The 47,414-nt window shown below is 66.9% G+C and carries 38 protein-coding genes (1 of these 38 only partly in view); 20 read left to right on the top strand and 18 right to left on the bottom strand.

Annotated elements, in window-relative coordinates; all coding sequences use genetic code 11:
- Positions 1-157 precede the first annotated feature (157 nt).
- Positions 158-1,345 carry a mechanosensitive ion channel family protein gene (locus tag AC5P53_RS19840; RefSeq protein WP_169411760.1) on the top strand — a complete coding sequence of 396 codons (1,188 nt, stop codon included), beginning with the start codon at positions 158-160 and terminating at the stop codon, positions 1,343-1,345.
- 72 nt (positions 1,346-1,417) lie between these two features.
- Here AC5P53_RS19840 and AC5P53_RS19835 read toward each other — a convergent pair whose 3' ends face one another.
- Genes AC5P53_RS19835 through typA form a run of 3 tightly spaced genes read right to left on the bottom strand, consistent with a single transcriptional unit; the run spans position 1,418 to position 5,408 of the window.
- Positions 1,418-3,040 (bottom strand): amidase, encoded by a 1,623-nt coding sequence (locus AC5P53_RS19835; RefSeq protein WP_241887131.1) that lies wholly within the window; start codon positions 3,038-3,040, stop codon positions 1,418-1,420.
- A 41-nt stretch (positions 3,041-3,081) separates the two neighbouring features.
- Positions 3,082-3,549: a DUF2127 domain-containing protein gene (locus AC5P53_RS19830; RefSeq protein WP_032955872.1), complete on the bottom strand. Its 468-nt coding sequence runs from the start codon at positions 3,547-3,549 to the stop codon at positions 3,082-3,084.
- Positions 3,550-3,560: 11 nt separating this feature from the next.
- A complete protein-coding gene (typA, locus tag AC5P53_RS19825; protein WP_046429077.1) occupies positions 3,561-5,408 on the bottom strand; it encodes a translational GTPase TypA in 1,848 nt (615 codons plus the stop codon).
- Positions 5,409-5,681: 273 nt separating this feature from the next.
- Here typA and AC5P53_RS19820 point away from each other — a divergent pair, with 273 nt between their 5' ends.
- The 6 genes from AC5P53_RS19820 to AC5P53_RS19795 all read left to right on the top strand — a co-directional run bounded on the left by AC5P53_RS19820 (position 5,682) and on the right by AC5P53_RS19795 (position 12,441).
- Positions 5,682-6,173: a peptidylprolyl isomerase gene (locus AC5P53_RS19820; protein WP_005408225.1), complete on the top strand. Its 492-nt coding sequence runs from the start codon at positions 5,682-5,684 to the stop codon at positions 6,171-6,173.
- A 118-nt stretch (positions 6,174-6,291) separates the two neighbouring features.
- Complete coding sequence (locus AC5P53_RS19815) at positions 6,292-7,278, top strand: malate dehydrogenase (RefSeq protein WP_004153634.1); 987 nt, start codon at positions 6,292-6,294, stop codon at positions 7,276-7,278.
- Between the two features lie 158 nt (positions 7,279-7,436).
- The gene (locus AC5P53_RS19810; protein WP_134808543.1) at positions 7,437-8,051 is read left to right on the top strand and encodes an RluA family pseudouridine synthase; all 615 of its coding nucleotides are present in this window, start codon (positions 7,437-7,439) and stop codon (positions 8,049-8,051) included.
- A gap of 687 nt (positions 8,052-8,738) precedes the next feature.
- Positions 8,739-10,619, top strand: a complete 1,881-nt coding sequence (gene prpE, locus AC5P53_RS19805) for a propionate--CoA ligase (RefSeq protein WP_241887132.1) — start codon at positions 8,739-8,741, stop codon at positions 10,617-10,619.
- Between the two features lie 216 nt (positions 10,620-10,835).
- A complete protein-coding gene (locus tag AC5P53_RS19800; protein WP_014646066.1) occupies positions 10,836-11,339 on the top strand; it encodes a hypothetical protein in 504 nt (167 codons plus the stop codon).
- Positions 11,340-11,385: 46 nt separating this feature from the next.
- Positions 11,386-12,441: a suppressor of fused domain protein gene (locus AC5P53_RS19795; protein ID WP_495227499.1), complete on the top strand. Its 1,056-nt coding sequence runs from the start codon at positions 11,386-11,388 to the stop codon at positions 12,439-12,441.
- Positions 12,442-12,560: 119 nt separating this feature from the next.
- Here AC5P53_RS19795 and AC5P53_RS19790 read toward each other — a convergent pair whose 3' ends face one another.
- The 5 genes from AC5P53_RS19790 to AC5P53_RS19770 all read right to left on the bottom strand — a co-directional run bounded on the left by AC5P53_RS19790 (position 12,561) and on the right by AC5P53_RS19770 (position 18,159).
- Positions 12,561-13,172 carry a glutathione S-transferase N-terminal domain-containing protein gene (locus AC5P53_RS19790; protein ID WP_032955882.1) on the bottom strand — a complete coding sequence of 204 codons (612 nt, stop codon included), beginning with the start codon at positions 13,170-13,172 and terminating at the stop codon, positions 12,561-12,563.
- An 84-nt stretch (positions 13,173-13,256) separates the two neighbouring features.
- Positions 13,257-13,715, bottom strand: a complete 459-nt coding sequence (locus tag AC5P53_RS19785) for a cell wall hydrolase (RefSeq protein ID WP_004154513.1) — start codon at positions 13,713-13,715, stop codon at positions 13,257-13,259.
- Positions 13,716-14,012: 297 nt separating this feature from the next.
- Complete coding sequence (locus tag AC5P53_RS19780) at positions 14,013-16,043, bottom strand: FAD-dependent oxidoreductase (RefSeq protein ID WP_241887133.1); 2,031 nt, start codon at positions 16,041-16,043, stop codon at positions 14,013-14,015.
- 271 nt (positions 16,044-16,314) lie between these two features.
- On the bottom strand, positions 16,315-16,944 hold the full coding sequence (gene yczE, locus AC5P53_RS19775; RefSeq protein WP_241887134.1) for a membrane protein YczE: 630 nt from the start codon (positions 16,942-16,944) through the stop codon (positions 16,315-16,317).
- 195 nt (positions 16,945-17,139) lie between these two features.
- Positions 17,140-18,159, bottom strand: coding sequence for a zinc-binding alcohol dehydrogenase family protein (locus AC5P53_RS19770; RefSeq protein ID WP_049408097.1), 1,020 nt, complete (start codon positions 18,157-18,159; stop codon positions 17,140-17,142).
- Between the two features lie 357 nt (positions 18,160-18,516).
- Here AC5P53_RS19770 and AC5P53_RS19765 point away from each other — a divergent pair, with 357 nt between their 5' ends.
- The 4 genes from AC5P53_RS19765 to AC5P53_RS19750 all read left to right on the top strand — a co-directional run bounded on the left by AC5P53_RS19765 (position 18,517) and on the right by AC5P53_RS19750 (position 21,581).
- Entirely contained in the window at positions 18,517-19,608 is a 1,092-nt protein-coding gene (locus tag AC5P53_RS19765) for an OmpA family protein (RefSeq protein ID WP_014646072.1), read from the top strand.
- A 218-nt stretch (positions 19,609-19,826) separates the two neighbouring features.
- Positions 19,827-20,333, top strand: coding sequence for a hypothetical protein (locus AC5P53_RS19760; RefSeq protein ID WP_014646073.1), 507 nt, complete (start codon positions 19,827-19,829; stop codon positions 20,331-20,333).
- Positions 20,334-20,353: 20 nt separating this feature from the next.
- Positions 20,354-21,160 (top strand): pseudouridine synthase, encoded by an 807-nt coding sequence (locus tag AC5P53_RS19755; RefSeq protein ID WP_277878321.1) that lies wholly within the window; start codon positions 20,354-20,356, stop codon positions 21,158-21,160.
- 85 nt (positions 21,161-21,245) lie between these two features.
- Positions 21,246-21,581 (top strand): hypothetical protein, encoded by a 336-nt coding sequence (locus AC5P53_RS19750; protein WP_005415439.1) that lies wholly within the window; start codon positions 21,246-21,248, stop codon positions 21,579-21,581.
- A 161-nt stretch (positions 21,582-21,742) separates the two neighbouring features.
- Here AC5P53_RS19750 and kbl read toward each other — a convergent pair whose 3' ends face one another.
- Positions 21,743-22,951: a glycine C-acetyltransferase gene (gene kbl / locus AC5P53_RS19745; protein ID WP_041863091.1), complete on the bottom strand. Its 1,209-nt coding sequence runs from the start codon at positions 22,949-22,951 to the stop codon at positions 21,743-21,745.
- A 201-nt stretch (positions 22,952-23,152) separates the two neighbouring features.
- Between kbl and AC5P53_RS19740 the strand changes: the two genes are divergently transcribed.
- Positions 23,153-23,848: a TorF family putative porin gene (locus AC5P53_RS19740; RefSeq protein ID WP_014646076.1), complete on the top strand. Its 696-nt coding sequence runs from the start codon at positions 23,153-23,155 to the stop codon at positions 23,846-23,848.
- 185 nt (positions 23,849-24,033) lie between these two features.
- Here AC5P53_RS19740 and tdh read toward each other — a convergent pair whose 3' ends face one another.
- Complete coding sequence (gene tdh / locus AC5P53_RS19735) at positions 24,034-25,056, bottom strand: L-threonine 3-dehydrogenase (protein WP_032955954.1); 1,023 nt, start codon at positions 25,054-25,056, stop codon at positions 24,034-24,036.
- 478 nt (positions 25,057-25,534) lie between these two features.
- On the opposite strand from tdh, the gene AC5P53_RS19730 reads away from it, so the two are divergent.
- The 7 genes from AC5P53_RS19730 (at position 25,535) to AC5P53_RS19700 (ending at position 34,123) form a co-directional block, all read left to right on the top strand.
- Complete coding sequence (locus AC5P53_RS19730) at positions 25,535-27,700, top strand: S46 family peptidase (protein ID WP_046429104.1); 2,166 nt, start codon at positions 25,535-25,537, stop codon at positions 27,698-27,700.
- A 199-nt stretch (positions 27,701-27,899) separates the two neighbouring features.
- Positions 27,900-28,544, top strand: coding sequence for a histidine phosphatase family protein (locus AC5P53_RS19725; protein ID WP_014646078.1), 645 nt, complete (start codon positions 27,900-27,902; stop codon positions 28,542-28,544).
- 41 nt (positions 28,545-28,585) lie between these two features.
- The gene (folC, locus tag AC5P53_RS19720; protein ID WP_046429107.1) at positions 28,586-29,857 is read left to right on the top strand and encodes a bifunctional tetrahydrofolate synthase/dihydrofolate synthase; all 1,272 of its coding nucleotides are present in this window, start codon (positions 28,586-28,588) and stop codon (positions 29,855-29,857) included.
- A gap of 80 nt (positions 29,858-29,937) precedes the next feature.
- Entirely contained in the window at positions 29,938-30,966 is a 1,029-nt protein-coding gene (locus AC5P53_RS19715; RefSeq protein WP_075076711.1) for an SPOR domain-containing protein, read from the top strand.
- Positions 30,967-31,012: 46 nt separating this feature from the next.
- The gene (locus tag AC5P53_RS19710; RefSeq protein ID WP_014036126.1) at positions 31,013-31,792 is read left to right on the top strand and encodes a CvpA family protein; all 780 of its coding nucleotides are present in this window, start codon (positions 31,013-31,015) and stop codon (positions 31,790-31,792) included.
- A 30-nt stretch (positions 31,793-31,822) separates the two neighbouring features.
- Positions 31,823-33,289 carry an amidophosphoribosyltransferase gene (purF, locus tag AC5P53_RS19705; protein ID WP_005408246.1) on the top strand — a complete coding sequence of 489 codons (1,467 nt, stop codon included), beginning with the start codon at positions 31,823-31,825 and terminating at the stop codon, positions 33,287-33,289.
- Positions 33,290-33,298: 9 nt separating this feature from the next.
- Positions 33,299-34,123, top strand: coding sequence for a ferritin-like domain-containing protein (locus AC5P53_RS19700; RefSeq protein ID WP_241887135.1), 825 nt, complete (start codon positions 33,299-33,301; stop codon positions 34,121-34,123).
- A gap of 67 nt (positions 34,124-34,190) precedes the next feature.
- Here AC5P53_RS19700 and AC5P53_RS19695 read toward each other — a convergent pair whose 3' ends face one another.
- Positions 34,191-35,648, bottom strand: a complete 1,458-nt coding sequence (locus AC5P53_RS19695; RefSeq protein ID WP_241887136.1) for a T6SS phospholipase effector Tle1-like catalytic domain-containing protein — start codon at positions 35,646-35,648, stop codon at positions 34,191-34,193.
- Between the two features lie 225 nt (positions 35,649-35,873).
- Here AC5P53_RS19695 and AC5P53_RS19690 point away from each other — a divergent pair, with 225 nt between their 5' ends.
- Complete coding sequence (locus AC5P53_RS19690) at positions 35,874-37,127, top strand: M12 family metallo-peptidase (protein ID WP_014646083.1); 1,254 nt, start codon at positions 35,874-35,876, stop codon at positions 37,125-37,127.
- A gap of 89 nt (positions 37,128-37,216) precedes the next feature.
- On the opposite strand, the gene lpxH is transcribed toward AC5P53_RS19690, so the two are convergent.
- From lpxH to phoR, 7 genes are all read right to left on the bottom strand, one after another.
- Positions 37,217-37,963, bottom strand: a complete 747-nt coding sequence (gene lpxH / locus AC5P53_RS19685; protein ID WP_032955937.1) for a UDP-2,3-diacylglucosamine diphosphatase — start codon at positions 37,961-37,963, stop codon at positions 37,217-37,219.
- Between the two features lie 93 nt (positions 37,964-38,056).
- A complete protein-coding gene (locus AC5P53_RS19680) occupies positions 38,057-38,596 on the bottom strand; it encodes a phosphatase PAP2 family protein (protein ID WP_032955935.1) in 540 nt (179 codons plus the stop codon).
- Positions 38,577-39,722, bottom strand: a complete 1,146-nt coding sequence (locus AC5P53_RS19675; protein WP_014646086.1) for a glycosyltransferase family 4 protein — start codon at positions 39,720-39,722, stop codon at positions 38,577-38,579. Before AC5P53_RS19675 ends, AC5P53_RS19680 begins: the two co-directional genes overlap by 20 nt.
- A gap of 169 nt (positions 39,723-39,891) precedes the next feature.
- Positions 39,892-42,816: a TonB-dependent receptor domain-containing protein gene (locus tag AC5P53_RS19670; RefSeq protein ID WP_032955931.1), complete on the bottom strand. Its 2,925-nt coding sequence runs from the start codon at positions 42,814-42,816 to the stop codon at positions 39,892-39,894.
- A gap of 317 nt (positions 42,817-43,133) precedes the next feature.
- The gene (gene ppx / locus AC5P53_RS19665; RefSeq protein WP_032955928.1) at positions 43,134-44,660 is read right to left on the bottom strand and encodes an exopolyphosphatase; all 1,527 of its coding nucleotides are present in this window, start codon (positions 44,658-44,660) and stop codon (positions 43,134-43,136) included.
- 175 nt (positions 44,661-44,835) lie between these two features.
- Entirely contained in the window at positions 44,836-46,923 is a 2,088-nt protein-coding gene (ppk1, locus tag AC5P53_RS19660; protein ID WP_046429123.1) for a polyphosphate kinase 1, read from the bottom strand.
- A gap of 4 nt (positions 46,924-46,927) precedes the next feature.
- On the bottom strand, positions 46,928-47,414 hold the final stretch of the coding sequence (gene phoR, locus AC5P53_RS19655) for a phosphate regulon sensor histidine kinase PhoR (RefSeq protein WP_005415460.1). 845 nt of this gene lie beyond the right edge of the window; only the last 487 of its 1,332 coding nucleotides appear in the window; its start codon lies off the right edge, out of view; its stop codon occupies positions 46,928-46,930.

The following is a 47,414-nucleotide window of genomic DNA, read 5'->3' as shown; positions in this document are numbered from 1 at the left end:
TCCCGCAACCGGACCGACCCCGCCATCCCTCGGAATGCACGCTGTTGCTGTTCTGTTGAGGTTGCCGGCCAGCGGCCGGCACTACCGCAGGTGCAGGGCTGCAAGCCCTGCCGACCAACACGCTGCTTACGAACGACTGACGTGGCGCTCATGCGCCATGCGCGAGTCTGTCCACTTGGCTGTTCGAGTGGAGGTGGCAACGGTGCACTGGCAAAGCGCACAGGCATACGCATGGCCGTTGGGATTGGCCGTAGTGGTGGGCGGCATCGGCGCGTGGCTGATCCTGTGGATCTACCATCGGCTGAAGGGGCGCGATCGTCGGCGCGCGCGTATCGGGCGTGTGCTCGGGCTGCCGATGGCCACCGCATGGCCGCTGCTGCTGTTGATCCCTGCATTGCAGGCCACGCCGCTGCAGGATCCCGTTCTGGGCAACCTGCAACGGGTGCTGCATATCGCGCTGACCGCGTGCTTCATCTGGCTGCTGGTGCGGGCGGTGGCGGCGGGCGAACGTGCCATCCTGCGCAGCCATCCCATCGATGTCTCCGACAACCTGGAAGCGCGCCGCATCCAGACCCAGACGCGGGTGCTCAGCCGTGTGCTGATGGGCGGCATCATCGTGCTGGGCGCATCGCTGGTGCTGCTGACCTTCCCGATGGTGCAGAAGATCGGCACCGCGCTTCTGGCCTCGGCGGGCCTGATCGGCCTGGTGGCCGGTATCGCCGCAAAGCCCGTGTTCGGCAATCTGATCGCCGGCCTGCAGATCGCAGTGACGCAGCCGATCCGGCTGGATGATGTGGTGATCGTCGAAGGCGAGTGGGGGCGCATCGAGGAGATCGGCAGCAGCTATGTGGTGGTGCGCATCTGGGATGAGCGGCGAATGGTGGTGCCGCTGACCTGGTTCATCGAGAACCCCTTCCAGAACTGGACGCGGCGCAGCGCCGATCTGCTCGGCACCGCGTTCCTGTGGCTGGACTATCGTGCCCCGGTGGCAGCGATCCGTGCCGAGCTGGAACGCATCTGCCGCGGTGAAGCGCTGTGGGATGGCCGGGTCTGCGTGACCCAGGTGACCGAGACCAGCGAGCGCGCGATCCAGGTGCGCCTGCTGGTCAGTGCGCGCAGCTCCGGTGATGCCTTCGATCTGCGCTGCCTGGTGCGCGAACGCATGCTCGATTTCCTCGCGCGCGAGCATCCGCAGTCGCTGCCGCAGGTGCGTGCGCGGCTGCAGCATGCAGACGAACTGGACATGCCGCGCGGTCCACGTGCGCGCACTGCGGATGTGCGTTCGCCGGGGGCTGAAGACGGTGAGGCGGCGATCGTGCCGGTAGAGCCCGACCAGCCGCTGTAGAGCCGAGCCATGCTCGGCTGCTTTCGATTTTCCGTTGAAGCCGAGCGTGGGCTCGGCTCTACAGAAACACGATCACGGCTCGCCGGCGTCGATCAGGGTGTCGGTGTCGAAGTGCGGCGGGCGTCGCGCGCGGGTGCGCTGTTCGTAGGCGTAGGCCATTTCGATCAGCTTCGGTTCGCTCCAGGCGGTGCCCATGAACAGCAGGCCGACCGGCAGGCCATTGATCTGGCCCATCGGCACGCTGAGGCTGGGATAGCCGGCGACGGCGGCGGCGCTGTAGCTCTCGCCGGGGAAGTCGTCGCCTTCGCTGCGGATCGGCCACGCCACACCGGTGGTCGGCGCCACCAGGGCATCGAGCTGGTGGGCGGCGAGGGCGGCGTCGATGCCTTCCGCGCCGGCCAGCCGGCGCGCATCGCTGCGTGCACGGATATAGGCGGGGTCGGCCAGGCCGGCGGTAGCGTCGGCCGCCACCAGCAGTTCCTGGCCGAACAGGCCCAGCTCCTGCTTGCTGTGCGCCTGGTTGAAGGCGATCAGGTCGGCCAGGCTGCGTAGTGGCGCGCGATGGGTGCTGAAGTAGCGCTCCAGCCCGGCCTTGAATTCGTACAGCAGCACCGTGCGTTCCGCCTCGGCCCAGGCGCCCTGGTTGGGCAGCTCCACCGGCACCACGAAGGCACCCGCCCGGCGCAGCTCGGTGGCCGCCTGTTCGATCAGCGGTGGCATGCCGCGGTATTTCAGCAGCGGTGTCTGCAGCAGGCCGATGCGCTTGCCACGCAGGCCCTGCGGGTCCAGGCGCGCGGTGTAGTCGTACACCGCGCGGCCAGGCATGGTCGCCGTGGCCGGGTCGGCATCGTCGCGGCCGGCGATGGCGGTCAGCACGGCTGCAGCGTCGGCGACGCTGCGGGTCATCGGTCCTGCGGTGTCCTGGCTGAAGGAAATCGGGATGATGCCCTCGCGGCTGACCAGGCCGACGGTCGGCTTGAGGCCGACGACGCCATTGACCGCCGCAGGGCAGACGATGCTGCCGTCGGTTTCGGTGCCGATCGCCACGCTGGCCAGGTTGGCGGCGACCGCCACCGCGCTGCCGCTGCTGGAGCCGCAGGGCGAGTGGCTGAGGCGATAGGGATTGCGGGTCTGGCCGCCGCGCGCGCTCCAGCCGGACACCGAATCGTTGCCGCGGAAATTGGCCCACTCGCTGAGATTGGTCTTGCCCAGCACCACCGCGCCGGCGTCGCGCAGCCGGCGCACCAGGTAGGCGTCGTCCGGGCGGAACCCCTGCAGGGCCAGCGAGCCGGCGCTGGTGGCCATCGGGGCGGCGTTGATGTTGTCCTTCAGCAGTACCGGAATGCCGTGCAGCGGGCCGCGCAGGCGTCCATCACGGCGCTCGCGGTCGCGCGCAGCGGCTTCCTTCAGTGCATCCGGGTTGAGCTCGATCACCGCGCGCAGGCGCGGCCCGGTGCGGTCCAGGGTGGCGATGCGCTGCAGGTAGGCCTGGGTCAGGGTGGTGCTGTCCAGCTCACCGGCGCTCATCCGCGCCTGCAGGTCGGTGACATCGGTTTCGGCGTACGGGAACGGCACGTTGCGGCTCGCGGGTTCGGCCGCATGCGCGCTGGACGCGGCCGGGCTGCAGCCAGCCGAAAGCAGCGCAGGCAGCGCGGCAAGCAGGCAGGTCAGCAGAGGCGGCAAGGACGGGCGCATGGGGCGGCTTGGTCGGCTCCAATCCCCAGTGTAGCCGGTGCTCAGCGGTGGCGCTTGCGCAGGTCGCGGGCGAGGACGTAGACCACGATCAGGTTGATCGCCAGGATCGTCCACGATGGCCAGCCGGGATGGCGGATGATCGCGAAGATGTCGAAAGGCAGGTACAGGGAGGCGGTCAGGCAGCCCAGCCAGGAGGCCCAGGCCTTGGCCCGCCACAGGCCCCAGGCTTCGACCAGGTGCAGCAGGCCGTAGCCGATCATCCCCGCCGCGGCCAGGTGCACCGCGTCGGGGCTGATCATGTGCAGCAGCGAGGGCAGGGTGCCATGGTCCGGATCCAGGCTGAAACGCCGGATCAGGACCATGATGCCGTGCCGCAGCGGCTGCGGTCCGAGCACTTCCAGCCCGGTGGCGGCCAACAGCGCCAGCATCGCCTTGCTCGCTTCGAGCAGGGCGATGACGTGGAGGCCCGGATGCCGATGCGGATCCGGGTTGTAGCCGCTCTGGTCCACGGGGTGCTGGCTCAGCCGCCGCGCGAAGCCTTCTTGCGGTCGCTTTCGGTCAGGAACTTCTTGCGCAGACGGATCTCCTTGGGGGTGATCTCGACCAGCTCGTCGTCTTCGATGAAGTCCAGGGCCTGTTCCAGCGAGTACTTGATCGCCGGGGTCAGCTGGATCGCGTCGTCCTTGCCCGAAGCGCGCATGTTGGTCAGCGGCTTGGTCTTGATCGCGTTGACGGTCAGATCGTTGTCCTTGGAGTGGATGCCGACCAGCTGGCCTTCATACACGTTGTCGCCTTCGGCAGCGAAGAGCTTGCCGCGCTCCTGCAGCGGACCCAGCGAGTAGGCGGGAGTGACGCCCGGCGCATTGGCGATCATCACGCCGTTGATGCGCTTGGCGATCGCGCCCTGTTCCTTCGGACCGTAATGGTCGAACACGTGGAACAGCAGGCCCGAACCCTGGGTCAGGGTCTTGAACTCGTTCTGGAAACCGATCAGGCCACGGGCCGGGATCTGGTATTCCAGGCGCACACGGCCCTTGCCGTCCGGTTCCATGTTCTTCAGCTGGCCCTTGCGGGTACCCAGCTTTTCCATCACGCCGCCCTGGTGGATTTCTTCGATGTCCACCACCAGCTGCTCGATCGGCTCCATCATCTGGCCGTCGATTTCCTTGATGATCACTTCCGGGCGCGACACCGCCAGCTCGTAGCCTTCACGGCGCATGTTCTCGATCAGCACCGACAGGTGCAGTTCGCCGCGGCCGGAGACCAGGAACTTGTCGGCGTCTTCCAGCTGTTCGACCTTCAGTGCCACGTTGTGGACCTGCTCGCGGTCCAGGCGGTCCTTGATCTGGCGGCTGGTCAGGAACTTGCCACCGGACAGGTCCTTGTTGCCGGCGAACGGCGAGTTGTTGACCTGGAAGGTCATCGAGATGGTCGGCTCGTCGACGGTCAGCGCCGGCAGGGCTTCGGGGGTATCCGGGTGGCACAGGGTGTCGGAGATGGTCAGCTCCGGAATGCCGGAGATGGCCACGATGTCACCGGCCTCGGCCGTCTCCTGCTCGATGCGCTCCAGGCCCAGGAAGCCCAGCACCTGGGCGACCTTGCCGTTGCGCTTCTTGCCTTCACGGTCGATGACGGCGACCTGCATGTTCTTCTTCAGGGTGCCGCGCTGGATGCGGCCGATGCCGATCACGCCCACGAAGTTGTTGTAGTCCAGCTGGCTGATGCGCATCTGGAACGGGCCTTCCGGGTCCACTTCCGGACGCGGGGCGTGCTGCATGATCGCTTCGTACAGCGGGGTCATGTCGCCGTCGCGCACGGTGTCTTCCAGGCCGGCGTAGCCGTTCAGGGCCGAGGCGTAGACGATCGGGAAGTCCAGCTGCTCATTGGTGGCGCCGAGCTTGTCGAACAGGTCGAAGACCTGGTCGATCACCCATTCCGGGCGCGCGCCCGGACGGTCGATCTTGTTGACCACGACGATCGGCTTGAAGCCCATCGCGAAGGCCTTCTGGGTGACGAAGCGGGTCTGCGGCATCGGGCCGTCCATCGCATCGACCAGGATCAGCACGGTGTCGACCATCGACAGCACGCGCTCGACCTCACCACCGAAGTCGGCGTGGCCGGGGGTGTCGACGATGTTGATCCGGTTCTTGATGCCGGTCTTCTTGTCTTCCCAGGTGATGGCGGTGTTCTTGGCCAGGATGGTGATGCCGCGTTCCTTTTCCTGGTCGTTGCTGTCCATCACGCGCTCGGCGAGGACGGTACGCTCGGACAGGGTGCCGGACTGCTTCAGCAGCTGGTCGACCAGGGTGGTCTTGCCATGGTCGACGTGGGCGACGATGGCGATGTTGCGAAGATTTTCGATGGACATACGAAAGGGGGCCAGTCGGCGCCGGATTTGGAAAAAGAAGTCCAACATTATACGTCGAACTTGACGATTCGCGAAAAGGTGGATTTCACGCCTGTCACGGGGCCCATTCAGCTGGGCATCCGCCGCCCCGGCCGGGGCCGCCAGGACCCGGCTGCGCGGCTCCCCGTCCGGGGGCTGAAGCGGGGCGCTTCACCAATGGTCGAAGCCGCCGCCGACACGAGGCGGGTGTAAACTAGGTGGCTAGACGCATTCCCCTTTGCATCAAGGATCTTCATGTCCCTCATCGCCACTTTCGACACCACCCAGGGCCCGATCAAGGTCGAGCTGTTCGCCGACAAGGCACCGCTGACCGTGGCCAACTTCGTGAACCTGGTCAAGCACGGCTTCTATGACGGCCTGATCTTCCACCGCGTTATCGCCGACTTCATGATCCAGGGCGGCTGCCCGCAGGGTCGTGGCACCGGCGGCCCGGGCTACAAGTTCGAAGACGAGAAGAATGGCGTGAAGCACGAGGTCGGCTCGCTGTCGATGGCCAACGCCGGCCCGAACACCAACGGCAGCCAGTTCTTCATCACCCACATCAAGACCGATTGGCTGGACGGCCGCCACACCGTCTTCGGCAAGGTCCTGGAAGGCCAGGCGATCGTCGATTCGGTCAAGCAGGGCGACGTGATCCATTCGATTACCCTGGAAGGCGACGTCGACGCCGTGCTGGCCGCCCAGGCCGACCGCGTCGCGGAGTGGAACAAGCACCTCGCCGCCTGATCCCCCTTCGAAACGGCCACCCACGGGTGGCCGTTTCCCTGTTCCCCGCCGCCCGCCAGGCCTGCGTGGCTCTGCCCGCGGCGTCCCATCAAACGCTTGCAAGCAAGAGGAAACCCCCATGAAAGCACCCGTTCGTGTTGCCGTGACCGGCGCCGCCGGCCAGATCGGTTATGCCCTGCTGTTCCGCATCGCCTCCGGCGAAATGCTGGGCAAGGACCAGCCGGTCATCCTGCAGCTGCTGGAACTGCCGGTCGACAAGGCCCAGGCCGCCCTGAAGGGCGTGATGATGGAGCTGGAAGACTGCGCCTTCCCGCTGCTGGCCGGCATGGTCGGCACCGATGATGCCGAAGTCGCGTTCAAGGACGCCGACATCGCCCTGCTGGTTGGCGCACGTCCGCGTGGCCCGGGCATGGAGCGCAAGGACCTGCTGCTGGAAAACGCCAAGATCTTCACCGCCCAGGGCGCGGCGCTGAACAAGGTCGCCAGCCGTGACGTGAAGGTGCTGGTGGTCGGCAACCCGGCCAACACCAATGCCTACATCGCCATGAAGTCGGCCCCGGACCTGAAGCCGGAAAACTTCACCGCCATGCTGCGCCTGGACCACAACCGCGCGCTGAGCCAGCTGTCGACCAAGCTCGGCAAGCCGGTCGGTGGCATGGAGAAGCTGGTCGTGTGGGGCAACCACAGCCCGACCATGTACCCGGACTACCGTTTCGCCACCGCCGATGGTGCGTCGATCGCCGATGCGATCAACGACCAGGAATGGAACGCCAACACCTTCATCCCGACCGTGGGCAAGCGCGGCGCGGCGATCATCGAAGCCCGTGGCTCGTCCTCGGCCGCTTCGGCCGCCAACGCTGCCATCGACCACGTGCGTGACTGGGTGCTGGGCAGCAACGGCAAGTGGGTCACCATGGGCGTGCCGTCCGACGGTTCCTACGGCATTCCGGAAGGCGTGATCTTCGGCTTCGCAGTGACCACCGAGAACGGCAAGTACACCCTGGTGAAGGATCTGCCGATCGACGACTTCAGCCAGAAGTACATCGACAAGACCCTGGCCGAGCTGGAAGAAGAGCGCGCCGGCGTTGCCCACCTGCTGGGCTGATGCAGGCGGTACCGGCTTGAGCCGGTACCTCTTTCATCAAGGTAGGTGTCGACCGCTGGTCGGTACATTCCCATCGAGGTAGGTACCGACCGTTGGTCGGTACGCAGAACGGGGAAGCTTCGGCTTCCCCGTTTCTGTTTGGACGGATACGGAGCCGCATGATCCACCTGCATTACATCGACGACGCGCTGCTGGTGGCCGAGAAGCCGGCCGGCCTGCTGTCCGTGCCCGGCCGCGGCGCCGAGAACCAGGATTGCGTGGTCGCGCGCCTGCAGGCGCTGTACCCGGATGCGTTGACCGTGCACCGCCTGGACCAGGTGACCTCCGGCCTGCTGCTGCATGCGCGCGGCAAGGACATGCAGGTGGCGTTGTCGATGCAGTTCGAGCAGCGCCAGGTCGGCAAGCGTTATGAAGCGATCGTGGAGGGGCTGCTTGAAGACGATGCCGGCGACGTGGACCTGCCACTGATCGTGGACTGGCCAAACCGGCCGAAGCAGATGATCGATCACGAACGCGGCAAGCCGGCGCTGACGCGCTGGCGCGTAATGGCGCGTGATGCCGAAGCGCAGCGCACGCGCGTGGCGCTGGAGCCGGTTACTGGCCGCAGCCATCAACTGCGCCTGCACATGGCCAGTCTCGGCCATCCCATCGTTGGCGATGTGCTGTATGACGCCGCGCCTGCGCAGCGCGTGCATCTGCATGCGCGCAGCCTGCGGTTCACCCACCCGGTGACGGGCGAGGCGCTCGCGTTCGAGTCCGCCACTCCGTTCTAGGGGTTCGGCAGGGCTTGCAGCCCTGCATCTGCTACGAACCGGAGCAACGTCAAAGGCCAAGGCGGCTCTGGTCTTCTGCTTGCTGGGCGGGGCGGTGTGGGTTGGCAGGACACGCCGTAAACCCCCCTCCGGGGGCCGCCCCAGCCGCTGGCGGCTGTGCGTTCGGGCGCTTGCAAAGCAGTGCTTCGCAAGCAAAGCGCCCTCACCCATGGCGCCAACGGTCCTGCCAACCCACACCGCCCCACCCCCGACAGATTCCTGCGGCGGTTGGTAACGGCTGTCGCTGTTGGTCTTGGTAGGTGTCGACCTTGGTCGACACGATTTTTCTGTCAGATATCGAATTGAATATTGAATCTGGGGATCCGACCCCGTGCTCCGACAGATCGCGGAAGTCTGTCGAAGGCGGGGTGGGTCCGGTTGTGGGGGCGTGAGCCGCATGGATGCGGCGACCGAGCCTCCATGGACGGATTCACGGTGTCCCCCGCAACCGGACCCACCTCGCCATCCCACGGGAAACCCGCTGTTGCTTCGGCTGTTGCTTCTGAGGTTGCCGGCCAGCGGCCGGCACTACCGCGGGTGCAGGGCGCAGCCCTGCATGAAAACCCCACCCCCTACCAAGGTAGGGCGGCCCGCGCGGCAGCGCCGGACTATCCTCGAACCCATGACTTTGTCTGGGAGGGCTGCGTCATGAACTACGAGGAAACCTACCGTCGCTCGATCGACGCGCCGGAGGCCTTCTGGGGCGAGGAAGCCAAGCGCATCCATTGGCACAAACCGCCGCAGCAGGTACTCGACTACAGCAACCCGCCGTTCCGGCGCTGGTTTGTCGGCGGTGAAACCAATCTCTGCTACAACGCCGTCGACCGCCATCTGGCCGAGCGCGCCGACCAGCTCGCGCTGGTTGCCATTTCCACCGAGACCAGCAGCACCCGCGAGATCACCTATCGCCAGCTGTATCGGGAAGTGAACGACTTCGCTGCCGTGCTCAAGCACCTCGGCGTCGGTCACGGTGACCGTGTGGTGATCTACATGCCGAACATGGCCGAGGCGGTATTCGCCATGCTCGCCTGCGCGCGCATCGGTGCGGTGCATTCGGTGGTGTTCGGTGGCTTCGCCGCGCACAACCTGGCGCTGCGCATCGACGATGCCAAGCCGAAGCTGCTGATCGCCGCCGATGCCGGCATGCGCGGTGGCAAGCTGATTCCGTACAAGCCGATGGTCGATGCAGCCTGCGCCGAAGCCACGTCGCCACCGCCGCACGTGCTGATCGTGTCGCGCGGACTGGATGCCGCCGAACCACGCGTGCCGGGCCGCGATGTGGAGTACGCCGCGCTGCGTGCGCAGATCGGTGAGGTCGACGTGCCGGTGCAGTGGCTGGAATCGAGCGAGCCGAGCTACCTGTTGTATACCTCGGGCACCACCGGCAAGCCGAAGGGCGTGCAGCGCGATGTCGGCGGCTACGCGGTGGCGATGGCACAGTCGATGGAAACCGTGTTCGACTGCAGGCCGGGGCAGGTGATGTTCTCCACTTCCGATGTCGGCTGGGCGGTAGGCCATTCCTACAATGTGTACGGCCCGCTGATCGGCGGCTGCACCTCGCTGCTGTACGAAGGGCTGCCGACCAACCCGGACCCGGGCATCTGGTGGGCGCTGTGCGAGCAGTACAACGTGCGCACGATGTTCTCGTCCCCCACTGCCATCCGCGTGCTGAAGAAGCACGATGCGGACTTCATCCATCGCCACGACCTGCGCGCGCTGAAATACCTGTTCCTGGCCGGCGAGCCGCTGGACGAACCGACCGCGCACTGGATCAGCGAAGCGCTCGGCAAGCCGATCATCGACAATTACTGGCAGACCGAGACCGGCTGGCCGGCGCTGACCCTGCTGCCGGGCCTGGAGATGAAGCCGGTGCGCTTCGGTTCGCCGGGCTTCCCCAACCTCGGCTACCGGATGAAGGTGATCGACGAGAACACCGGCGAGGAAGTCGCACCGGGGCAGAAGGGGGTGCTGGTGGTGTCGCCACCGTTGCCGCCGGGCTGCATGAGCACGGTGTGGAACGACGACAACCGTTTCCTGCAGAGCTACTTCAGCCACTTCAAGGAACTGCTGTACAGCTCGCTGGACTGGGCAATCCGCGACGACGATGGCTACACCTTCATCCTCGGCCGTACCGATGATGTGATCAACGTGGCCGGGCACCGGCTGGGCACGCGCGAGATCGAAGAGGCCATTTCGAGCCACCCGCGCGTGGCCGAGGCTGCCGTGATCGGGGTCAAGGACGAATTGAAGGGGCAGGTGCCGCTGGTGTTCGTCACCCTCAAGCAGGGCCTGGATGGCGAGGATCCGGCGCAAGTGGTGGCCGAGATGATGGCCACGGTGACCACCTCGCTCGGCGCAGTGGCGCGCCCGGCGCACGTGCACGTGGTCAACGCGCTGCCCAAGACCCGTTCGGGCAAGCTGCTGCGGCGCTCGTTGCAGGCGCTGGCCGAGCAGCGCGACCCGGGTGACCTGTCGACGCTGGACGACCCCGGCGCGCTGGAGGAGATCCGCCGGGCGCTGGGCCGTTGATCCGGTCGTGCCGGCCACTGGCCGGCACCCCCATCCACCCCGAGGTTGCCGGCCAGCGGCCGGCACTACCCGCAGTACTTGCGCTAAGCTCGGCCTGTCATCGACCTGCAATACGCGGCTCGCGCCGGGGAACGCGCGTGCCGTCCGGAGATGGCAACACAGGGGGGCGTGCCCGCGAGGGCGCGCCGGCATTGCGCATCGAGCGAGGGGGAGGCAATGGCATTGCTGCACGCCAAGACGGCTGCTGGCCGTCAGGAAATCGAAGACCGTAGCCGGCGCCTGCCGGCGGCACTGCGTTCGATCCTGCTGATGGTCGATGGCCATCGCAACGACACCGAACTGCGTGGCCTGTTCGAAGGCCTGCGGGCACCACCGGACGCGCTGGAGCAATTGTCAGCACAGGGCCTGATCGAAGTGATCGGCGGAAGCGCAGAGGTGGCGCCGGCGCGCGGCATCAGCACCGGGCGCGAACAGGACCCGGCGCTGTACCAGCAGTTGTACGACGCGATGAGCGAGGCGGTGCGCCGCCACCTGGGCCTGAAGGGCTACTTCATGCAGTTGAAGATCGAACGCTGCACCGACGCGCTGGCGCTGGAGCGCTTGTGCCCGGAGTTGCTGGCGGCGGTGGGCAAGGCACGCAGCCCGGCATTGGCGCAGCGCTGGTGGCAGGAAACCCAGGCGGCGGTGCTGAACGCTGGCAGTGAGGTCGTGCAGGCCTGAGCCACCGCGTAAAGTGATCGGTTCACTTCCCTACAAGGAGTCCCGCGTGCAGGACGACCACGACGACACCGACACCCCAGGCTGGGACGCGATCAATGCGGCGCTGGCGCCGCTGTATGCCGGCCAGGAGCCGCGCCACTTCGGCACCGCGCTTCCGTACACGCTCGGTGGCCAGGATCCACTGGATGGCATCAGCGTGTACTGGGCGGATGCGCCGGTACCGCACTGGCATTACATCACCTACGGCTTCTCCGAGCTGTACGCCAAGGAGAGCAGTGATGCAGATGCCAGCGGTTATGGCTTCGAGCTGACCTTCCGTCTGGCTGCCGAGGCCGGTGAGAACGCCGGCAGCACCCCGCCGGTGTGGCCGATGAACCTGCTGCAGAACCTGGCGCGTTACGTGTTCGGCAGTGGCAACGTGTTCGAGGATGGCCATCACCTCAACGCCAACGGTCCGATCGCGCTGGAGACCGGCACGCGGCTGTGCCATCTGGCCTTCATTGCGGACCCGCAGTTGCCGGCGCGGGACACGGCCAACGGCCATCTGCAGTTCCTGCAGTTGGTCGGATTGACCGATGAGGAGATGGAGGCGGTCAAGCGCTGGTCGACGCGTGGCGCGCTGCAGGCGCTGCTGCCGGCGATGCCGCTGTGGATCAGCGATCTGCATCGCGACAACCTGCTGGAGGACCCTGCGCTGGCACAGCGGGTGCAGGCCGGCAGCGAACGCGAGGGTTCCAGCACCGGCATGCTGTTCATCGAGACCCTGGACTGGCGGCAGGAGGCGGGCGTCACCACGCTGGTGCTCGGCGCCGGTCAGGTCGCCAGCGTGTGCGAACTGTTGCCGCTGCGCCTGCGCCACGGCAAATCGCTGGAACTGGCCAGCCGCGAGCGGCAGTGGGAGTTCATCGCGCATGGGGGCGGTGAAGCGGCGGACGTATCCGCCGACAGCGCGCGCTGGTCACTGGACGAGGCGGGCCTGCAGGCCCTGGCAGGGGTGCGCGCCGAGCGCGGGGTTTACCCGGTGGCGGGGGCGCTGCGCATCGAAGTGGTGCCGACCTACCTGCGCGATGCCAAGGGGGAAGTGATCCGCCAGATCGGCTGATCGCGCGAATGATATCGAGGGGTCGGAGCCGCCTGCTGCGCAGGCGGATCCGACCCCGTCTGGTGGCCGGTGGGGTCAGATCCGTCCGCCACGCGAACGGCTCTGACCCCTGACCAAGGTCAGGCCAGGCCTTCGGCCTTCAGCGCGGCCTGCACGCCGGCATCGGCATCCATGCGTGCCTTGTAGGCGGCCAGATTGTCCAGGCCCGACAGGTCGACCTTGGTGCCGGCGGCCCAGCGCAGGGTGATGTAGAAGTACGGGTCGGCGAAGCTGCGGAAGCCGGCCAGCCAGGGCTTGTCGGCCAGCTGCCTGTCGGCGGTCTCGAACAGGCCACGCAGGCGCTTGTGCGCGGCGGCGCGGATCGCGTCGTACTGGCCTTCGTCGGCAATGAACTTGCCCGGCGCGAACAGCGGCGAGAAGGCCGGGTGCACGTCGGAATTGACGAACGCCAGCCAGCGGGTGGCTTCGGCGCGCTGGCGCGGGCTGCCGTCACCGCCGAGGCCGGCCTGCGGGAAGCGATCGGCGATGTAGCCCATGATCGCGGCGTTCTGCAGCAGCACGAAGTCGCCGTCGACCAGCGCGGGAACGGCACCGGCCGGATTGATCTTGAGGAATTCCGGACCCTTCAGGGTGTCCTTGTTCAGCAGTTCAACCTCGAACGGCTGGCCGGTCCACTGCAGGGCGATGTGGTCGGCGGTGGAACAGGCACCGGGCTTGCTGTACAGCTTCATGGGAACTCCAGGTGATGCGGGCGGGAAACGCCCACTATCCCAGAGCCTGCCGGCAGGCGGCAACGCTGCCGCCGGCACGGATCGTTACGACTGCCGCGGCTTGAGGTTCTGCACCTTATAGAAGGTGTGATCGCCGATGGTGGCCACCTGGTAGGCATTGCGCCAGTTCGGGCTGGCGATGGACAGCGCGGCGAAGTGGCTGGCACCGGGCACGATCTCGCGGCGCTCGCCGGCCGGCAGCGCCCAGTTGCGCTCGGCGTCGAAGGCCACGTTCATTGCCTCGCTCCAGGCCGCGTCGTTGCCCAACTGGGTGCCGGGGGAGACGATGGTCGGTGCGAACTGCTTGCGCGCGGTGACCACCTGGCACATCGAGTCGCCCCACAGGCCACTGTCGAGACGGCGCAGTGCGACCTCGGCGACGGCCTGCTGGCCGCGCAGTGTCTGGTCGCGGGCTTCCAGGTAAACGGTGGTGCTCAAACACAGTGAATCAGCGGCCGGCTGCGGCAACAACTGCGACAGCCAGAGAATCCAGGCCAGTTTCATATAACTCCTTGCTCCGTATGGGTCGCACCCTCCGGTTCCGGCCGCAGGGCGACAGGAGGCGGGGTACGACTTGGCGTCATGGGGAGGCGGCCATCGGGGCCGCCCCGTTGGGCAGCCCCAAAAGAAACGACCAGTACCGATCGTGGGGCTGCGCCGGCTCACCGGAAACTGGCTGGTGAGCGGAAAGATGGCGCAAGGTAGGGGGGCGTAGCCGAACGCATCGTGAACCGCTCGGCTTGACATTCAGGTTCAATGAGGGTGACGGAAATCACATTCCGCCCCCCATTCAGGCGCTCATCAGAGCCCGGCGGCAACCCGGCTGCCCTGGTCGATGGCGCGCTTGGCGTCGAGTTCTGCGGCCACGTCGGCACCGCCGATCAGCTGCGCGTTGATGCCGGCCGCCTGCAGTTCGGCCTGCAGCGCGCGGTTGGGTTCCTGCCCGGCGCAGATCACCACATGGTCGACCGGCAGCAGCTGTTCGCTGCCATCCACGCGGATGCGCAGGCCCGCGTCGTCCACGCCGAGGTACTCGACGCCACCGAGCATGCGCACGCCCTTGGCCTTCAGCGTGGCGCGATGGATCCAGCCGGTGGTCTTGCCCAGGCGCGCGCCGGGCTTGCCCGGGCTGCGCTGCAGCAGCCACAGCCGGCGCGGCGAGGTTTCAACCTCCGGCCTGGCCAGTGAGCCGCGGGCCTCGAAGGTGCTGTCCACGCCCCATTCGGCCATCCAGCGCTGCGGGTCGAGGGAGGGGGACTCGCCGGCGTGGCTGAGGAATTCGCCGACATCGAAGCCGATGCCGCCGGCGCCGATGATCGCCGCACTGGCGCCCACTTCGACCCGGCCCAGCAGTACGTCCAGATAGCTGACCACCCTGGCGTGGTCGGCACCGGGGAAATCAACTCTGCGCGGCGTGATGCCGGTGGCCAGCACCACTTCGTCGAAGCCGGTCAGCTGGGCGGCATCGGCGCGGGTGCCGAGGCGCAGCTGCACACCGGTTTCGGCCAGTTTGTGGCGGAAGTAGCGCAGGGTCTCGTGGAACTCTTCCTTGCCGGGGATGCGCTTGGCCACGTTGAACTGGCCGCCGATCTCATCATTGGCGTCGAACAGGGTGACCTGGTGGCCGCGCTGGGCAGCGACGGTGGCACAGGCCAGGCCGGCAGGGCCGGCACCGACCACGGCAATCTTCTTCGGCGTGGCGGTGGGGTGATAGACCAGCTCGGTCTCGTGCGCGGCGCGCGGATTGACCAGGCAGCTGGCCAGCTTGTTCTCGAACACGTGGTCCAGGCAGGCCTGGTTGCAGGCGATGCAGGTGTTGATCGCCTCGGCGCGGCCGGCACGGGCCTTGTTCGGCCACTGCGGGTCGGCCAGCAGCGGGCGTGCCAGCGACACCATGTCGGCGCCGCCAGCGGCGAGGATGCGCTCGGCGACGTCGGGCATGTTGATGCGGTTGGTCGCCACCAGCGGCACCTTCACATGCGGCTTGAGCTTGGCGGTGACCCCGGCGAAGGCAGCACGCGGCACCGAGGTGGCGATGGTCGGAATGCGCGCTTCGTGCCAGCCGATGCCGGAATTGATGATCGTTGCGCCGGCCGCCTCGATGGCCTGCGCCTGCTGCACGATTTCTTCCCAGCTGCTGCCGTCGTCGACCAGATCCACCAGCGACAGGCGATAGATGATGATGAAGTCCGGGCCGCAGGCCTCGCGGATGCGGCGTACGATCTCGACCGCGAAGCGCATGCGTTGGCGCGCGTCGCCGCCCCAGGCATCGGTGCGCTTGTTGGTGCGCGGGGCGATGAATTCGTTGATGAGGTAGCCCTCCGAACCCATCACTTCCACGCCGTCGTAGCCGGCCTCGCGGGCCAGCTTCGCGCTGCGTGCGTAATCGGCGATATGCCGGTCGACGCCGCTGGCCGACAACGCGCGCGGGGTGAACGGGTTGATCGGTGCCTTCAGCTTCGACGGTGCCACCGACAAGGGGTGATAGGCGTAACGGCCTGCATGCAGCAGCTGCAGGCAGATCTTCGCGCCGTGCTGGTGCGCGGCGGCGGTGAGCTGGCGGTGCGGCCGCACTTCCCAGGGCCAGGACAGCTTGCCGCCGAACGGCTTCAGCCAGCCGACCACATTCGGTGCGAAGCCGCCGGTGACGATCAGGCCGACGCCGCCCTCGGCGCGCTCGGCGAAGTACGCCGCCAGCCGCGGGAAGTCGCGGGCGCGATCCTCCAGGCCGGTGTGCATCGAGCCCATCAATACGCGGTTGCGCAGTTGGGTGAAGCCCAAGTCCAGCGGGGCGAACAGATGGGGATAGGCGCTTTCGTTGGCTGGCGACATGGTCGATACGCTTGCGTACGGAAGCGCGAAGCGTGCCGCGAAACGGCGGCCGGGGCAAGGGCCGCTGGATGGCGCCGGCGCTGCCCCCGAACTCCGGGGGCGGTAGTGCCGGCCGCTGGCCGGGTACGCTCGGCACATGCGTGCTGTCGCTCCCGCGTTTCGCTGCGCGAATCGCGGGCCCCACTTACCGGCCTCCACCCCCCGCGCCTGCGGCGCTGCCCCCGAACTCCGGGGGCGGTAGTGCCGGCCGCTGGCCGGCATTCGGGGCAGCTCAGGGTGATTGCGGCTGCCGGGCAGCGGCGGGTACGACCGGGGGGCGGCCGATCCCGAACCAGCCCAGCGTGACGCCGCACAGCGGGCCGATCAGCAGGGCGAAGGCGAGGGTGCCGAGGCCGACATTGCCGCCCAGCCACCAGCCCAGCAGCAATACGCTGCCTTCGATCAGGCTGCGCACCTTCCAGATCGGCCAACCGGTGCGGGCATGCAGGCCAGTTATCAAGCCATCGCGCGGTCCCGGGCCGAGGCGGGCGCCGATGTACAGGCCGGTGGCCAGCGCGACCAGCAGCATGCCTGCAGAGAACATCGCCAGCTGCCAGCCCACGCCGATGGCCGGTGGCAGCAGCCACAACCCGAACTGTGCGGAGGGACCGATCAGCATCACGTTGAGCACCGTGCCGACGCCCGGCTTCTGGCGCAGTGGCCACCACAGCAACAGCACCAGTGCGCCGATGACATTGGTCGCCAGCCCGAAGGACAGCGGCGTCTGTGCGGCGATGCCCTGCGACAGCACGTCCCAGGGCGCCACGCCGATGGCGGCACGGATCATCAGCGAGGCACCGAAGCCATACAGGAACAGGCCGGTGATCAGTTGCAGCAGGCGCAGGGGCAGGGCGGTAGGCATGGCGGGCTCGGGGGAGGGGATATCTGTTTCCACCGTATCCCTGATTTCCTTGAGGCCATAGATACAGATCCCAGCCAATCCGCTGGTACAGGCCGCGCCGATCCTGCAGGCGGGCGGTTGAGCAGGGCCGCGCCCGTGCTCTGCTGGTGGCGGCAGGCGTAGCAGCCTGGCGTGGGCTCGGCCTACATCACGGCGTCAGTTGTCCCAGCCCACCAGCGCCAGCTTGCCCACCGTGTGCCCGCTGGCCAGGCGCTGATGCGCGATGTCCAGGTTGGCCGCATTGATCGTGCCCAGCGTTTCACTGAGCGTGCCACGCAGCTGGCCGGCATCGATCATGCTGGCGGCGCGGCTGAGGATGCGATGCTGTTCGATGCAGTCGGCGGTGGCGAAGCGCGAGCGCGCGAACATGAACTCCCAATGGATGCCGATGCATTTGGCCTTGTACGGATCGCCGATGCGCAGTGCGCCACGCGGCTCCACGATCAGGCCGACATGGCCCTGTGGTGCCAGCAGCTGGCCCAGTTCGTCCCAGTAGTGATCGGTGTCGGCCAGGTTGAGCGCCACCTGCACTGCGTCGATGCCCAGTGCCTGCAGCTGGGGCTGCAGCGGCTGCCGATGGTCGATCACATGCGTGGCCCCCATCTGCCGGCACCAGTCGATCGAGGCCTCGCGCGAGGCGGTGGCGATCACCTCGAAGCCGGCATGGCGGGCCAGCTGGATCGCCATCGAGCCCACGCCTCCCGCACCGCCGATCACCAGCAGGTGCTGGCCGCCATGGCGGCGATCATCCAGATGCAGCGGCATGCGCTGGAACAACAGCTCCCAGGCGGTCAGCGTGGTCAGGGGTAGTGCGGCGGCTTCGGCGAAATCGAGCGTGGTCGGCTTGCGGGCGACCAGGCGCTCGTCCACCCACTGGTACTGGGCGTTGCAGCCCGGCCGGGTAACGTCACCGGCGAAGTAGACCTCGTCACCAGAGGCGAACAGGCTGGCCTCGTCACCGATGGCTTCGACCACACCGGCGGCGTCCCAGCCGAGCACCCGGGGAACCTCAAGGGTGGCCGGATCGGTAGCGGCCCGCTGCTTGCCATCGACGGGGTTGACCGATACCGCTTCGATCCGCACCAGCAGATCGCGGCCGCGAGGAGGCAGCGGCGGCGGCAGCAGGACATCACGCAGGGCAGGTGCGTATTCACGACTCAGGGCGACGGCTTTCATCACGGCTCCGGCTGGGTTCGTGATCCCATCATAAGGTTCCTCACGTTTCCGCAAACCTGCTGAACCGTGCGATGCAATGTGCTGCGCAGTATGTCGGTTTTCGCGCTTAAACCCCGTCAAACCCTTGCAGCGTGTGGGTCTTGCGGATTTTCATCATCCTGTATAGGGTTTCAACGTCGGACCGGTCGACGGTCGGGCGCAACACTTCACATGTTACGGGACTGTTAACATGGCCTTCACCCGCCTGAGCATAATGTTCGCGGCGGTGGCGTGCTGAATCGGCTGTCGTACATCGACGCACTAGTGCTGGCCCATGCCTCTACCGGTTTCATACCCCCGAAATAGGAGCTGTACTCAATGAACAAGAAGATCCTTACTGCCGCGCTGCTGGGCGGCCTGGCTTTCGCCCAGGCAGCTTCGGCGCAGGAGTTCGATGACCGCTGGTACCTGACCGGTTCGGCCGGCTTCAACTTCCAGGACAGCGACCGTCTGACCAATGACGCTCCGTTCGTGACCCTGGGCCTGGGTAAGTTCATCAGCCCGAACTGGTCGCTGGACGGTGAACTGAACTACCAGAACCCGAACTTCGACAGCAACCAGGACCTGAACTGGTCGCAGTACGGCGTCTCGCTGGACCTGCGTCGCCACTTCATCAAGGAAGGCCGCGGCTGGAACCCGTACATCGTCGGTGGCCTGGGCTACCAGAAGTCGGAAGAAGAGTACGCTGCAATCGACAACAACGGTCCGCGCCAGCGTAAGGACGGCAACGTTGCCGCCAAGCTGGGCGTCGGCCTGCAGACCACCTTCGAGAAGCGTGTTGCTGTCCGCGCCGAAGTGGCCTACCGCGCTGACTTCGACGACCAGAGCATCGCCGCCAAGGACGAGAGCTGGTTCGGCGACGTGCTGGCTTCGGTCGGCGTCGTGATCCCGCTGGGCCCGGCTCCGGTCGCGGCTGCTCCGGCTCCGGCTCCGGTTGCCCCGAGCTGCGCCGACCTGGATGACGACGGTGACGGCGTCAACAACTGCGACGACAAGTGCCCGAACTCGCAGCCGGGTCAGACCATCGGTCCGGACGGTTGCCCGGTTCCGGTCTCCATCGACCTGAAGGGCGTCAACTTCGACTTCGACAAGTCGAACCTGCGTCCGGACGCCGTGGCGATCCTGAGCGAAGCCACCGAGATCCTGAAGCGTTACCCGGATCTGCGCGTTGAAGTTGCCGGTCACACCGACTCGAAGGGTACCGACGCTTACAACCAGAAGCTGTCGGAGCGTCGCGCCACCGCCGTGTACAACTACCTGACCAAGAACGGCGTCGACGCCGGTCGCCTGGTCGGCCCGATCGGCTACGGCGAGAGCCGTCCGATTGCTCCGAACACCAACCCGGATGGTTCGGACAACCCGGAAGGTCGCGCCAAGAACCGTCGTACCGAGCTGAACGTCCAGAACTAAGTTCTGACGCTCTGCCAGTAGGACACAGCAGGACCCGGCTTCGGCCGGGTCTTGTTGTTTCTGCGGTCCGGAACCCGGCGTATCAGGCGCGGGAGTAACCGTTCGTCGGGATTTTGCCCATAAAACCAATGAGTTGCCGTATTCATTGAAAGTGGCGCTTGAAAGCTGTCGCGGCATTGCTAAACTCGCCGCGTCACTTCCTTTCCTGGATGCCCTTCATGCTGCGCTCTGCATCGGCCGCCTTCCTGGCGCTGGCCCTGGTTCCCGCCGCCCACGCTGCGGTCGATTGCTCGGTCAACACCAGCGCCTCGCCGCTGCCGTTGCCGGCCACGACCATCGCGCCGGTGGCCGACGAGCTCTACATCCGTGGCAACCAGCTGGGCATGCCGGCCGGCGTGCTGAGCAGCAACTACGATCCGTCGCAGTCGCTGGACCAGGTGCTGCAGCGCCTGCGCATCGATGGGTGCCAGAACATCGCCAAGGCCATTCCGAGCGCACCGGCGGTGAAGCCGAACGATCCGGCGGCCTACAAGCCGCAGACCGAATTCGACAACACGCCCTGGCGCTTCGACATGAGCCAGAACGGCAAGCGCATGACCGCCGAAGAGTTCGACGCCTGGATGAAGGCGCGTGGCGTGCGTGTGGTCAAGGCGCGTCCGGCTCCGGCCGCCACTCCGGCTGCGGCCGAAGCACCGGCTGAGACCAAGCCGGTCGACAAGAAGTAAGCGCGGCGGGGAGCAGAGGCTTGCGCACGCGCCGCCCACCTGCTGCCCCCGCTGCCCGCTCCCACGCATCGCGTGGGCGTGCGGTTCCGGATGTCTCCAATGGCGTGCGCCATGGCCTGGCGCGCGTGCTGTCCAAGGCCGGCGTGTGCTCACGCAGCGAGGCTGCGCGCTGGATTGCCGAGGGCCGCGTGCGCGTGTCCGGCCGCATCATCCGTGATCCCGAGTTCCCGATTGCCAGTCCGCACCCGCCGATCGAAGTCGATGGCCGGCCGATGGATGCGCCGCAGCGGCTGTACCTGGTGCTCAACAAGCCGCGCGGCGTGGTGACCACGGCGCAGGACGAGCGTGGTCGCGACACGGTGTATCGCTGCTTCGATGGTGCCGGCCTGCCGTGGATCGCGCCGGTCGGGCGCCTGGACAAGGCCAGCGAAGGGCTGTTGTTGTTCAGCAATGATCCGCAGTGGGCGGCGCGCCTGACCGATCCGGAGACCGGCCCGCAGAAGACCTATCACGTGCAGGTGGATCGTCTTCCCGATGAGGACACCCTGGCCGCGCTGCGCGCCGGTGTCGAGGACGAGGGCGAGTTCCTCGTCGCCCAGGCCGTGCGCGTACTGCGCAGTGGCGACAAGACCGCATGGCTGGAGGTGGTCCTCGACGAGGGACGCAACCGCCATATCCGCCGCCTGTTGGCGGCCTTCGACCTGCAGGTGCTGCGCCTGGTCCGGGTCGCGATCGGTGGGCTGCTGCTCGGCGATCTCGGCAAGGGGCAATGGCGGGTGCTGGAGGTCAGCGACCAGCAGCGGCTGGGGGCCGCTGCACCGGGCTGATCATCGCCCGCGGCCGGCAGTCGCCGGCCACCGTTCCAGGCGTAGGGGGCGCCTGGTTGCTGAATTTCCCGAACGGAGCCTGCCCATGTACCACCCGACCCTCAACCAAACCCTGCGCTGCGCAGGCCTGCTGCTGCCGATGGTGCTGCTGGCCGCCTGTGGCGGCCACAAGAAGGTGGCCAAGGCGGAAACGCCTGCCGAGACCCCGGTGGTGGAAGTGAAGACCCCGGAGCTGGATGGTCGCGGCAGTTACCGCTTCCTGATGAGCAACGGCGACAAGAAGATGACCGCCGATGAGTTCGATGCCTGGATGAAGGCCAACGGCATCCGCGTTGCCAAGGGCAACGGCCAGGACGCCGCCGCCAAGCCGGTAGTGGTGGCCAGCAAGGAAGAGCCGAAGGGCAAGAAGAAAAAGAAGTGACGCCTGGCGGTGCCGACCCTGGCCGGCACGCCCTCAGGCCACGGCGGGTGCCGACCGTGGTCGGCAGCCATCCAGCCCGGTAGGTGCCGACCTTGGTCGGCACGCTTTGACCAGCGGGGTCAGGGCCTTTTCCGCAGGAAAGGGATCCGACCCCGGCATGATCAGCCCTTGACCACGCCCAGTTCGACACCAATGCGGGTGAACGCATCGATCGCGCGATCCAGGTGCTCGCGGCTGTGCGCGGCGCTGATCTGGGTCCGGATGCGGGCCTGGCCCTTGGGCACCACCGGGAAGAAGAAGCCGATCGCGTAGATGCCTTCTTCCAGCAGGCGCTCGGCGAATTTCTGCGCCAACGGTGCGTCATACAGCATTACCGGGCTGATCGGATGCACGCCCGGCTTCACGTCGAAACCGGCGGCGGTCATCTTCTCGCGGAAGTAGGCGGTGTTCTCGGCCAGCGTGCTGCGAAGGTCGTCAGCGGCAGCCAGCATTTCGAACGCCTTGATGCCGGCGGCCACCACATGCGGCGGCAGCGAGTTGGAGAACAGGTACGGGCGCGAGCGCTGGCGCAGCAGTTCGATCACCTCGGCGCTGGCGCAGGTGAAGCCGCCCAGCGCGCCGCCCATGGCCTTGCCCAGAGTGCCGGTGATGATGTCGATCTTCTCCAGCACGCCCTTGACCTCGGCCGAACCACGGCCGGTAGCGCCAAGGAAGCCGGTGGCGTGGCATTCGTCGATGTGTACCAGCGCGTTGTACTTCTTCGCCAGCGCGGTGATCTCGTCCAGCGGCGCGATGAAGCCGTCCATCGAGAATACGCCATCGGTGGTGATCAGCTTGGTCTTGCAGCCTGCGGCATCGGCGGCCTGCAGCTGCGCTTCCAGATCGGCCATGTCGCAGTTGGCGTAGCGGAAGCGCTTGGCCTTGCACAGGCGCACGCCGTCGATGATCGAAGCATGGTTCAGCGCGTCGGAAATGATCGCGTCGTTCTCGCCGAGCAGCGGCTCGAACAGGCCACCGTTGGCATCGAAGCAGGCCGCGTACAGGATGGTGTCCTGCTTGCCGAAGAAATCGGCGATCTGCTTCTCCAGCTGCTTGTGCAGGTCCTGGGTGCCGCAGATGAAGCGCACCGAGGCCATGCCGAAGCCGTGGGTATCCAGTGCGTCCTTGGCGGCCTGGATCAGGTCCGGATGGTCGGCCAGGCCCAGGTAGTTGTTGGCACAGAAGTTCAGCACCTTGCGGCCGTCGTCGAGGGTGATCTCGGCCGATTGCGGGCTGGTGATGATCCGCTCGGACTTGAACAGGCCCTGGGCGCGGATGGCGTCCAGTTCCTCGGCGTAGTGGCGGGTCAGGGCGGAGGAGACGTCGGTCATGGCGTGGGCACGGCTCTGAACGGGGAAACCGCTGATTCTACCGGGCATCGCCGGTCATCAACCGGGCTGGATGGGGCATCGCCATGGGCAGCGCATGTTGCATCGCAATAGCAAAGTGGTTAAGAATTCGTGAACCGGAGCTGTCGCGCTCCGGCCGCTCCCGCCTTCCACGCCACGCCACCGCCCCCACCGGAGACGCTCATGAAGCACGCCCGTGCCTGCCTCGCCATTGCCGCTGCCCTGACCCTGGCCGCCCCGTTCGCCGCCAGCGCGCAGGAGAACGAATCGCCGTACAGCTGGAATGTCACCGCCGTTTCCGACTACCTGTTCCGTGGCGTGTCGCAGACCGACGAGAAGCCGACCCTGCAGGCGGGCTTCACCTACACCTCGCCGGTGGGCCTGTATGCCGGTGTCTGGGGTTCGGGCGTGGACTTCGGTCCGGGCGATCCGAACACCGAGATCGACTACCAGATCGGCTATGGCGTGGACGTCACTTCGCGCGTCAACTTCGACGTGCTGCTGAACCGCTACACCTACCTCGGTGCCAGCCACCAGAACTACAACGAGCTGGTGACCACCACCACGCTTGACGACACCTACAAGCTGACCGTGGCCTACACCAACGACCAGTGGAACAGCGGCACCGATGGCTGGTACTACGGCTTGGGCGGCAGCTGGGGCCTGCCGAAGGACTTCACGCTGAATGCCAACGTCGGTCGCAGCACCTTCGAGGACGGCATCGCCAAGGACTATACCGACTGGAACGTCGGCGTCAGCCGCCAGTTCGGCCTGTTCAACGTCGGCCTGGGCTACTACGGCACCGACGGCAATGGACGCGAGAACTCGGGCAAGCTGGCCCACAGCCGGGTGCTGCTGACCGTGGCCGTGGGCAAGTAACGCCGCAGGCGTTACGGTAGGTGCCAAGCTTGCCTGGCACGCATTGCGAAAAAGGCGCCCATCGGGCGCCTTTTTCAGTTCCGCGGTGTTCTTGATCCCATCTGGGGAAGAGCCCCCTTGTTGTTCAAGGGGGCGCGCCAAAGGCGCGGGGATAAGGAAACATGCGGGGGAATTGACCCTTCGGGTCAGTTCCAGCTGAGCACGACCTTGCCGGCCTTGCCTTCTTCCATCAGGTCGAAGCCCTTCTGGAACTCGTCGATCGGCAGCTGGTGGGTCATCACCTTGCCGAGCGGGAAGCCGGACAGCACCAGCTGGGTCATCTTGTACCAGGTCTCGTACATCTTGCGGCCGTAGATGCCCTGCACGGTCAGGCCCTTGAAGATGATCTTGTCCCAGTCGCAGCCGGCGCCCTTGGGCATGATGCCGAGCATGGCGATCTTGCCGCCGTGGTACATGCAGTCGAGCATGTCGTTGAACGCGCGCGGGTTGCCGCTCATTTCCAGGCCCACGTCGAAGCCCTCCATGTGCAGCTCCTTCATCACGTCCTTCAGCGACTGGTTGGCGACGTTGACCACGCGGGTGGCGCCCATGTCGGCGGCCAGCTTCAGGCGGAAGTCGTTGACGTCGGTCACCACCACGTTGCGCGCACCGATGTGCTTGCAGATGCCGGCGGCGATGATGCCGATCGGACCGGCGCCGGTGATCAGCACGTCTTCGCCGATCACGTCGAATTCCAGCGCGCAGTGTGCGGCATTGCCGTACGGGTCGAAGAACGCGGCCAGTTCCGACGGGATCTGGTCCGGAATCGGCCACAGGTTGCTGGCCGGCATCACCATGTATTCGGCGAAGGCGCCGTTGACGTTGACGCCGATGCCGACGGTGTTCGGGCACAGGTGCGGGCGGCCGCCACGGCAGTTGCGGCAATGGCCACAGACGATGTGACCTTCGGCCGAGACGCGCTGGCCGATCTCATAGCCGGTCACTGCCGAGCCGAGCGCGGCAATGCGGCCGACGAACTCATGGCCGATGGTCAGGCCCGGCTTGATGGTGCGCTGGCTCCACTCGTCCCACAGGTAGATGTGCAGGTCGGTGCCGCAGATCGCGGTCTTTTCCAGCTTGATCAGGACCTCGTTCGGGCCCGGGGTCGGAACCGGAACTTCTTCCAGCCAGATGCCCTTGGCCGCTTCGCGCTTGACCAGGGCCTTCATCGTTTGCTGCGCCATCGGGGTGGAACTCATCAGGGGGAAAGCGCGGATTATAGGGTGCCGCGCGGATTTCCCATGTTGCGCTGCGGGTGCAATGGCGGAACGAAAGGCGTGCGCCGACGGGCGTTTCGAACGTGCTGCAAACAGCAGCGCCTCCTTGATTCCTGGGGAGGGCGCGCGGTCACCCTGGCCGGGACACGCAAAAGCCCATCCATGGTGCTCGATGGCGCCTTGCTCGTGCGCGCTATCCTGCGCACACGGCAAGACCGGGGTTGGGCGTCCTGCCCAACCCGCCAGTCGCATGCGCCCGGCCCATGGCGCCAACGGTCCCGGCCAGGGTGACCACGCCCCCTCTGGACGATTCCATGTGCGCGGCCGATGTGCGCATGGCAGAGCAAGAAGTAGGCCCATGACTTCCGGGGTTCGGGCCGGGGCAGGGCGGCGGGCTACAATCGAGGGTTCCACTACCAGGGGCTGCTCCATGCGCTCGAACCTGCTTGCATTCTCCATCGTCGCCAGCCTCGGGCTGGCCCAGGTCGCCCATGCCGCTGAAGGCATGTGGGTGCCGCAGCAGCTGCCGGAAATCGCCGGTCCGTTGCAGAAGGCCGGCCTGAAGCTGTCCCCGGAGCAGCTGTCCAACCTTACCGGCGACCCGATGGGCGCGGTCGTCGCCCTCGGCGGCTGCACCGCCAGCTTCGTGTCGCCGCAGGGCCTGGTGGTCACCAACCACCACTGCGCCTACGGTGCGATCCAGCTGAATTCGACCGCCGAGAAGAACCTGATCAAGGACGGCTTCAACGCGCCGAAGCACAGCGATGAACTGAGCGCCGGCCCGAACGCCCGCGTCTACGTGCTCGACCAGATCACCGACGTCACCGCCCAGGCCAAGGCCGCCATTGCCGCCGCCGGCAACGACCCGCTGGCCCGCAGCCGTGCGCTGGATGCCTTCGACAAGGCCCAGGTCGCCGCGTGTGAAGCCGAGGACGGCTTCCGCTGCCGCCTGTACACCTTCTCCGGCGGCAACACCTACCGACTGTTCCGCAACATGGAAATCAAGGACGTGCGCCTGGTCTACGCGCCCCCGGGCAGCGTCGGCAAGTACGGCGGCGACGTCGACAACTGGATGTGGCCGCGCCACACCGGCGACTTCTCGTTCTACCGCGCCTACGTCGGCAAGGACGGCAAGCCGGCCGCATTCTCGGCCGACAACGTGCCGTACCAGCCCAAGCACTTCCTGAAGTTCACCGACCAGCCGCTGGGCGCCGGTGACTTCGTGATGGTGGCGGGCTATCCGGGCCGCACCAACCGCTACGCGCTGGCCGGTGAGTTCAACGAAACCGCCAGCTGGACCTACCCGACCATCGCCAGGCACTACAACGCAGTGTTGAAGATGATCGATGAGGCGGGCAAGGCCGACGCCGACGTCAAGGTGAAGTACGCCGCCACCGCGGCCAGCATGAACAACGTGGCCAAGAACTACGCCGGCCAGCTGGAAGGCTTCAAGCGCATCGACGCTGCTGGCCAGAAGCAGGCTGAAGAAGCCGCCGTGCTGGCCTGGCTGAAGAAGCAGGGCGCCGCCGGCAAGCCGGCCCTGGCAGCGCACGCGCAGCTGGTCAAGCACCTGGATACCAGCAAGGCGACCCGCGAGCGCGATCTGTTCGTCGGCCAGTTCAACAACACCTCGGCGGTCAACGCCGCCATCGGCCTGTACCGCCTGTCGATCGAGCGCACCAAGCCGGACGCCGAGCGCGAGGTCGGCTACCAGCAGCGCGACCTGCCGACCCTGGAAGGCGGCCTGAAGCAGATGGATCGCCGCTATGTGGCGAAGATGGACCAGCAGCTGCAGACCTACTGGCTGGACCAGTACGTCGCCCTGCCGGCCGCGCAGCGCAACAACGACGTGCTGAACACCTGGCTGGGCGGCAGCGATGCCAGCGCGGTCAAGGCACTGGTGAGCAAGCTGTCGGGCACTGAGCTGGGCAGCCTGGATGCACGCCTGAAGTGGTTCAAGGCCGACCGCGCCGCGTTCGAAGCCAGCACCGATCCGGCCATCCAGTACGCGGTGGCGATCATGCCGTCGCTGCTGAAGCAGGAAGAGCAGAAGAAGATCCGCGAAGGCGAGTCGCTGACCGCACGTCCGCTGTACCTGCAGGCACTGGCTGACTACAAGAAGAGCCAGGGCGAGTTCGTGTACCCGGATGCCAACCTGTCGCTGCGCATCACCTTCGGCAACGTGATGGGCTATGAGCCCAGGGACGGCGTGGCCTACACCCCGTTCACCACGCTGGAGGGCATCGTCGCCAAGGACACCGGCGTCGATCCGTTCGATGCGCCCAAGGCCCTGCTCGACGCGGTCAAGGCCAAGCGCTACGGCGGCCTGGAAGACAAGCGCGTGGGCTCGGTGCCGGTGAACTTCCTGTCCAACCTGGACATCACCGGTGGCAACTCGGGTTCACCGGTGCTGGACGCCAACGGCAAGCTGGTCGGCCTGGCCTTCGACGGCAACTGGGAATCGGTCAGCTCCAACTGGGTGTTCGACCCGGTGATGACCCGCATGATCGCGGTCGACAGCCGCTACATGCAGTGGATCATGCAGGAAGTGGCGCCGGCGCCGGCGCTGCTGAAGGAACTGAACCTGGCGAAATAAACCCGTTGCGGTAGTGCCGGCCGCTGGCCGGCAACCCCGACCAGATAGCCGGAGTTTCCAAAACCCCGCGATCCACGTCGCGGGGTTTTTTCATGCCCGGCACGGCCCGGTGCGCCGAACGGGTATCATCCCTGTTCCGCGCACTTCACAGGATGTGAACGAAACGCGGAACCTCCTCCCCCCAGGACCCCTTGCACGCATGCGCATCCTGCTTGCCCGCCACGGCGAAACGCCGTGGAACGCCGAAGGCCGCTACCAGGGCCAGATCGACATCCCGCTTTCGCCGATCGGTGAAGCCCAGGCCCAGGCCCTGGGCGCCCGCTTGGCCTCGGTGGACATCACCCGTGCCGTCGCCTCGCCGCTGTCACGCGCGCAGCGCACCGCGCAGCTGGCACTCGGTGCCGCCCGTGCCGACATGTTGCTGACCGAGCCGGAGCTGCAGGAAATCGCCCACGGCGAGTGGGAAGGCCTGCTGGCCAGCGAAATCAACGAAAAGGACCCGTCGCGCCTGAAGGCGTGGCGCGAGGAGCCGGACACCGTGCTGATGCCCGGCGGTGAATCGCTGCGCCTGGTGCTGGAGCGCAGTTGGCGCGGCCTGGCCCGCGCCACCGAAGGCCTCGGCGAGCACGACACCCTGCTGGTGGTCGCCCATGATGCGGTCAACCGCGTGATCCTGTGCAAGGTGCTGGGCCTGCCGATCTCCCGCCTGTGGACCTTCCGCCAGGCGCCGACCACGCTCAACCTGCTCGAAGGCGCCGACCTGGACAGCCTGGAAGTGGTGCGCCTGAACGACTGTGCCCACCACACGCCGTTCTTCGGCGAAGCCAAGCACCGCGCACTCTGATCCATCCCCTCGCATCAACTGCTTCTGCTGGAACCGCTGCCGTGACGAACACCCCGACCACCCTGGCCGACTGGCTGGACTACATTGAACGCCAGCACCCGGCGACCATCGACATGGGCCTGGAGCGCGTGCGCGCCGTGGCTACGGCGATGGGCCTGGGGGCGCCGGCCCAGCGCACCATCGTGGTCGGTGGCACCAACGGCAAGGGCTCCACCGTGGCCTTCATCGAAGCCATCGCGCGTGCTGCCGGCTGGAAGGTCGGCGCGTACACCTCGCCGCACCTGCTGCGCTACAACGAGCGCGTGCGCATCGACGGCCACGATGTGGAGGATGCGGCGCTGGTCGCCGCCTTCAACACCATCGAGGCCGCGCGTGGCGATATCACGCTGACCTATTTCGAGTACGGCACGCTGGCCGCGCTGCAGCTGTTCGCCGACGCCGGGCTGGACCTGGCGGTGCTGGAAGTGGGCCTGGGCGGTCGCCTGGATGCGGTCAACATCGTCGACGCTGACGTGGCGGTGATCACCACCGTGGACATCGACCATGCCGAATGGCTGGGCGAGGACCGCGAAGCGATCGGCACCGAGAAGGCCGGCATCATCCGTGGCTGGAAGCCGGTGATCCTGGGCGAGACCGACCCGCCGTCGAGCGTGCTCGCACGTGCCTACCTGGTCGGCGCCAACGCGATCCGCGGCGGCAGCGATTATTTCTACGAACCAATCGATGCCCAGCGCTGGCGCTGGCGCGATGTCGGCCTGCGCATGGAACTGCCGACCCCGGCGCTGGCCGGCCCGATCCAGCTGGCCAACGCGGGTGCCGCCATCGCTGCGCTGCGCGCGCTGGACAAGCCGGTGCCGCGTGCGGCGTGGGCTGCTGGTGTCGCGGCGGCGCGCATCTCTGGCCGCCTGCAGGCGTTCGAGCGTGACGGCGTGCAGGTCCGTGTCGATGTCGGGCACAACCCGCAGGCGGCGGGCCAGCTGGCGCGCGCGCTGAAGGCCGAAGCGTCGGCCGGGCGCACCCTGGCGGTGTACGCCGCGCTGCAGGACAAGGACGCGGTGGGCGTTGTGCAGGCGCTGCAGGACGTGGTCGGCGAGTGGACCCTGGCCGGACTGGACGGCCCGCGCGGGCAGAGTGCTGCCCAGTTGCAGGCCCGCCTGGCCGGTACGGCGGCGGCCAAGGCCCAGCGCGCTGATACTGTCGAGCAGGCGCTGGCACAGGTACTGGCCCAGGCCGGGCGCGGTGACCGCGTACTGGTGTTCGGCTCCTTCCATACCGCCGCTGCCGCGCTGCAATGGTTGCAGGGCGCCGCCTGATCCGCGTTCAGCCAATGCCGACGCCGTCCGGTCCGGCACCCGTATAATCGACCGCAACCTCCGGACAGTTGCCGCCTCACGTGGATACGCCTCTGAAACAGCGTCTGATTGGTGCCATCGTGCTGGTGGCGCTGGCCGTGATTTTCCTGCCGATGCTGGTCAAGGGACCGGCGCCGGACAGCGGTGTGGCCTCGGTGCCGATCGCCGCGCCGGACGCACCGGCCGATGGCCAGTTCGAAACCCGTGAGCTGCCGCTGGTTGCTCCGGCCGGTGGAGCCACCGGCCTGCAGACCGGGCAGGCCAAGCCGCTGCAGGAGACGGCCGCGCCGGCTACGCCGCCGACCGTGGACACGTCTCCGGCGGTTGCCGCCGGCAACTTCGCCGTCACGTTTGGCGCCTACGGCAGCAAGGCCGACGCCGATGCGGTGATCGCCTACCTGCAGCGCTCGCAGCTGCCAGGCTTCGCCGAAACCACCACCATCAGCGGGCGCCAGGCGTGGCGTGTGCGTGTCGGGCCGTATGCCGACCGTGCCCAGGCCGAAGCCGCGCGCCTGCAGGCGGTCAAGATCCGCGCCGATGTGAAGGCAGAAGTCATCACCCTGGATGCGGCGGCAGGCAGCAGTGCGACGGTTGCCGCCACGCCGGCGCCGACCACCAGCACCCCGGCCGCGGCCACCACGCCGTCGGCCACCAGCAACCCGGTGCGCAGCGAAAGCCTGCCGCCAAGCACGCCGACGGCGACCACCAAACCAGAGCCGCCCAAGCCGGCACCGAAGCCCGAGGCTCCGAAGCCGGACGCCAAGCCCGAGCCGAAGCCGGAGGCTGCCGCCAGCAAGCCGGCGCCTGCCACGCCGACAGCACCGGCGGCCAGTGGCGTCGGCTTCGCCGTGCAGTTGGGCGCGTTCGGCCAGGCCAACGATGCCAACGCGCTGCGCGACAAGGTCCGCGCCGCCGGCTTCAGTGCTTTCGTCGAGCAGGTACGCACTGAAAAGGGCACGCTGCATCGCGTCCGCGTCGGACCGGTGGCCAACCGCGCTGACGCCGAGCAGCTGAAGGCGCAGGTCGCCGCCAAGGTCGGCGTGGCCGGCATGGTCCGACCGCACCCATGATCCACGCGCAGGCCCGTTGCCAGCGCCGCCGAAGGAGCGGGGCGCCATGATCGACGTGGTGCTGCTGATCGTGATCGCCGCCTCGACCCTGCTCGGGATGCTGCGTGGCTTTGTTGGAATCGTCATCGGCACGCTGTCGTGGCTGCTGGCCGCGTGGGCGGCCTTCGCCTTCGGCAACGATGCGGCACGCTGGTGGGCGGCCCCGGCCGCACCCGGCGGCGAGCATTTCGTTGGCGGCTACCTGGGCGTGGGCATTGGCGTGATGATCGTGGTCGCGGTGATCGGCATGGTCATCAAGGCGATGATCCATCGCAGCATGCTGACCAGCCTGGACCGGTTGCTGGGCGGCGTGCTGGGCGCCGTGCGTGGCGGCCTGATCGCGGCGATCCTGGTGCTGCTGGCCGGCTTCACCCCGCTGACCGCCGAACCCTCCTGGAAGCGCTCGGCGGTCCGCCCGGTGCTGAACCCGGCCGTGGCCTGGATGAACGGGAAGCTGCCGCACTGGCAGGTGCCCGGCGCCGATCTGCTGCCCAAGACCTTGCCGACCGACATGCTGTCCCCATCTGCATTGATGGAGCTGGGGAAGAGCGCAGGCGCCGATCTGGGAAAGCCGGGCGCGGCAGGCGATAATGGCATCCTCAACCAGGTAGTGGCGGGCAGCGGATGGCTGCGGCCCGCGAAAGCGGAACAGGGCGACGCATACGATCCGGCCGAAGTGCGCCCGGACGCCCCAGCACTGCCAGACAGTATCGAGCCGGGCGATCCGGCCAATGTCGACCGCAGGCGCGGCGACCACCGCGGCCAGGTACGGCCACCTTCCTTGTAACTGGGCACAGCCCAGCGGAGACTTCGCACCATGTGTGGCATCGTCGGAATCGTCGGCAACCAGAACGTCGCCGGGCAGTTGTATGACGGCTTGACCGTTCTCCAGCATCGCGGCCAGGATGCCGCGGGCATCGCCACGGCCAATGGCAGCCGCCTGCGGGTGCAGAAGGCCACCGGCCTGGTCCGCGATGTGTTCGATGCACGCACCATGTCCACCCTGGAAGGCAGCGTCGGCATCGCCCATGTGCGCTACCCGACGGCCGGCTCGGAAGGCATGGACGAGGCGCAGCCGTTCTACGTCAACTCGCCGTACGGCATCGCGCTGGCCCACAACGGCAACCTGATCAACACCGAGGCGCTGCGCCAGCAGGTGTTCGAGCAGGACCGCCGCAACGTCAACACCGATTCGGACAGCGAAGTGCTGTTGAACGTGTTCGCCTATGAGCTGGAACAGCAGCGCCAGCTGAGCCCGGAAGCCGCGATCCGCGCGGTGGCTGGCGTGCACCGCCGCTGCAAGGGCGGCTACGCGGTGGTCAGCGTGGTGCTGGGCCTGGGCCTGGTGGCCTTCCGCGACCCGCACGGCATCCGTCCGCTGGTGCTCGGCAAGCGCAGCCATGCCGAGGGCGACGAGTACATCGTGGCCTCCGAGTCGGCCGCGCTGGACGTGCTGGGCTTCCAGCGCGTGCGCGATGTGCAGCCGGGCGAAGCCCTGGTGATCACCGCCCGCGGCGAGCTGTTCTCGGAAATCTGCGCCGAGCCGGCCGAGCACACCCCGTGCATCTTCGAGTACGTGTACTTCGCGCGTCCGGATTCGATGATCGACAACGTCTCGGTGCACAAGGCGCGCATGCGCATGGGCATCAAGCTGGGCGAGAAGATCCTGCGCCTGCGCCCGGACCACGATATCGACACCATCATCCCGATCCCGGATACCTCGCGTGATGCCGCGCTGGAGATCTCCAACGTGCTTGGGGTGAAGTATCGCGAAGGCTTCATCAAGAACCGCTACATCGGCCGCACCTTCATCATGCCGGGCCAGGGCGAACGCGTGAAGTCGGTGCGCCGCAAGCTCAACCCGATCCACCTGGAGTTCCGCAACCGCGTGGTGCTGCTGGTGGACGACTCGATCGTGCGTGGCACCACCAGCCAGCAGATCGTGCAGATGGCCCGTGATGCGGGCGCGCGCAAGGTCTACCTGGCCAGCGCGGCACCGCCGGTGCGCTACCCGAACATCTACGGCATCGACATGCCGGCGGCCGAAGAGCTGGTCGCGCACAACCGCACCGTGGAAGAGATCGAGGCCCACCTGGGCTGCGACTGGCTGATCTACCAGGATCTGGAGGACATGGAAGCGGCGGTGAGCGAGGGCAACCCGGCGCTGCGCAACTTCGATTCGTCCTGCTTCAACGGCCACTACCCGACGGGTATCGAGCCGGGCTACTTCGAGCGCATCCAGCAGCTGCGTTCGGACGACGCCAAGCACAAGCGCCGCGCCTGAGGTCCAGGCGTGGTCGATGTACCCGACGTTGGTGGCGACCTGCTGCGCGCGGCGCAGCGGTGCCTGGCCGAAGCCGACCCGCTGCGCAAGGTCGCGTTGACCCAGGCGTATGCCGCCGCGTTCCGTGCCGGCCGCCTGAAGGTGGCTGCCGATGCGCCGCCGCCGGAACCGATCCGCATGCCTGGCCGGCCGGCACGGCTGGTGCTGGTGCATCCGCGCGAAGTGCCCCGGCGCGGGCTGGGCGGCGTGGAAGGACGCGCCGCCTTCATCCACGCCATCGCCCACATCGAACTCAACGCGATCGACCTGGCCTGGGATGCGGTGTACCGCTTCCGCGGCCTGCCGCCAGCGTTCCATGCCGACTGGGTCAGCTGTGCCGACGACGAATCGCGGCACTTCATGCTGCTGCGCGAGCGCCTGCAGGCGCATGGCCACGACTACGCCGATTTCCCCGCGCACAACGGCCTGTGGGAAATGTGCGAAAAGACCGCGCATGACGGCCTGGCGCGCATGGCCCTGGTACCGCGCGTGCTGGAAGCGCGCGGCCTGGACGTGACACCGGGCATGATCGAGAAGCTGCGCAATGTCGGTGATGGTGAAACCGCCGACGTACTGGAAGTGATCCTGCGCGAGGAAGTGGCGCACGTTGCCGCCGGTTCGCGCTGGTACCGCTGGTACTGCGATCGCGCCGGCGTCGAGCCGCGTGCGCGCTTCAAGGCGCTGCTGGTGGAATACGCCGGCGGCTACCTGCACGGGCCGTTCAACATCGAAGCGCGCCTGCTGGCCGGCTTCGACGCCGACGAGCTCGGCAACCTGGTCGAACAGGCCGGTTGAACAAAAGGGGACGGAGGGGATTAAGTCGTTTGTGGCACAAACGACTTAATCCCCTCCGTCCCCTTTTTCATGCGTTGGGCAGCACCACGCGCTTGCCATCCACGGTGGGCCGGTTGATGTAGAACAGGCCGGGACCGGGCCGGTAGGGCAGTTCGCTGACGCCGGCATCGGCGGCATAGGTCAGGGCGGTGTCGCCCAGCGCGTCGAAATTCCAGTGCGCCGACTGCATCAGGTAGCGTCGGCGCAGCAGCGCCTCCTGGGCCTGGGTCAACGCCTGCCCTGCCACCAGCCGCCGTGCGATCGGTTGCAGGGCCGACGGCAGTTCCCAGCCGGGAACCTCGGCAGCGCTGGCGCGCCAGGTCACGCCGGCATCGATGGCATGCTGCTGCATCACCTGCAGCGCGATCAACTGGTAGCGCCAGTCGATGCGCCGCCGCAGTACCACGGCGGCAGTCACGTACAGCACCGGGGACAGCAGCACGCTGCGGCTGCCGGCGCGGCGCTGCTGCTGCCACTGGTGCCAGACATCCACCCACACTTCCTTTTCGTCCACGCCCAGCTGCTGCCGCCAGCGTTCGGCATCGGCCTGCGTTTCAGCGTAAGCCGTGGTGGCCTGCAGCATCGCCAGCGGGGGAATCTGGTAGTCGGCAACGGCGGGGCGGCGCAGCTGCTGGCGACGTGGGCGGCTGAGCAGCTTGGGGCCTTCCTCCAGCTGGTTGTAGCCTCCGCCGATGTTGGCGTGCACGCCGGGCAAAGCGATCTCGGTGAACGGCGGTGCCACCGTGGTCAGCGGATAGTGCTGGCGATGCTCGTCGCGCGCGGTCAACTGCACCACGCGTGCAGCGATGCCACTGGACAAGGCAAGCTGCGGTTGTTCGTCGGCGCGGCCACCACTGACCGCAGCCACGGTATCGAACAGGCCCATGAATCGCAGCACCGGAAGGGCAGGGGCGAAGTCCGGCGTACAGACCAGGCCGGACGACTGCAGCAGTTGCCGCCAGCGCGTGGTATCCCAGCCCTGCAGCTGGTTGGCGATATCACGTGCGGCGGCAGCGCCTCGAGAGAACCCGAACAGATCCAGCTGCACGCGACGCAGCGGTTGCCGCCAACGCGTGGACAGTTCTGCAAGCGCAGCCGGCAGCACCACCTGCAGCGCGCGCTGCACCTTTGCGCGGACGCCGCTGGCGCCGATACCGAACGCCAGTCCGATCAGGTCGTCGTCGGCGTCATCGCGGGTACCGACACCTTCCACGTAGATCGACAGCGAAGGCGTGGCCATCGCATCGCGGCGGCTGTCCGGGTACAGCTGCTGCAGGCGTGCGATGTTGGTCAGGCCGTTGTCGTAGCTGCTGGTCAGCCGGCTCTGGTAGGTCGAATCATCATCCGCACGCAGCTGCGCCGGGCGCGGTCGCGGCTGCTGTGGTCGACCACGCGCGAGGTTGTGCGCGTTGTTGCGGGTGCCATCGAAGAACAGGCCGATCCGCAGCAAGCCGACATCTTCGTCCGTGTCCTGCGATGGTGCCATGTGCATTCCCCGTCGTGGCTGCGTCACGGTAGCGCGAAAGCGGTGTATTGGCGAAGTGTAGTGACGCTTTTGACCTGACTGAACGCAGATGCGGTCGATCACAAATCCTGACTTTCATTCCACTCGCCTATTGAATTCACACGAGCCGCGCAGGCCATATGGCCAAACCCGGCAAACCGGGTCGTGCTGCATCAACGCTGTTCACATCATTCAAGGAGCGACGCAATGTTGTCCAGATCGATTGGCAAAGCGGCAGGTGGCCTGGTGTTGGGTTTGTCGGTGGCGGCGGCCGCGCATGCGGCACCGTTGTTCGAGCCGGTGACGGTCATCAGCCGCGCATCGGCAAACAGTGAGCCCGCGCTGGGCAAGCTGCTGGCCACCCCGTCCACCGCGACGGTACAGGAAGTGCGCGTTGATGCAGCCGCGACTGCACAGCCGCAGCTGGAATTCGAACTGCTCGGCCAGCGCGTGCAGGCCGTGCGCAGCAAGGTTGAAGCGCTGCCCGATGGCGGCAGCATCTGGTATGGCCAGTTCCGTTCGCCCTCGGACAAGCTGACCGCGGCCACCTCCAACGGCCAGGACGACCCCGGCAATTCGCTGATCCTGGTGCGCTCGGGCGATACCATCACCGGCTCGATCCGCAAGGATGGAAAGCTGTACCGCCTGCGCCCGCTGGGCAACCGCCACGTGCTTGTGGAAGTGGACGAGTCGCGGATGCCGGCCGACCATCCGGCCGATTACAACCAGCTGCCGAAGATCCCGATGGGCAACAACGATCGCCTCGGCATCGCGCAGGCGTCGTCCGGCACGCCGGCCACCATCCGCGTGCTGGTGGTGGCGACCAATGCCGCCGTCGCCGCCTATGGCGGCAACATGCAGTCACTGGTGCAGCTGGCCGTGGCCGAATCGAACCAGGGCTATGTCAACAGCAACGTCGGCATCACCATGGAACTGGCCCGCTACGAAACCACCAGTTACACCGAATCGGGCAGCTTCGATACCGACCTGGCGCGTTTCCGTGGCACCAGCGATGGCTACATGGACAGCATCCACACCAGCCGGAATACCTACACGGCTGATGTGGGCGTGCTGCTGATCAACAACACCGCCTACTGCGGCCTGGCCTCGGGCATCGGCTCGACGGCGTCGACCGCGTTCGCGGCCGTGTACTGGGATTGCGCGACCGGCTATTACTCGTTCGCGCACGAGATCGGCCATCTGCAGAGTGCGCGGCATGACATCGCCACCGACTCGAGCACCTCGCCCTATGCCTATGGCCACGGCTATCGCTACGAGCCGGCCACCGGCACCGGCTGGCGCACGATCATGGCCTACAACTGCACCCGCAGCTGCCCGCGCCTGAACTACTGGTCCAACCCCAACATCAGCTACAACGGCATCCCGATGGGCAACGCCAGCACCGCCGACAACCAGCGCGTGCTGGTCAACACCAAGGCCACCATCGCAGCCTTCCGCTGACTGTCCAGGCGCCGACCAAGGCCGGCGTCTACCCGGGCGCATGCACCTGCTCTGGTAGATGCCAACCTTGGTTGGCACCTTGCGATCCGTTATTCGCGCGCGAGCGTATCCAGCGTCCAGCCGCTGGCATCCACGCGCAGCACCGAACCCTGTTCGTACCAGTCACCCAGCACGATGCGGGTGCGCTCGCGACCACCGGCCTGCAGCGTGTGGATCGCCGGCCGATGGGTATGGCCATGGATCATGGTGTCCACGCCATGGCGCACGAAGGTGGCATCGACTTCGGCAGGGGCCACGTCGGTCACCGACTCGAACTGCGCACGATCGTCCTGCTTCATCTCGGACTGGCGCGCCTGGCTGGCTTCGCGCGCCTTCTGCGCGAACGCGATGCGTGCGGCCAGCGGCTGCGACAGGAACTGCGCCTGGAATACCGGGTCGCGCGTCTGTGCACGGAACTGCTGGTAGGGAATGTCATCGGTGCACAGCAGGTCACCGTGCTGCAGCAGCACCGCGCGGCCGTACAGTTCGATCATGCACGGGTCGGGCAGGATGCGCAGGCCGGCACGGCGCGCGTAGTCCTCACCGAGCAGGAAGTCGCGGTTGCCGCGGATGAAGTACACCGGCACGCCGCTGTCGGACAGCACCTTCAACGCATCGGCCACCGTGTCGGCGGCGGGCGAGGGCGTGTCGTCGCCGATCCAGGCCTCGAACAGGTCGCCGAGGATGTACAGCGCATCGGCGCCGGGCGCCTGCTCGCGCAGGAAGCGCAGGAACAGGTCGGTGATCTCCGGACGGCTGGGGTCCAGGTGCAGGTCGGAAATGAACAGCGTGGTCATGCCCGCATTCTAGGCCATCAATGATGATGGTGGCGCCGCCGGTATTGTGGGGGTCAGATCTCTTTTCCGAAGGAAAAGGATCTGACCCCGGGGTTACACCGGCAGCGGCAGCCAGGTCAGGCTGGCCGAAGCCAGCACGATGGCGATGGCGGTGGCTGCCAGCACATCGGAAGGATAGTGCAGGCCCAGGACCACCCGCGACAGTGCAACGCCACAGGTGAACGGCACCAGCAGCGGCGCCAGCCACGGGTAGTAGGCCAGTGCCACGATGGTGAACGACACCGCATGCAGGGTGTGTCCGGAGGGGAAACTGAACTCGTCCAGCGGCGCCACCCAGGCGCGGATGCGCAGGTCGGCCGCGTAGGGCCGCGGGCGCCGGGTCCAGCGCTTGAGGACCTTGTACAGCAGCAGCGCGGCCAGGCCCGTGGCGGCCATGTGCACCGAGGCGCGCAGGCCGTCGAAGCCGTCCAGCACCACCAGCGCGGCCATCAGCACGTACCAGAACACGCCATCGCCGAGCCGGCTGATGACCGCGAACAGGCGACGCACGCGGCGCCGCCGGCAGTAGTGGTTTGCGCGCCGGCACCAGCGTGCTTCGCGCCCGGCCAGCAGCTCAAGCGGCGTAGTGCGCATGGCCGTTCCTCCGCGACTGTGCCAGTTCGGCCAGCAGTGCATCGAACTCGGCCACCACCTGTTGTGGATGCAGGCGCTTCATCGCGCGTGCGGCATTGCCGCCCAGTTCGCGGCGCTGCGCGTCATCGGCGGCCAGTCGCACGGCGGCATCGATGAACTGATCGTCGCTGTCCACGGCTGCGCCGTTCTCGCCATTGCGCAGGTACTCGCGCGCGGCGCCGTAGTCGAAGGCCACGGTGGCCACACCGCTGGCCATGCTTTCCAGGGTCACGTTGCCGAACGTTTCGCTGCGGCTGGGGAACAGGAACAGATCGCCGCTGGCGAAGTGCCGGGCCAGCGCATCGCCGCGCTGGATGCCACAGAAGATGAAGTCGGGGTTTTCATGTGCCAGCTTCTCGCGGGCCGGGCCATCTCCGACCCACACGAAGCGTGCCTTGGGCCGGATCTGCTGCAGCCGGCGGAATGCCTTCACTGCCAGGCCGAGGTTCTTTTCAGCAGCGATGCGGCCGACATAGATCGCCACCAGGCCGTTGCCATCCACGCCCCATTCCTCGCGCAGCGCGGGATCGCGCCGTCCCGGATCGAACTGCTGGCTGTCCACCGCGCGGGCCAGCAGGCGCACGCGCTCGAAGCCCTGTTCGCCGAGGAACTGCTGCAGCTCGCGGGTCGGCACCAGGGTGGCATCGGCCTGGTTGTGGAAACGGCGCATCCAGCGCATGGCTGCGGCCTGCAGCCACGCCACGCCGTAGTCGGGCAGGTACTCGTCGAAGCGGGTGTGGAAGCCGCTGGCGACCGGAATGCCGAGGCGGCGCGCAGTGCGCAGTGCCGACCAGCCGAGCGGACCTTCGGTGGCGATGTAGACCGCATCCGGGCGTTGTTTCTGCCAATGGCGGCCCAGCCGGATCGGCGCCGGCAGTCCGAAACGCAGGCCGGGGTAGCGGGGCAGGGCGGCGCCGGGAACCAGCAAGGTGCCGGGTGCCGAATCCAGCGCTTCGCTGGACTGGCGGGGGCGGACCAGGTCGATCTCGTGCCCGGCTGCGCGCAGACCTTGTTCCAGCCCCTGCACGGTGAGGGCGACGCCGTTCACTTCCGGTGGATAGGTCTCGGTGACGATGGCATAGCGCATGGCGGGCCTCCGGGTTTCCGGCATGCTCGGGCCTGGCGATGTAGCCGACATGACCGCTTTGCGACCATCAGATGACGGTGGCGCCGGCCAGCGCCTGGGCGCGGCGGCCAATAAAAAACCACGGCCCCGAAGGGCCGTGGTCGTCATGCTTCCGTCACAGCGCGATGGATCAGAAGCGCTGCTGGTACTTCATGTAGATGAAGCGGCCGATATCGTAACCACCGTAGTACGAGAAGGCCGAGTTCGGCTTGCTGTACATGACCGGGCCGGTCTTCTCGAACACGTTGTTGGCACCGACCGACACGGTGGCGTCCCACGGCAGCGAGTAACGCACCTGCACGTCGTGGAAGGTGACCGCGCCGCGCTCGTTGTAGTTGCGTGCGCCCTTGTACCACGGTGCGTACACACCCGGATCCGAGCACTCGTCCGGGTACAGCGCGATGTTCGAGCAGGTTTCCTTCACGCCCGAATAGTAACGCGCGGTCCAGCTCGCGCCGAAGTTGCCCCGCTCGTAGCCCAGCACCAGGTTGGAACGGACGCGGAAAGCGCTGCCGATGCCGTTGGTGACGATCGGGACGATCGAGCTGTCGTTGGAGGTGCGGTAGGTCGCACTGGACACGTAGGTGGTGGCCGAGTTCACGTTGAACTTGCCGAACCGGGTGTCCAGACGGTAGCTCACGTCCAGATCGTAGCCTTCGGTTTCCATGAAGCCCGCGTTGCGGTTGCCGAACTTCAGGTTGGTCACGATGCCGGTCACCGGGTCACGCTGGAAGCGCGAGCAGCGCGCGTCGATACCCGATTCGTAGCAGTCCTGCAGGATCTGGGTCGGCGTGTCGGCGATGATCGTGTTGTCGATGCGGATCTTCCACCAGTCCAGCGAGGCGTTGAAGCCCTGGATGAAGCTCGGGCTCCAGACCAGGCCCAGCGTCTTGCTGGTCGAGGTTTCCGGCGTCAGCAGCGGGTTCGACCCGGAGGTGAACGGCACCGGGGTCGCGTCCGTCGACGTGTTCACCGGGGTGCCACCCTGGCGCAGCTGGCGGAAGGTATTCGCATTGGCGATGTCGCGTGCGCAACGTGCACGGACTTCCGCGCTGGAGGCCGAGGAACCGAAGCGGGTGTCGCACGGATCGCTGAACTGCGCGAAGGTCTCCGAACCACCACCGAACAGGTCGCTGATGGTCGGTGCACGGAAGCCCTCGGCCCAGGTGCCACGCACCATCAGCGAGTCGATCGGCTTCCACTTGAAGCCGAACTTGCTGTTGAGCGTGTTGCCGAAGGTGTTGTAGTCCGAGAAGCGGGTTGCGCCATTAAAGGTCAGTTCCTTCGCGCCCGGCAGGTCGGCCAGCACCGGAACGTTCACTTCCAGGTAGGCCTCGTTGACGGTGTAGTCACCGCCGGTCGGGCCCGCGGCCAGGTTGGTGGTCGCGCCGGTCTGGGCCAGGGCATCCGGGGTGTACTTGCCTTCTTCCTTGCGGCTTTCCACGCCGAACGCGAAGCCCAGGTCGCCAGCCGGCAGGGTCACGATGCTGCCAGCGATGTTGGCAAAGAAGTTCTTGGAGGTGGTACGGCCCTTGGTGATCTCTTCCGGGAACAGCCACGCCTGCAGTTCTTCGTTGCCGTACAGGCCATCGGCAGCCGTCGTGCCGTACGGCACCAGCGGGTTCCACGGCTTGCAAACGTCATAGGAGATCGGTGCAGCGGCGGTGCCGCACTGCACCTTGCCGGTGGCGGCGTTGTAGAACGACGGGCCGACGCCGCCGGCGACGCGACCCTTGTGCAGGTTGCCGGTCGCCACCGATTCCAGTTCATTGCGGTTGTACTGGTAACCCACTTCCCAGTCGAAGTAGCGGCTGCCGATCTCGAACGAACCGTCGAACGACGCCACCGCGCGGTAGGTCTTCAGCTCGCTGGTGGTCACGCGCGGCACTTCCCAGGTGCGGCGGTTCCATGCCACGGCGGTCGGGGTGGCATACCCGTGCTGGCGACCGAACGGATTGAAGTAGCTGTTGATCGACATCGAGCCGACACCGGCGGTGCTCGACTGCAGCGGATAGCCCGCGATCTGGCGGGTGGACTCACGCTGGTTGTAGCCCAGCTCGGTGCGGAAGTTGACGTTGTCGGTGATCTTGAAGCGGCCGTCGAAATAGACCGAGTCGCGCTTGACCGGATACATCACGTGCATCTGGTCGTTGGCGTTGCTCACGTCACCGGTGAACGGCGTGCTATCGGTGAGGTGGTAATTGGCCGGGTTGGTGGGATCCGCGCCGCGGTTGAGGGAATAGCCGCAGCCCGCAGTGGCGGTACAGCCCGGGCCGCGCAGACCGGTGAACTGGCCGTACTGGCTGATCGTGGTCCAGTTGCTGCTGTCGTACGGATGGCGATCGGTCATGCCGTACTTGCTGAAGCCGCGATCGCGCGCCCACACGCCCTTCTCTTCGGCATGCTCGGCGGACAAGGTCAACGACACGCGATCGTTGCTCCAGCCGGCGACCACGTCGAAGCGGTCACGTGCGCCGTCGCCCTGGCTGTACTGGCCGTGATAGACGTTGGCGGTCACACCGGTGACATTGGAGCGGGTGATGATGTTCACCACGCCGGCCATGGCGTCGGAGCCATAGATCGCAGAGGCGCCGTCCTTCAGCACCTCGATGCGCTCCACGGCGGACACCGGCAGCGTGGAGATGTCCTGGTAGCCGGACGTGCTGATGCCCATGCGCTTGCCGTTGACCAGCACCAGCGTGCGCTGGGTGCCCAGGTTGCGCATGTCGATGTAGGTGCCACCAGCGTTTTCACCCGCGGTCAGCGCATTGGCGCGGCTGATGGTCGGGCTGCCCATCGCGGTGACGTTCTGCAGGATGTCGGCAACCGAGCTGAAGCCCTGCTTTTCGATGTCGTTGCGGCTGATCGCGAACACCGGCTGGGCGGTTTCCACGTCCACCTGGCGGATGCGCGAGCCGGTGATCTCGATGCGGTCGAGGTTGGTGGGCGTTGCGTTGCTGCCGTCCTGGGCAAACGCGGGCAGGGCGGCCAACGTTGCGGTGGTAGCCAGGGCATAGCGGATGGCCTGCCCCAGTGCGGTGGTGCGTGAAGTCATGGCGAGCTCTCTCTCTCAGGTCGTGCACAAGACGCCAAAGTGGGCGTCGAAGGAGCCAGCTGGGTTGATGACCGAGCCGGTGACCCGATAGTAGTCTCGTTAGTTAATGCTCTGTAAAGAGTTCGTATCGATTTATGTCACGGGACACCCCCATCCTTCACAAAACGTGAACAAAAGCAGGCGCTTACGTGAGAGGTGCGATACGCGATACGGTGCCGTCGTGATGCGAAGCAGCACAAAAAACCGCCAGACTGCGCAAAGTGGGGGTGCGAAGTGCGTCACTCCTGCTGTCCTGTGGACAACAGGCGACGGCGTATTCAGGCTACGAACGGACGGAACTGGATGCCCAGCCCGGCGATCCCGTCGGTCTCGCCGATCAGGTCGGCGCGCAGCAGCGGACGGGCATCGATGAACGCCTGCGGCACGATCAGCGACAGCCGGTTGTCGTCGGCGGTCAGTTCCAGCGCCGGCAGCGGGTCGTCCTCATGCGCGCGGTTGAGCAGCACCGCCAGCCGCAGCAGGGCCGCCAACCGGCGCGCGGTCAGCAGCAGTCGCTCGGGCAGGGCGTCGAAGGCGGTCTTGGTCACGCTGCGGCGATGGCTGCGCACCAGCGCGGCCAGCATCTGCTGTTCCTGGCGGGAGAAGCCGGCGATGTCCGAGTGCTCCAGCACGTAGCTGCCATGCACGTGGTAGCCGCTGTGGGCAATCATCAGGCCCAGCTCGTGCAGGCGTGCGGCCCAGCCGAGCATGCGCGCATCATCGGCATCGAGCTTCCAGCGTTCCTGCACCTGCTCCAGCAGTGACAGAGCGGTGTCCTGCACGCGGTCGGCCTGTACCGTATCGATACCGTAGCGCTGGCTGAGCGCGGCCACTGATTCATCGCGCAGGTCGTTCTCGCCGGCACGGCCGACGATGTCGTAGAGGATGCCCTCGCGCATCGCGGCCTTGCTGACCAGCAGCTTCTGCAGGCCAAGTGCCTGGAACGCCGCTTCCAGCACCAGGATGCCGCCGGCGATGATCGGGCGGCGGTCGCTGGACAGGCCCGGCAACTGGATGTCGTCGATCTTCTTGGCCTTCAGCAGCTCATCGCGCAGTTGCGGCAGGGCCTCGGCGGTGATCGCGCCCTTGCTCAGCTTCATCGTCGCGCAGATCTCGCTGATCGCCTTGTGCGTGCCCGAAGAACCCAGCGCCTCCTGCCAGCCCAGCGCGCGGTACTTGCTGGCGAAGGGCTGGAACTCGCGGCCGATCTCGGCCAGCGCGTCCTTCCAGCGCTTCTTGCTGAGCTTGCCGCCGGGGAAGAAGCGCCGGGTGCTGGCGATGCAACCGGCCTGCAGGCTTTCGCGCTCCAGGGTCTGCATGCCCATGCCGATGATGAATTCAGTGGAGCCGCCACCGATGTCGATCACCAGCCGGCGCTGGCCGGGCTTGGGGGGTTGCGCGTGGGCCACGCCCAGGTAGATCAGGCGGGCTTCTTCGCGGCCGCTGACCACTTCGATGGCGTGTCCCAGTGCAGTTTCGGCCGGGACCAGGAACGACTGGGGAGAACGCAGCTGGCGCACCGTGTTGGTGGCCAGCGCGCGCACCCGATGCGGCGGCACATTGCGGATGCGCTGGCCGAAACGGGCCAGGCATTCCAGCGCGCGCTGCCGTGCGGCGGAAGACAGTCCGCCTTTGCCATCCAGCCCGTCGGCCATGCGCACCGTCTCGCGCAGGCGGTCGATCACCCGCAGCTGGCCGAGCGTGTAGCGCGCGATGACCATGTGGAAACTGTTGGAGCCAAGGTCGATGGCGGCCAGCAGGTCGCCATCCTGCAATGCGGGCGGAGTCGTGGAGGTATGCGGCATGGGCGAATGTTAGCCGAAGCGGCGGTGTGCTCGTCACCGCGCGGCCTTCACATTTTGGAAGGAGGCGTGCAGCAGGATTGCAAGGGGTCAGATCCCTTTCCCGCAGGAAAGGGATCTGACCCCGGGCGACCGCTGATCGAATCCCGACCTGCGGTCGGGGTCCACCGGGGCAGGACTACAGCCCCTGCATCAATGCCATCTGCGCAGAATGCGGGGCTTCGTCGTGCGCCGGCGCACGCTTGTGGTAGAGGCCGTCGGCGTCCAGTTCCCAGGCGTTGAGGTTGTCGTCCAGGTAGTTCTGCAGGACCTCGCGGTACACCCGCTTGGCCAGTTCCGGATCGAGGATCGGGAAGCAGGTCTCGACCCGGCGCAGCAGGTTGCGTTCCAGCCAGTCGGCGCTGGCGCAGTACATCTCCGGCGCGCCGTCGTTGCCGAACCAGTAGACGCGGCTGTGCTCCAGGAAGCGGCCGACGATCGAGCGCACGCGGATGTTGTCCGAGACACCCGGAACGCCCGGACGCAGGGTGCAGGCGCCACGGATGATCAGGTCGATCTGCACGCCGGCCTGCGACGCGGCGTACAGCGCGCGCACCACCTGCGGTTCGTTCAACGCGTTCATCTTGGCGATGATCCGCGCTGGGCGGCCGGCGGCGGCGATGCGCGTCTCGCGCTCGATACGGCCGAGGATGCCGGTGTGCAGGGTGAAGGGCGACTGCAGCAGGCGCTTGAGCTTCATCTTCGAGGCCAGCCCGGACAGCTGCTGGAACAACAGGTGCACGTCATTGCCGATGTCCGGATCGGCGGTGATCAGGCTGATGTCGGTGTACGCGCGGGCAGTGCCGCTGTGGTAGTTGCCGGTGCCCAGGTGCACGTAGCGGCGCAGCTTGCGGCCTTCGCGGCGCACGATCAGCAGCATCTTGGCGTGGGTCTTGTAGCCGACCACGCCGTACACCACCTGCACCCCGGCCTCCTGCAGGCGATCGGCCAGGCCCAGGTTGGCCTCTTCGTCGAAGCGCGCACGCAGTTCGACCACTACAGTCACGTCCTTGCCGTTGCGCGCGGCCTGGATCAGTGCGTCGACGATCAGCGAATCCTTGCCGGTGCGGTACAGCGTCTGCTTGATCGCCAGCACGTTGGGATCGATCGCCGCCTGCCGGATCAGGTCCAGCACCGCGGTGAAGGCATCGAACGGGTGGTGCAGCAGCAGGTCCTGGCGCGCCGTGGTCTCGAAGATGCCGTCGCTGTCGCGCAGCGTGCGCGGGGTCATCGGCGGGTACTTCAGGTCTGGCTGCGCGATCAGGTCGTACAGCTGGATGATGCGGTTGAGGTTGACCGGGCCGTCGATGCGGTACACCGCGTTCTCGGTCAGGCCGAAATTCTGCAGCAGCGTGCGCACGATCTCGCGCGGCATGTCGTGGGCGATCTCCAGGCGCACCGCCGGCCGGTAGCCGCGGTCGACCAGTTCGTCGCGCAGCGCCAGCGCCAGGTTCTCCACTTCCTCCTCGTCCACCACCAGCTCGGAGTTGCGGGTGACACGGAACTGGTAGGCACCCTGGACTTCCATGCCCGGGAACAGCTCATCGACGAAGGTCGACAGCACCGAGGACAGGAACACGAAGTTCTGCGATCCGCCGAGCTTCTCCGGCAGCTGGATGATGCGCGGCAGCGAGCGCGGCGCACGCACGATCGCCAGGTGGCCGGCGCGGCCGAACGCATCGGTGCCCTTCAGCACCACCACGATGTTCAGCGACTTGTTGAGGATCTTCGGGAACGGGTGCACCGGGTCCAGGCCCAGCGGCGACAGCACCGGCATGATCTCGTTGCGGAAGTAGGCGCGCAGCCAGCGCCTCTGGCGGTCGGTCCAGGAATGGCGACCGAGCACGCCGATGCCGGCCTCCATCAGCGCCGGGCGCAGCGTCTCGTTCCAGCAGCGGTACTGCTGGTCCACCAGCTCCGCAGCGCGGTCATGGATGGCGTTGAGGATGGCCTGCGGGCTCATGCCGTCCGGCGCCGGCGGCAGGCCGAATTCCTGCGCGTGGCGCACGGCGGCGGCACGGATCTCGAAGAACTCGTCGAGGTTGGTGCAGGAGATGCACATGAAGCGCAGGCGCTCCAGCAGCGGCACCTGCGGGTCCATGGCCTGCGCCAGCACGCGGAAGTTGAAATCCAGCTGCGACAGCTCGCGGTTGATGTACAGCGACGGGTCGCGCAACGGATCGTTGTCCGGGCTCACGGGGAGGGGGAGGGATCCGAGGCTGCTCATGGCGTCATTCTTCGATGGAGGTCAGGGGGGCGGACTCGCGCGGGCGCACGTGGTCGGCATCGAAATGGCAGGAGAACACCGAGCCCTTGCCGACTTCGCTTTCAATCTCCAGCCGTGCGTGGTGCAGGCCGAGGATGTGCTTGACGATGGACAGGCCCAGCCCGGTGCCGCCGCTCTCGCGCGAGCGGCTGCTGGACACACGGTAGAAACGTTCGGTCAGGCGCGGCAGGTGGGTGGCGGGAATGCCGTAGCCGGAATCGCGCACCGCCAGCACGGCGCCGTCGCCTTCGCGGCGGAACTCCACCGCAATGCGGCCCCCGGCCGGGGTATAGCGCACCGCGTTGGTGACCAGGTTGGAGAAGGCGCTGTGCAGTTCCTTGGTCGAACCCTGCAGGTCGACACCTGCCAGATCATCGATGCTGATCTGGTGGCGGCCCTGGCTGTGCGCCTCGGCCTCGCGGCGCAGGGTCGCCAGCATTGGCTGCATGGCC

The organism is Stenotrophomonas sp. YJH_SMC_82 (assembly GCF_059368875.1).
This window is presented reverse-complemented; position numbering and strand designations above follow the sequence as displayed.

Bases quoted from the DNA above. Each gene is read 5' to 3' on its own strand.
- AC5P53_RS19840 (WP_169411760.1), top strand. From the start codon at position 158: ATGCGCGAGTCTGTCCACTTGGCTGTTCGAGTGGAGGTGGCAACGGTG.
- AC5P53_RS19835 (WP_241887131.1), bottom strand. From the start codon at position 3,040: ATGCGCCCGTCCTTGCCGCCTCTGCTGACCTGCCTGCTTGCCGCGCTG.
- typA (WP_046429077.1), bottom strand. From the start codon at position 5,408: ATGTCCATCGAAAATCTTCGCAACATCGCCATCGTCGCCCACGTCGAC.
- AC5P53_RS19820 (WP_005408225.1), top strand. From the start codon at position 5,682: ATGTCCCTCATCGCCACTTTCGACACCACCCAGGGCCCGATCAAGGTC.
- AC5P53_RS19815 (WP_004153634.1), top strand. From the start codon at position 6,292: ATGAAAGCACCCGTTCGTGTTGCCGTGACCGGCGCCGCCGGCCAGATC.
- AC5P53_RS19810 (WP_134808543.1), top strand. From the start codon at position 7,437: ATGATCCACCTGCATTACATCGACGACGCGCTGCTGGTGGCCGAGAAG.
- prpE (WP_241887132.1), top strand. From the start codon at position 8,739: ATGAACTACGAGGAAACCTACCGTCGCTCGATCGACGCGCCGGAGGCC.
- AC5P53_RS19800 (WP_014646066.1), top strand. From the start codon at position 10,836: ATGGCATTGCTGCACGCCAAGACGGCTGCTGGCCGTCAGGAAATCGAA.
- AC5P53_RS19790 (WP_032955882.1), bottom strand. From the start codon at position 13,172: ATGAAGCTGTACAGCAAGCCCGGTGCCTGTTCCACCGCCGACCACATC.
- AC5P53_RS19785 (WP_004154513.1), bottom strand. From the start codon at position 13,715: ATGAAACTGGCCTGGATTCTCTGGCTGTCGCAGTTGTTGCCGCAGCCG.
- AC5P53_RS19780 (WP_241887133.1), bottom strand. From the start codon at position 16,043: ATGTCGCCAGCCAACGAAAGCGCCTATCCCCATCTGTTCGCCCCGCTG.
- yczE (WP_241887134.1), bottom strand. From the start codon at position 16,944: ATGCCTACCGCCCTGCCCCTGCGCCTGCTGCAACTGATCACCGGCCTG.
- AC5P53_RS19770 (WP_049408097.1), bottom strand. From the start codon at position 18,159: ATGAAAGCCGTCGCCCTGAGTCGTGAATACGCACCTGCCCTGCGTGAT.
- AC5P53_RS19765 (WP_014646072.1), top strand. From the start codon at position 18,517: ATGAACAAGAAGATCCTTACTGCCGCGCTGCTGGGCGGCCTGGCTTTC.
- AC5P53_RS19760 (WP_014646073.1), top strand. From the start codon at position 19,827: ATGCTGCGCTCTGCATCGGCCGCCTTCCTGGCGCTGGCCCTGGTTCCC.
- AC5P53_RS19750 (WP_005415439.1), top strand. From the start codon at position 21,246: ATGTACCACCCGACCCTCAACCAAACCCTGCGCTGCGCAGGCCTGCTG.
- kbl (WP_041863091.1), bottom strand. From the start codon at position 22,951: ATGACCGACGTCTCCTCCGCCCTGACCCGCCACTACGCCGAGGAACTG.
- AC5P53_RS19740 (WP_014646076.1), top strand. From the start codon at position 23,153: ATGAAGCACGCCCGTGCCTGCCTCGCCATTGCCGCTGCCCTGACCCTG.
- tdh (WP_032955954.1), bottom strand. From the start codon at position 25,056: ATGAAGGCCCTGGTCAAGCGCGAAGCGGCCAAGGGCATCTGGCTGGAA.
- AC5P53_RS19730 (WP_046429104.1), top strand. From the start codon at position 25,535: ATGCGCTCGAACCTGCTTGCATTCTCCATCGTCGCCAGCCTCGGGCTG.
- AC5P53_RS19725 (WP_014646078.1), top strand. From the start codon at position 27,900: ATGCGCATCCTGCTTGCCCGCCACGGCGAAACGCCGTGGAACGCCGAA.
- AC5P53_RS19710 (WP_014036126.1), top strand. From the start codon at position 31,013: ATGATCGACGTGGTGCTGCTGATCGTGATCGCCGCCTCGACCCTGCTC.
- purF (WP_005408246.1), top strand. From the start codon at position 31,823: ATGTGTGGCATCGTCGGAATCGTCGGCAACCAGAACGTCGCCGGGCAG.
- AC5P53_RS19695 (WP_241887136.1), bottom strand. From the start codon at position 35,648: ATGGCACCATCGCAGGACACGGACGAAGATGTCGGCTTGCTGCGGATC.
- AC5P53_RS19690 (WP_014646083.1), top strand. From the start codon at position 35,874: ATGTTGTCCAGATCGATTGGCAAAGCGGCAGGTGGCCTGGTGTTGGGT.
- lpxH (WP_032955937.1), bottom strand. From the start codon at position 37,963: ATGACCACGCTGTTCATTTCCGACCTGCACCTGGACCCCAGCCGTCCG.
- AC5P53_RS19680 (WP_032955935.1), bottom strand. From the start codon at position 38,596: ATGCGCACTACGCCGCTTGAGCTGCTGGCCGGGCGCGAAGCACGCTGG.
- AC5P53_RS19675 (WP_014646086.1), bottom strand. From the start codon at position 39,722: ATGCGCTATGCCATCGTCACCGAGACCTATCCACCGGAAGTGAACGGC.
- AC5P53_RS19670 (WP_032955931.1), bottom strand. From the start codon at position 42,816: ATGACTTCACGCACCACCGCACTGGGGCAGGCCATCCGCTATGCCCTG.
- ppx (WP_032955928.1), bottom strand. From the start codon at position 44,660: ATGCCGCATACCTCCACGACTCCGCCCGCATTGCAGGATGGCGACCTG.
- ppk1 (WP_046429123.1), bottom strand. From the start codon at position 46,923: ATGAGCAGCCTCGGATCCCTCCCCCTCCCCGTGAGCCCGGACAACGAT.